Annotated in this window: 54 protein-coding genes and 6 tRNA genes (2 of these 60 cut by a window edge); 34 read left to right on the plus strand and 26 right to left on the minus strand. The window is 38.4% G+C overall.

Going from position 1 to position 57,671, the window contains the following annotated elements; all coding sequences use genetic code 11:
- Together fabR and oxyR are read right to left on the minus strand one after the other, a co-directional pair.
- Positions 1-126, minus strand: partial view of an HTH-type transcriptional repressor FabR gene (gene fabR / locus KP712_RS07605; protein WP_065265674.1) — the start only. 498 nt of this gene lie to the left of the window's left edge; 126 of the gene's 624 nt are visible here — the first part of the coding sequence; it begins with the start codon at positions 124-126; its stop codon lies beyond the left edge, outside the window.
- A complete protein-coding gene (gene oxyR / locus KP712_RS07610) occupies positions 126-1,031 on the minus strand; it encodes a DNA-binding transcriptional regulator OxyR (RefSeq protein WP_048953362.1) in 906 nt (301 codons plus the stop codon). The genes fabR and oxyR overlap by 1 nt, the downstream gene beginning before the upstream one ends.
- 124 nt (positions 1,032-1,155) lie before the next feature.
- Here oxyR and pgdx point away from each other — a divergent pair, with 124 nt between their 5' ends.
- Positions 1,156-1,881, plus strand: coding sequence for a hybrid peroxiredoxin PGdx (pgdx, locus tag KP712_RS07615; RefSeq protein ID WP_111407856.1), 726 nt, complete (start codon positions 1,156-1,158; stop codon positions 1,879-1,881).
- Between the two features lie 91 nt (positions 1,882-1,972).
- On the opposite strand, the gene KP712_RS07620 is transcribed toward pgdx, so the two are convergent.
- Complete coding sequence (locus KP712_RS07620; RefSeq protein WP_111407823.1) at positions 1,973-2,194, minus strand: SlyX family protein; 222 nt, start codon at positions 2,192-2,194, stop codon at positions 1,973-1,975.
- Between the two features lie 97 nt (positions 2,195-2,291).
- Here KP712_RS07620 and fkpA point away from each other — a divergent pair, with 97 nt between their 5' ends.
- From fkpA to KP712_RS07645, 5 genes are all read left to right on the plus strand, one after another.
- Positions 2,292-3,017 carry an FKBP-type peptidyl-prolyl cis-trans isomerase gene (gene fkpA / locus KP712_RS07625; protein WP_111407822.1) on the plus strand — a complete coding sequence of 242 codons (726 nt, stop codon included), beginning with the start codon at positions 2,292-2,294 and terminating at the stop codon, positions 3,015-3,017.
- An 87-nt stretch (positions 3,018-3,104) separates the two neighbouring features.
- Positions 3,105-3,770: a transcriptional regulator gene (locus tag KP712_RS07630; protein WP_111407821.1), complete on the plus strand. Its 666-nt coding sequence runs from the start codon at positions 3,105-3,107 to the stop codon at positions 3,768-3,770.
- Complete coding sequence (gene tusD / locus KP712_RS07635; RefSeq protein ID WP_111407820.1) at positions 3,770-4,150, plus strand: sulfurtransferase complex subunit TusD; 381 nt, start codon at positions 3,770-3,772, stop codon at positions 4,148-4,150. Before KP712_RS07630 ends, tusD begins: the two co-directional genes overlap by 1 nt.
- The gene (gene tusC, locus KP712_RS07640; RefSeq protein WP_111407819.1) at positions 4,147-4,506 is read left to right on the plus strand and encodes a sulfurtransferase complex subunit TusC; all 360 of its coding nucleotides are present in this window, start codon (positions 4,147-4,149) and stop codon (positions 4,504-4,506) included. Before tusD ends, tusC begins: the two co-directional genes overlap by 4 nt.
- Positions 4,507-4,514: 8 nt before the next feature.
- Positions 4,515-4,802: a DsrH/TusB family sulfur relay protein gene (locus tag KP712_RS07645; protein ID WP_111407818.1), complete on the plus strand. Its 288-nt coding sequence runs from the start codon at positions 4,515-4,517 to the stop codon at positions 4,800-4,802.
- 117 nt (positions 4,803-4,919) lie between these two features.
- On the opposite strand, the gene xerC is transcribed toward KP712_RS07645, so the two are convergent.
- Both xerC and KP712_RS07655 read right to left on the minus strand, forming a co-directional pair.
- Positions 4,920-5,807 (minus strand): tyrosine recombinase XerC, encoded by an 888-nt coding sequence (gene xerC, locus KP712_RS07650; RefSeq protein WP_215770799.1) that lies wholly within the window; start codon positions 5,805-5,807, stop codon positions 4,920-4,922.
- Positions 5,807-6,241: a GNAT family N-acetyltransferase gene (locus tag KP712_RS07655; RefSeq protein WP_005629228.1), complete on the minus strand. Its 435-nt coding sequence runs from the start codon at positions 6,239-6,241 to the stop codon at positions 5,807-5,809. Before KP712_RS07655 ends, xerC begins: the two co-directional genes overlap by 1 nt.
- 165 nt (positions 6,242-6,406) lie before the next feature.
- On the opposite strand from KP712_RS07655, the gene tpiA reads away from it, so the two are divergent.
- Entirely contained in the window at positions 6,407-7,198 is a 792-nt protein-coding gene (gene tpiA / locus KP712_RS07660; protein ID WP_215770800.1) for a triose-phosphate isomerase, read from the plus strand.
- 78 nt (positions 7,199-7,276) lie between these two features.
- On the opposite strand, the gene KP712_RS07665 is transcribed toward tpiA, so the two are convergent.
- Entirely contained in the window at positions 7,277-7,600 is a 324-nt protein-coding gene (locus KP712_RS07665) for a DUF4298 domain-containing protein (protein WP_140537963.1), read from the minus strand.
- A 309-nt stretch (positions 7,601-7,909) separates the two neighbouring features.
- On the opposite strand from KP712_RS07665, the gene KP712_RS07670 reads away from it, so the two are divergent.
- Positions 7,910-11,785, plus strand: coding sequence for a YadA-like family protein (locus KP712_RS07670; RefSeq protein ID WP_215770801.1), 3,876 nt, complete (start codon positions 7,910-7,912; stop codon positions 11,783-11,785).
- Positions 11,786-11,861: 76 nt separating this feature from the next.
- On the opposite strand, the gene coaA is transcribed toward KP712_RS07670, so the two are convergent.
- The gene (coaA, locus tag KP712_RS07675) at positions 11,862-12,797 is read right to left on the minus strand and encodes a type I pantothenate kinase (protein WP_048953349.1); all 936 of its coding nucleotides are present in this window, start codon (positions 12,795-12,797) and stop codon (positions 11,862-11,864) included.
- Positions 12,798-13,011: 214 nt separating this feature from the next.
- On the opposite strand from coaA, the gene KP712_RS07680 reads away from it, so the two are divergent.
- The 5 genes from KP712_RS07680 to tuf all read left to right on the plus strand — a co-directional run bounded on the left by KP712_RS07680 (position 13,012) and on the right by tuf (position 14,684).
- A tRNA-Thr gene (locus tag KP712_RS07680) sits at positions 13,012-13,087 on the plus strand.
- Between the two features lie 29 nt (positions 13,088-13,116).
- Positions 13,117-13,201, plus strand: a tRNA-Tyr gene (locus tag KP712_RS07685).
- A 42-nt stretch (positions 13,202-13,243) separates the two neighbouring features.
- Positions 13,244-13,318 (plus strand) — tRNA-Gly (locus KP712_RS07690).
- A gap of 3 nt (positions 13,319-13,321) precedes the next feature.
- Positions 13,322-13,397, plus strand: a tRNA-Thr gene (locus tag KP712_RS07695).
- A gap of 102 nt (positions 13,398-13,499) precedes the next feature.
- A complete protein-coding gene (gene tuf, locus KP712_RS07700) occupies positions 13,500-14,684 on the plus strand; it encodes an elongation factor Tu (protein WP_005646706.1) in 1,185 nt (394 codons plus the stop codon).
- Between the two features lie 163 nt (positions 14,685-14,847).
- Here the strand turns inward: tuf and ppx are convergent, their stop codons facing one another.
- From ppx to ilvY, 6 genes are all read right to left on the minus strand, one after another.
- Positions 14,848-16,377, minus strand: coding sequence for an exopolyphosphatase (gene ppx / locus KP712_RS07705; RefSeq protein WP_048953329.1), 1,530 nt, complete (start codon positions 16,375-16,377; stop codon positions 14,848-14,850).
- A gap of 7 nt (positions 16,378-16,384) precedes the next feature.
- Positions 16,385-20,281: a translocation/assembly module TamB domain-containing protein gene (locus KP712_RS07710; RefSeq protein ID WP_111407812.1), complete on the minus strand. Its 3,897-nt coding sequence runs from the start codon at positions 20,279-20,281 to the stop codon at positions 16,385-16,387.
- A 9-nt stretch (positions 20,282-20,290) separates the two neighbouring features.
- Positions 20,291-22,027 carry an autotransporter assembly complex family protein gene (locus KP712_RS07715; protein WP_111407811.1) on the minus strand — a complete coding sequence of 579 codons (1,737 nt, stop codon included), beginning with the start codon at positions 22,025-22,027 and terminating at the stop codon, positions 20,291-20,293.
- A gap of 122 nt (positions 22,028-22,149) precedes the next feature.
- Positions 22,150-22,467, minus strand: coding sequence for a thiosulfate sulfurtransferase GlpE (gene glpE / locus KP712_RS07720; RefSeq protein ID WP_111407810.1), 318 nt, complete (start codon positions 22,465-22,467; stop codon positions 22,150-22,152).
- The gene (gene rarD, locus KP712_RS07725) at positions 22,468-23,346 is read right to left on the minus strand and encodes an EamA family transporter RarD (RefSeq protein WP_111407809.1); all 879 of its coding nucleotides are present in this window, start codon (positions 23,344-23,346) and stop codon (positions 22,468-22,470) included.
- A gap of 31 nt (positions 23,347-23,377) precedes the next feature.
- Positions 23,378-24,256 carry an HTH-type transcriptional activator IlvY gene (gene ilvY / locus KP712_RS07730; RefSeq protein ID WP_111407808.1) on the minus strand — a complete coding sequence of 293 codons (879 nt, stop codon included), beginning with the start codon at positions 24,254-24,256 and terminating at the stop codon, positions 23,378-23,380.
- Positions 24,257-24,818: 562 nt separating this feature from the next.
- Between ilvY and ilvC the strand changes: the two genes are divergently transcribed.
- The 3 genes from ilvC to KP712_RS07745 all read left to right on the plus strand — a co-directional run bounded on the left by ilvC (position 24,819) and on the right by KP712_RS07745 (position 31,624).
- Positions 24,819-26,297, plus strand: a complete 1,479-nt coding sequence (gene ilvC / locus KP712_RS07735) for a ketol-acid reductoisomerase (protein ID WP_049364180.1) — start codon at positions 24,819-24,821, stop codon at positions 26,295-26,297.
- Between the two features lie 71 nt (positions 26,298-26,368).
- The gene (locus KP712_RS09140; protein WP_243583128.1) at positions 26,369-28,621 is read left to right on the plus strand and encodes an autotransporter outer membrane beta-barrel domain-containing protein; all 2,253 of its coding nucleotides are present in this window, start codon (positions 26,369-26,371) and stop codon (positions 28,619-28,621) included.
- 321 nt (positions 28,622-28,942) lie between these two features.
- Complete coding sequence (locus tag KP712_RS07745; RefSeq protein ID WP_111407807.1) at positions 28,943-31,624, plus strand: YadA-like family protein; 2,682 nt, start codon at positions 28,943-28,945, stop codon at positions 31,622-31,624.
- A gap of 50 nt (positions 31,625-31,674) precedes the next feature.
- Here KP712_RS07745 and glpX read toward each other — a convergent pair whose 3' ends face one another.
- The gene (glpX, locus tag KP712_RS07750; RefSeq protein ID WP_215770802.1) at positions 31,675-32,688 is read right to left on the minus strand and encodes a class II fructose-bisphosphatase; all 1,014 of its coding nucleotides are present in this window, start codon (positions 32,686-32,688) and stop codon (positions 31,675-31,677) included.
- 150 nt (positions 32,689-32,838) lie between these two features.
- On the opposite strand from glpX, the gene KP712_RS07755 reads away from it, so the two are divergent.
- The 3 genes from KP712_RS07755 to dtd all read left to right on the plus strand — a co-directional run bounded on the left by KP712_RS07755 (position 32,839) and on the right by dtd (position 34,036).
- On the plus strand, positions 32,839-33,057 hold the full coding sequence (locus KP712_RS07755; protein ID WP_046949384.1) for a cell division protein ZapB: 219 nt from the start codon (positions 32,839-32,841) through the stop codon (positions 33,055-33,057).
- A gap of 107 nt (positions 33,058-33,164) precedes the next feature.
- On the plus strand, positions 33,165-33,605 hold the full coding sequence (mioC, locus tag KP712_RS07760) for an FMN-binding protein MioC (RefSeq protein ID WP_111407805.1): 441 nt from the start codon (positions 33,165-33,167) through the stop codon (positions 33,603-33,605).
- Entirely contained in the window at positions 33,602-34,036 is a 435-nt protein-coding gene (dtd, locus tag KP712_RS07765) for a D-aminoacyl-tRNA deacylase (RefSeq protein WP_111407804.1), read from the plus strand. The genes mioC and dtd overlap by 4 nt, the downstream gene beginning before the upstream one ends.
- A gap of 57 nt (positions 34,037-34,093) precedes the next feature.
- On the opposite strand, the gene purT is transcribed toward dtd, so the two are convergent.
- The 5 genes from purT to folD form a co-directional block, all read right to left on the minus strand.
- Positions 34,094-35,275: a formate-dependent phosphoribosylglycinamide formyltransferase gene (gene purT, locus KP712_RS07770; protein ID WP_111407803.1), complete on the minus strand. Its 1,182-nt coding sequence runs from the start codon at positions 35,273-35,275 to the stop codon at positions 34,094-34,096.
- An 8-nt stretch (positions 35,276-35,283) separates the two neighbouring features.
- On the minus strand, positions 35,284-35,787 hold the full coding sequence (luxS, locus tag KP712_RS07775; RefSeq protein ID WP_111407802.1) for an S-ribosylhomocysteine lyase: 504 nt from the start codon (positions 35,785-35,787) through the stop codon (positions 35,284-35,286).
- A 340-nt stretch (positions 35,788-36,127) separates the two neighbouring features.
- A complete protein-coding gene (locus KP712_RS07780) occupies positions 36,128-36,601 on the minus strand; it encodes a YqaA family protein (protein ID WP_106013747.1) in 474 nt (157 codons plus the stop codon).
- On the minus strand, positions 36,601-37,203 hold the full coding sequence (locus KP712_RS07785; RefSeq protein WP_106013745.1) for a beta-phosphoglucomutase family hydrolase: 603 nt from the start codon (positions 37,201-37,203) through the stop codon (positions 36,601-36,603). Before KP712_RS07785 ends, KP712_RS07780 begins: the two co-directional genes overlap by 1 nt.
- A gap of 292 nt (positions 37,204-37,495) precedes the next feature.
- On the minus strand, positions 37,496-38,350 hold the full coding sequence (gene folD / locus KP712_RS07790; RefSeq protein ID WP_215770803.1) for a bifunctional methylenetetrahydrofolate dehydrogenase/methenyltetrahydrofolate cyclohydrolase FolD: 855 nt from the start codon (positions 38,348-38,350) through the stop codon (positions 37,496-37,498).
- A 177-nt stretch (positions 38,351-38,527) separates the two neighbouring features.
- Here folD and KP712_RS07795 point away from each other — a divergent pair.
- From KP712_RS07795 to KP712_RS07820, 6 genes are all read left to right on the plus strand, one after another.
- Positions 38,528-38,604 (plus strand) — tRNA-Pro (locus tag KP712_RS07795).
- A gap of 48 nt (positions 38,605-38,652) precedes the next feature.
- Positions 38,653-38,729, plus strand: a tRNA-Arg gene (locus tag KP712_RS07800).
- A gap of 111 nt (positions 38,730-38,840) precedes the next feature.
- Complete coding sequence (rapA, locus tag KP712_RS07805; protein WP_215770804.1) at positions 38,841-41,612, plus strand: RNA polymerase-associated protein RapA; 2,772 nt, start codon at positions 38,841-38,843, stop codon at positions 41,610-41,612.
- 2 nt (positions 41,613-41,614) lie between these two features.
- Positions 41,615-42,274 carry a bifunctional tRNA pseudouridine(32) synthase/23S rRNA pseudouridine(746) synthase RluA gene (gene rluA / locus KP712_RS07810; protein ID WP_111407799.1) on the plus strand — a complete coding sequence of 220 codons (660 nt, stop codon included), beginning with the start codon at positions 41,615-41,617 and terminating at the stop codon, positions 42,272-42,274.
- 26 nt (positions 42,275-42,300) lie between these two features.
- Positions 42,301-42,879: a rhomboid family intramembrane serine protease gene (locus KP712_RS07815; protein WP_111407798.1), complete on the plus strand. Its 579-nt coding sequence runs from the start codon at positions 42,301-42,303 to the stop codon at positions 42,877-42,879.
- Positions 42,880-42,908: 29 nt separating this feature from the next.
- On the plus strand, positions 42,909-43,661 hold the full coding sequence (locus tag KP712_RS07820) for a DeoR/GlpR family transcriptional regulator (RefSeq protein WP_048953310.1): 753 nt from the start codon (positions 42,909-42,911) through the stop codon (positions 43,659-43,661).
- A gap of 55 nt (positions 43,662-43,716) precedes the next feature.
- On the opposite strand, the gene nusG is transcribed toward KP712_RS07820, so the two are convergent.
- The 5 genes from nusG to tig all read right to left on the minus strand — a co-directional run bounded on the left by nusG (position 43,717) and on the right by tig (position 48,088).
- Entirely contained in the window at positions 43,717-44,274 is a 558-nt protein-coding gene (gene nusG / locus KP712_RS07825) for a transcription termination/antitermination protein NusG (protein WP_048953309.1), read from the minus strand.
- A 1-nt stretch (position 44,275) separates the two neighbouring features.
- Complete coding sequence (gene secE / locus KP712_RS07830; protein ID WP_111407797.1) at positions 44,276-44,692, minus strand: preprotein translocase subunit SecE; 417 nt, start codon at positions 44,690-44,692, stop codon at positions 44,276-44,278.
- Between the two features lie 139 nt (positions 44,693-44,831).
- On the minus strand, positions 44,832-46,073 hold the full coding sequence (gene clpX / locus KP712_RS07835) for an ATP-dependent protease ATP-binding subunit ClpX (RefSeq protein ID WP_048953307.1): 1,242 nt from the start codon (positions 46,071-46,073) through the stop codon (positions 44,832-44,834).
- Between the two features lie 8 nt (positions 46,074-46,081).
- Positions 46,082-46,693: an ATP-dependent Clp endopeptidase proteolytic subunit ClpP gene (gene clpP, locus KP712_RS07840; RefSeq protein WP_258182720.1), complete on the minus strand. Its 612-nt coding sequence runs from the start codon at positions 46,691-46,693 to the stop codon at positions 46,082-46,084.
- 96 nt (positions 46,694-46,789) lie between these two features.
- Positions 46,790-48,088: a trigger factor gene (tig, locus tag KP712_RS07845; protein ID WP_111407796.1), complete on the minus strand. Its 1,299-nt coding sequence runs from the start codon at positions 48,086-48,088 to the stop codon at positions 46,790-46,792.
- Positions 48,089-48,372: 284 nt separating this feature from the next.
- Here tig and KP712_RS07850 point away from each other — a divergent pair, with 284 nt between their 5' ends.
- From KP712_RS07850 to KP712_RS07870, 5 genes are all read left to right on the plus strand, one after another.
- Positions 48,373-49,518, plus strand: coding sequence for a porin (locus KP712_RS07850; RefSeq protein WP_111407854.1), 1,146 nt, complete (start codon positions 48,373-48,375; stop codon positions 49,516-49,518).
- 123 nt (positions 49,519-49,641) lie between these two features.
- Positions 49,642-50,178 carry a type I DNA topoisomerase gene (locus tag KP712_RS07855; RefSeq protein WP_111407795.1) on the plus strand — a complete coding sequence of 179 codons (537 nt, stop codon included), beginning with the start codon at positions 49,642-49,644 and terminating at the stop codon, positions 50,176-50,178.
- A gap of 15 nt (positions 50,179-50,193) precedes the next feature.
- Positions 50,194-50,745 carry a Sua5/YciO/YrdC/YwlC family protein gene (locus KP712_RS07860; protein WP_111407794.1) on the plus strand — a complete coding sequence of 184 codons (552 nt, stop codon included), beginning with the start codon at positions 50,194-50,196 and terminating at the stop codon, positions 50,743-50,745.
- 3 nt (positions 50,746-50,748) lie between these two features.
- Positions 50,749-51,567: a shikimate dehydrogenase gene (aroE, locus tag KP712_RS07865; protein WP_111407793.1), complete on the plus strand. Its 819-nt coding sequence runs from the start codon at positions 50,749-50,751 to the stop codon at positions 51,565-51,567.
- Complete coding sequence (locus KP712_RS07870; protein WP_111407792.1) at positions 51,564-52,121, plus strand: DNA-3-methyladenine glycosylase I; 558 nt, start codon at positions 51,564-51,566, stop codon at positions 52,119-52,121. Before aroE ends, KP712_RS07870 begins: the two co-directional genes overlap by 4 nt.
- Here the strand turns inward: KP712_RS07870 and KP712_RS07875 are convergent.
- Positions 52,118-52,882, minus strand: coding sequence for a glycosyltransferase family 2 protein (locus tag KP712_RS07875; RefSeq protein WP_111407791.1), 765 nt, complete (start codon positions 52,880-52,882; stop codon positions 52,118-52,120). The two genes, KP712_RS07870 and KP712_RS07875, sit on opposite strands and share 4 nt — an antisense overlap.
- Before the next feature lie 62 nt (positions 52,883-52,944).
- On the opposite strand from KP712_RS07875, the gene waaA reads away from it, so the two are divergent.
- Genes waaA through rep form a run of 4 tightly spaced genes read left to right on the plus strand, consistent with a single transcriptional unit; the run spans position 52,945 to position 56,925 of the window.
- Positions 52,945-54,228: a lipid IV(A) 3-deoxy-D-manno-octulosonic acid transferase gene (waaA, locus tag KP712_RS07880; protein ID WP_111407790.1), complete on the plus strand. Its 1,284-nt coding sequence runs from the start codon at positions 52,945-52,947 to the stop codon at positions 54,226-54,228.
- Positions 54,225-54,695 carry a pantetheine-phosphate adenylyltransferase gene (coaD, locus tag KP712_RS07885; protein WP_111407789.1) on the plus strand — a complete coding sequence of 157 codons (471 nt, stop codon included), beginning with the start codon at positions 54,225-54,227 and terminating at the stop codon, positions 54,693-54,695. Before waaA ends, coaD begins: the two co-directional genes overlap by 4 nt.
- Positions 54,692-54,904, plus strand: coding sequence for a YceK/YidQ family lipoprotein (locus KP712_RS07890; protein ID WP_111407788.1), 213 nt, complete (start codon positions 54,692-54,694; stop codon positions 54,902-54,904). The genes coaD and KP712_RS07890 overlap by 4 nt, the downstream gene beginning before the upstream one ends.
- Positions 54,905-54,909: 5 nt before the next feature.
- Complete coding sequence (gene rep, locus KP712_RS07895; protein ID WP_111407787.1) at positions 54,910-56,925, plus strand: DNA helicase Rep; 2,016 nt, start codon at positions 54,910-54,912, stop codon at positions 56,923-56,925.
- Positions 56,926-57,037: 112 nt separating this feature from the next.
- On the opposite strand, the gene KP712_RS07900 is transcribed toward rep, so the two are convergent.
- Positions 57,038-57,671: the 3' portion of a LysR family transcriptional regulator gene (locus KP712_RS07900; RefSeq protein ID WP_111407786.1), read on the minus strand. It continues 257 nt past the right edge of the window; only the last 634 of its 891 coding nucleotides appear in the window; the start codon falls outside the window, past its right edge — the gene reads right to left on this strand; it ends in the stop codon at positions 57,038-57,040.

Raw genomic sequence — 57,671 nt, forward strand, 5'->3', positions numbered from 1 at the left:
CGCTTCACGAGCGACTTCGCGTAAACTTAAGTTGGAAAAGCTTTTTTCCGCACTGAGCTGATTAAACGCGGCATTTACTAAGGCTCGACGTGTTTTCTCTTTTTGAATTGCACGGACCCCGGCCATTATTTTTCTCCGGCTAAAATTAATTTTACTTCACTGCTGATTGCACCGGCTACGCGTTCGTAACGGTTACGTAAAGGTGAACCAGGTCGATAAACCAAAGCAATAGTGCGTGATGGTTCAGGTGAGTGACAAGGAATATATTTTACACCTTTACGAGCACCTTCATTTAATACAGCAAGTTCAGGCATAAACGTGATACCTGCATTTGCAGAGACCATATTGCGCAAAGTTTCTAGGCTTGTGGCTTGGAAGTGGGCATTTTCTTTCGCGCCTGCCGTGAAGCAATAATCTAAAGCCTGATTACGTAAGCAATGACCATCGTCTAACATTAACATTTCTTGCCCTTTCAGTTGATTCATTGACATTTTCTTTTCTTTTGCCCAAGGATGTTCATCTGATACGGCCAGTAACATTTTTTCGTTAAAAATAGGCACTTCAATAAAGGCTTCTGTTTCAGGCACGGTGGCTACAATTGCACAATCTAAACGACCAGTTTCGAGTTGTTCTAGCAATTGATGTGTTTGTGCTTCGTAGAGAAAGACTTCTAGATCCGGAAAGGCAGCTTTTAGCGTTGGAACAATATAAGGTAATAAGTAAGGGCCAACAGTTGGGATTAAGCCTATATGCAATGGGCCTGTCATTTCCTTACCTTGATTACTTGCCATTTCTTTCAATAATTTTACTTCACGCAACACGGTACGCGCTTGTTCCACTAGTAACATACCTGATTGTGTGAATAATACTTTACGGCTGGTTCGTTCTAATAAAATAATGCCAAGTTCATCTTCAAGCTTGCGAATTTGACCACTTAAAGTTGGTTGGCTGACATTGCAAGAATCGGCAGCGCGGCGGAAATGTTTATATTCTGATAAGGCTACAAGGTATTCTAAATCTCGGATATTCATTTGATTCTTCCTATAGAAAACTTCAATTAAAAAAATAGAATTAATTGATTGTAACTATACCATAAATTTCCCTATAATCCAGCGCATTCAAATTAAATCAACAACCAATAGGAGAATAATGATGATGTCTAATATGGAAGGCAAAAAAGTCCCTCAAGTGACATTCCGCACTCGTCAGGGTGATAAATGGGTTGATATTACTACCTCAGAATTATTTGATAATAAAACCGTAATTGTATTCTCATTACCAGGCGCATTTACGCCGACTTGTTCATCTTCTCACTTACCACGTTATAACGAATTAGCCCCAGTATTCAAAAAATACGGTGTAGACGATATTGTCGTTGTATCTGTAAATGATACTTTCGTAATGAACGCATGGAAAGAAGACGAAAAATCTGAAAACATCACTTTCATTCCAGATGGTAATGGTGAGTTTACAGAAGGCATGGGAATGCTTGTTGGTAAAGAAGATTTAGGTTTTGGTAAACGTTCTTGGCGCTATTCTATGTTAGTGAAAAATGGCGTTGTAGAAAAAATGTTTGTTGAACCAAATGAACCGGGTGATCCGTTCAAAGTTTCTGATGCAGATACAATGTTAAAATATCTTGCGCCACAGCATCAAATTCAAGAATCTATTTCAATTTTTACTAAACCAGGTTGTCCGTATTGCACAAAAGCAAAACAACTTTTACATGATAAAGGATTAAGTTTTGAAGAAATCGTATTAGGCCATGATGCTACTATCGTGAGTGTACGTGCGGTTTCTGGTCGTACTACTGTTCCACAAGTGTTTATCGGTGGTAAGCATATTGGCGGTAGCGACGATTTGGAAAAATACTTTTCATAAGTAGGCAAGTATTTAGCTGATTATTATTTGGGAATGTAATTTAAAGGGCGCATTGTGCGCCCTTTTCATTTGTACGAATTTATTGCAGAAATTAATAATGCGGTGGTGGCGTTTCTTCCGCTTGGCTTGCAATGTTTGATGGATGAAAATCTTTTAATTTACTTGCCATATAGCGTAGCTGAACTTGCATTTTATCAAGCGCAAATTGTTGTTGAACTAATGCATGATTCAGTTCGTCTAATAGTTGCTCTTGAAACGCGATTTTAGTTTCAAGTTCAGCAATACGATTTTCTAATATTTGTTCAATGTGCATAAAATTTCTCTAAATTTTAAAAAAAAGTTGAGAATAGGTTAAAAGCGATTTAATCTAGCCTCAGAATTGTTTCATTTATTATAAAGGATTAACGCATATGTTAAAAATTCAAAAATTATCTATCGCAGCATTAATGGTAAGTACGGTGATTTCTGGTCAAGTTTTTGCGGAAGAAAAAGCGCTTGATGAAAAAGCTGCCTCTTATGCCGTAGGCGCATTAATGGGTGGGCAAATGAAAGATTTGGTCGATGCGCACAAAGAAGTGATTACTTATGATAATGCTCGTATCTTAGATGGTTTAAAAGATGCTTTAGAGGGTAAAGTTGATGTGCGTAAAGATGAAAATGTACAAAAAACTTTAGAAGCTATTGAAGCGAAATTAGTATCTGCATCAAAAGCAAAAGCGGAAGCTATTGCGAAAAGTGCTCAGGAAGAGGGAGATAAATATCGCGCTGATTTTGCTAAAGACAAAGATGTTAAAACGACTAAATCAGGTTTACTTTACAAAATTGAAAATGCAGGTAAAGGTGAGGCAATTAAAGCTACCGATAAGGTGAAAGTGCATTACACTGGTAAATTACCAAATGGCAAAGTATTTGATAGTTCTGTAGAGCGTGGTCAACCGGTTGAATTCCAATTAAATCAAGTTATTCCTGGGTGGACAGAAGGCCTTCAATTGGTGAAAAAAGGTGGCAAAATTCAGTTAGTGATTCCACCAGCGTTAGGTTATGGTAAACAAGGTGCCGGCGCTTCTATTCCACCTAATTCAACCCTCATTTTTGATGTAGAAGTTTTAGATGTAAATCCTAAATCAGAAAAATAATACTTCTAGTCATGGCACGTGTTTTTTTAATGCGTGCCATTTGTTATAAAACTCAGTGAATTTTGACCGCACTTTTAACCTTGAACCATGACATTAAACGATAAACAACCTTTCACGGATGAAGATCGCACTATTATTAATTCTTATAAAGCGGTTGTTGATGGCGTTAGCGCGCTGATTGGCGAACACTGTGAAATCGTTTTACATTCTTTAGAAGATATTGAGCATTCTGCTATTTGTATTGCAAATGGCCATAATACGAATCGTCAAGTTGGTTCGCCTATTACTGATTTGGCATTACGTTCACTCCGTAATATGCAAAGTGAAAGTGTTTCTAAGCCTTATTTTACTCGCACTAAAGGCAGTGTGTTGATGAAATCTGTCACGATTGCGATTCGTAATAAAGCTCAACGTATTATTGGTTTACTTTGTATTAATATTAATTTAGACGTGCCCATTTCACAATTTGTACAGGCTTTTATGCCAACAGAAAAAACAGAAGAAACATCGGCTGTCAATTTTGCAAGCTCTGTTGAGGATTTAGTCAATCAAACTATTGAGAAAACCATCGAGGAAGTAAATACTGATCGTATGGTGGCCAATAACACTAAAAACCGCCAAATTGTCTTATCTCTGTATGAAAAAGGCATTTTTGACATTAAAGATGCGATCAATTTAGTGGCTGAGCGTTTGGATATTTCCCGCCATACAGTCTATCTCTATATTCGTCAAATAAAACACGAGCAAGAATAATGCGCTATGTACTTGCAGTTAAAAGCCCTATTTATGGTCAGCAAGGGGCTTTTTTAGCTTACCAATTTGCCAAAGCATTGATTGAAAGAAAACATGAGATCGCCCAAATTTTCTTTTTCCAAGATGGCGTAACGAATGGCAACGCATTAGTTTATCCTGCTAGTGATGAAATCAATTTGCAAAAGTGTTGGCAAGATCTTGCTATGATGCATCAAATCCCATTGCACCTTTGTGTTGCCGCTTCGCAACGTCGTGGTATCGTGGATACTTTAACAGCTATCAACCCAGAAAACATTAATCTTGCTGAGGGCTTCACGATTGCGGGGCTAGGTGAATTTATATCGGCAACATTAAAGGCTGAGCGAGTCATCACATTATGAAAATTGCTTTTTTGTTTAAAACCGCTCCCCATGGCACCGCACTTGCCCGTGAGGGATTAGATGCATTACTTGCCGCAACGGCTTTTTGTGATGAAGAGGATATTGGCGTATTCTTTATAGATGACGGTGTGCTGAATCTTGTTTCTTATCAACAACCAGAACATATTCTCCAAAAAGATTTTATCCGCACCTTTAAATTGTTAGATTTATATGAAATAACACAACGTTTCATTTGTTCAGAAAGTTTGGAAAAATTCGGCATTTCGTCAGAGCAATGTATTATTTCAGCTGAAAAAATGGATCGTGCTTCTTTTATGTCCAAACTGAATCAAGCTGAAAAATTGCTGACTTTTTAAGGAAAATCATGCTTTATACTTTTTCACAAGCAGATTATCCTCAAAGAGAACTTGAGGGGTATTTTGCGAATATTACTGAGAATGATGCAGTGGTGTTATGGCAAGATGGAGTCTTACTTGCAATTAAATATCCGCATTATTTTGAACAATGCCCAGCTGAATGTCTGTTGTTAGAGCAAGATATTCTGGCAAGAAATCTCACCGCACTTTTACCTAGAGAAAGTAAAGTGCGGTCTATTACTATGCTGGATTTTGTGGCGATAACGCAGAAGTTTTACCCGCAATTAGCACTTTGAATTAAACTAAATTTGTCACAGTGTATTAAGCAGGTAAAATTTTTTTATTTGTTCTTCGTGCCCTTCTAGACAGAATCATGGCTTACCTATTTTTATTATAAACAGTTTATCGAGCGTTTATTTTTTACGTTTCGCTCTTGGATGAGCCTGATCGTACACTTCAGACAGATGTTGAAAATTTAAGTGAGTATAAATTTGTGTAGTCGAAAGGTTGCTATGCCCAAGCAATTCTTGCACGGCACGTAAATCAGAACTGGCTTCTAACATATGCGTTGCAAAAGAATGGCGCAATTTGTGCGGATTAAGATGGCTATTTAAGCCTTGACGAATGCCCCAAGTTTCCAAGCGTTTTTGAATGGCTCGATGAGAAATACGATTTCCAAGCTGGCTAACAAATAATGCCTCATCTTTTGGGTTAAATAACGGCCGCACTTTTAACCATTCTTGAATAGCATGTGATGCGTAACGCCCAAACGGCACTACACGCTCTTTGTTACCTTTCCCGATAACACGCACTTCCCGCACACGGGTATTAATGCTGTTTAAATCTAAGCCTTGTAATTCAGATAAACGTAAACCTGAACTATACATTAATTCCAAAATCGCGCGATCACGAATATCAATCGGCTCTTTGCTATCGTTCGCAAGCAACTGTTGAACTTGCTCGCCATCCATATTTTTCGGTAAATGCTTGCCTTGTTTCGGTGCGGAAATGCCGGTGGCGGGATTTACTTTCAATTCGCCTTGTTGCACCAAAAAACTAAGAAAACGACGCAATGCGGATAAACGCAAAGCCAAGCTTTTTTCTTTTAAGCCTTGTTTTTTACTTTCCGCCAAAATAAAGCGTACCACGCTGGGTGTCACTTGTGCCCAAGCATGAATATCTTGTTGCGCTAATATTTTGATGATGGCATCAAGTTGATGTTGATAATTGGTGAGCGTGTGAGGGCTCATTTGGCGTTCAATCCGCAAATAATCCCAATAACGATTTAACGCGGTTAGCATTACAAACTCAATTCAAATAAACGTTCTTTCGGGTTTAATTTAAACCCTTCCGATTCCAACATTGAATATTGATTTTGCGCTAATTCCGCGACTAAACGATTAGATTGCGTGAAATGCACAAAGTCTTTTGCTTTAGAAATCAGCGCCGCATAAATTTCTGTTTGTTGAGCATGTTCCAACACAAAAATATCGGTGATTTGCCAATAGCGTTGTAATTGTAAAGAAGAAAGGCGAGGGAAAAGCTGTACAAAGCCGATAGCCTTTTCATTTTCGTCCACCGCAATAAAAAACAGGCTTTCATTAAAACGCATGCGATTAGTTAAAAAAGCCAAGGTGCGTTCTGGATTCTCTGCTTGTCCATAGGCTTGGCGATAGGCTTCAAAAAGAGGAAGAAGCACGTCAATATTCCATTGTTCAGCTTTGAAGAGTTTCATAATTGGTTATTTTTTATTGGTTCCATACAGGTAATTGTAGCTTTTTAGCACAAGATAATCATCTTTCTATGAGAATTTTTTTAATTTTATGATCTTATGCAAAGAATCGTGGCGAAATTTTGGTATAGTAAGCGAGTTAATTTTATCAACTATGGAGAAACAAAAATGGCACGTCGTCCTTTAGTTATGGGTAACTGGAAATTAAACGGTAGCAAAGCGTTCACCAAAGAATTAATCGAGGGATTAAAAGCAGAATTACATGATGTAACAGGTTGTGATGTAGCAATTGCTCCCCCCGTTATGTATTTAGGTACGGCTGAAGCAGCACTTTCTGGTTGTGGTTGCAGCTGTGGCGGTAAAAGTATAATTCAATTAGGTGCACAAAACGTAGATATCAATGTGAAAGGTGCATTTACTGGTGATATTTCTAGCGAAATGTTAAAAGATTTTGGTGCAAAATATATCATTATTGGCCACTCTGAGCGTCGTACTTACCACAAAGAAAGCGACGAATTCGTAGCGAAAAAATTTGGTGCATTAAAAGAAGCTGGTTTAGTACCAGTATTATGTATCGGTGAAACTGAAGCTGAAAACGAAGCAGGCAAAACTGAAGAAGTATGTGCTCGTCAAATTGATGCAGTCATCAACGCATTAGGTGTAGAAGCATTTAATGGGGCAGTGATTGCTTACGAACCAATTTGGGCAATCGGCACTGGCAAATCAGCGACTCCAGCACAAGCACAAGCTGTTCATGCATTTATCCGCAGTCACATCGCTGCCAAATCTCAAGCCGTGGCAGACCAAGTGATTATCCAATACGGTGGTTCTGTAAATGATGCAAATGCAGCTGAATTATTTACTCAGCCAGACATCGACGGTGCATTAGTAGGTGGCGCATCATTAAAAGCCCCAGCATTTGCAGTAATAGTAAAAGCAGCGGCAGCAGCGAAAAATTAATTTTTAGTTAATTAGAATAACAAAAAAAGTGCGGTGAATTTTCACCGCACTTTTTTTATGAATTCACTGCATCGCCAATTACTGCCCATTCGTTTGATCGAGAATTTTTGTCACTATTTTCAAATACTCAACCGCCAAGCCCTGTTGCGCAACACTGGCGTTAAAAACTAAATCTTCGGAAAGTACACCGCAAGGTTGATCTTTTGGTACTTCGCCATTTTCGTAAGCCTCGAAATCTTCTCGCCAATCGCCTTCGAAGTAATAATGTTCTAAGCGTTTCATTTTGGGCAAAAACGCCTGCCATTTTTCCAAAAACTGTTCTGCCTCGGCAAGAAAACTATTCGCTTCATCTAAAATACTTTCCATTTCGGCAAGTTGGGATAAACGTTCTTTTGATAGCATATTTTTCTCTCGTGTTATAAAAGTGTGGTCGGAGCAGATTTTACCGCACTTATATTATAAAGTTATCAGTTATTCACAGAGATTGAATGTAAAGTCAATAATTTACAATGTAAAGATTGTAAATTTTGGTAAAGATACTTTTCATTTATTTTAATTGCTTGTAGAATTCGCGCGAAATTTAAATAGCGTATTTTATAGACAGATTTGTTATAAAAGACGTTAATCTGATAAACAAGGCTGTTTATCTATTCGTTATGCTCGACAGCGAATAGCCGCTGTTATCTATTTTAATACTAGGAGAAAACCTGAATGAACAACATTTTCAAAGTAATTTGGAATCATGCCACCCAAACTTGGACTGCTGTGGGTGAATTAGCGTCCGCAAAAGGTAAATCAAAATCTGTAAAATTAGCCGCAATTTCTACCGCACTTTTGGCTTTTACTGGTAGTGTGCTAGCCGCAAGTGGCGATGTGATATTAGATACAACGTCTAACGGTGGTTTACTTATTTCAACAAAGCACGTTACTAATCAGTTTAAAGGTAGCGACCAATATGTAAAAGGAGTAAAAGCTGCTACAGGAGAAGAAATTCAAGGTAATAAAAAAGATCCTGTAGTTTATTCCTATGATGGTATAGCAATTGGTAATGGTGCTATTTCTGGTGCGAATAAGTTTTTGAAAGATGGTAAAATAGAAGATGCTAATGGTGGTAATGGCCATGTTGCAATTGGTTTAATGTCTAGAGCATTAGGCGCTGGTAGTAGCAGCCCATCGGTCGCATTGGGTGCTTATGCTGTAGCTGAAGGTCAAGGTAATACCGCTTTAGGTGGTAATGCTTATTCAAGAGGAATTAATGCCGTAGCTGTAGGCCGATTAGCAAATGCGACTAATGATGGCTCAACAGCTTTAGGTAGTGAGACTAAAGCTGACTGGCAGGCTACAGCTGTTGGTAATGCATCAAAAGCTGAAGCATCTAAAGCAACTGCTCTTGGGTCGTTGTCCCATGCACAATCAAATTCATCTATTGCTATTGGTCGCGAAACAAATGTAAGTGGTCAGGCAGCAGTTGGTATTGGCTCTAGAACAAAGGTAATTGGCAGTGGCTCTGCTGTAGTGGGTAATGATTCAAGTGTATCAAGTGCGAATGTATCAACATTAGGTTCAAATATAACTGTAGCCGCAGGTCGTGATGGCGCTGTTGTACTGGGTCATGGTAGTGATGCTGGAGCAGATACAACTAAAGTTATTGCTGTAAACTCAACTACAGCTGAAGGCTCTCCATTAGTTTATTCTGGTTTTTCGGGTAAGTTAGGTGGAACTGATACTAATGGTACAAATGAAGAAGCTACAGGTAAGCAAGGTAATGTTGTATCTGTTGGATCTGAAGGTAATGAACGTCAAATTAAACATGTTGCAGCAGGTCAAATTACAGCATCATCAACTGATGCAATCAATGGTTCACAACTTTACCAAGTAGCTAAAACTTTAGGTACGGCAGCAAACCAAACAGCTAATGCTTTGGGTGTTACTTTAAATGCAAATGGTACGTTAAGTGGATTCTCACAACCATTAACTATTGCTGAAGGTAGTGATTATAATAAAGATGAAAATGGTCAAAAGAAACCAGATATAACAGCGCCAAATGTAACTACTGCACTTACTAATTTAAATAATTATGTTAATGCTGGTTGGAACGTTACTGCATCTGGTAATGGCTATAAAAATAATGTATCAATTGGACATACTGTTAACTTTGTTGGTTTAGGTAATGTAGATGTAGATGGTGTTGATGAAGAAAATGGCGTACGCACTATAAACATTTCGACTGACTCACCTATTGACTACGCAAGCACAACATTTGATGGTAAACCAGTAACTAAAGCGAGTGATGGTAAATGGTATCAAGTGGATGAAAATGGCGACATTAAAGGGGATCCAATTGACGCATCTAAAATTGATAAAAAAGGCGCTAAATTAACTGACTCTGATACAGAGAATAATCCGTATGAGAAAGGTAATTCCTATACCTATGATGACAAAGGCAATATTACTGAAACTGGTTATGATAAAACTAAACCAGAATCTAAGGATAATATTACCGCAGGGAAAAATGGTGTTCAGTTAAATAATGTGGGCTGGGCTACACAACCAGATCAAGCAGTAAATAAAGATCAGTTAGATCAAACTGTGAATAAATCAGGTTTCTATGTTCAGCAAAATGGTAAGTCTACTTTAGATGGTAAAACTGGCTCTGATAAGGTATCAGACACCGAAAAAGTAACGCCAAACGATGTAGTTAACTTTGCAGATGGTGATGGCACTATAGTTAAAGTTAAAACTGTACGTGATGACAAGGGCGTAGATACAACAACAGTTTCTGTTGATGTTGATAAAGGCTCAATTAAAGTTGATGAAACTAATCTTGGTAAAGTTGCCGTGGATAGTAATCCAACATCAACGGAAACTCAAGCAAACGCAGATGCTCGCGAAGGTAAGAAACTTGCTACAGTTAAGAATGTTGTTGATGCTATTAATAATGCTGGTTTCGTTGTGTCAAATGGTGAGTCTAATAAAAGTGAATTGATCAATGCAGGTAAAAAATTGACGTTAAAAGGCGGAAATGGCGTAAATGTAGAGCAAGATGGTTCTAACTTTACTTTCAGCATTGATTCATCAAAACTCTTAGAAGGTAAAACTGGTGACATTACTGTAGATAAGGATAAAAAAGCTGGAGAAGACGGTGCGGGCAAGGCTGCCGTAAATGATAATGATGCTACTAAACTTGCTACAGTTAAAAATGTTGCTGATGCGATCAATGGCGCAAAATGGTTTGCAAAAGTTGAAAATTTATCTGACTCAATGAATGTGCGAACACAAAATGATAAGGATGCTGATGCTCAAGCCATGGGAGCAGGTGATATTCTAACGTTGAAAGCTGACAAAAACTTAGCGGTAAAACGTGAGGGTAAAGATGTTACTTACGGTTTAGCATCAACAATTGAAGTTGATAAGATTACTGTGAAATCTAAAACTCCAGGTGAAGCTACGACTACATTTGAAAATGGTAAAGTAACTAACTTAGATGATCATTTAACTGCACCAGATAAAGTGACTGGTGGTAATGTAGTTAATGCAACTGAAGTTAAAACGCCAACATTAAAAGATGCGCAGAAAAAAGAAGCTGCTACAGTTAATGATGTGTTAAATGCAGGTTGGAATTTAAAAACTAATGGCAATCAGACCGCAGCTATAACTAATGGTAAAGGTCTTGATTTTGCGAGTGATGATAATTCAGTAACTATTACCCCAACTGTGGATAAAGATGGTAATGCAAAAGTTAACTTCTCTGTAAATGCTACAAACGCGATTAATGGTGTTAAGGGTAACGTAACAGCAGCTAAGGTTGATGGCGATCAAGCTGGTAAAGTGACAGTTTCTGATGCTGATAAAGGTAAGTTGGCGACAGTTGATACAGTTGCCGAGGCAATTAACAGCGCAGCAACTTTCGTGAAAGTAGCTGACTCGCAAGAGGTTATCAAAAAGTCAACTGATGATGATAACGGAGTTGCAGTTAAATCTGGCGATACAGTTACTCACACTGCTGGTAAAAACTTGAAAGTAAAACGTGATGGAAAATCTATAACTTATGCATTAGCACAAGATATTGATGTGAATAGCGTTACTATCGGTAGTGGCGATAATGCAACTAAAATTACCTCTGATGATAAAGGTTTAAACCTTGCAGGTAAGGATGGTGCAGCAACCAATATCAATAATGTGAAAGATGCGGATCTTAATTCAACATCTAAACAAGCTGTGAATGGTAGCCAGTTATATGCTACAAACGAAAAAGTAGCGAATTTAGGCACGACTGTTAATAACTTAAGTAAGGTTATTAATCATCACGCTGGTGCTATTGATAGCCTAGACAGAAAAGTAAACAAACACAGCAAACAAGCGCGTGCAGGTATTGCAGGTGCGAATGCAGCGGCGGCATTACCACAAGCTTATACTCAAGGTAAAGCAATGGTGGCTGCAGCAGCGGGTACCTTCAAAGGTCAAAATGCTTTAGCTGTAGGTTACTCTCGTATTAGTGATAATGGTAAAGTAATCTTAAAACTTCAAGGTAACGCAAACACCAGTGGTGATGTGGGTGCCGGAGTTGGTGTAGGTTACCAATGGTAATAGCGTAATCATTTATGATGGGATTTTCCCATCATGAATAAATCCTAAAAGTGCGGTGAAAATTCACCGCACTTTTTTATTTTCTTAGCTTCACCAATTCTACTTCGTGATTTTCCCCTTTTTTTAGAATTAAATTGGCACGTTCTCGTGTTGGCAATATGTTCTGATTAAGATTTAATCCATTAATTTCATCCCAAATTTTGCTTGCTGTGGCAATGGCTTCTTCTTTTGATAACTTTGCATAGTGCTTGAAATAAGAATTAGGATCAGTAAAGGCACTTTCACGGAATTTTAAAAATCGTTTGATATACCATTCTTTTAATAAATGTTCTTCTGCATCAACATAGATGGAGAAATCAACAAAGTCAGACACGAAGGTTTGATTTGCTTTATTGTTGCCTGTTTGTAGCACATTTAATCCTTCTAAAATGAGAATATCCGGTTGATCGACAACATCAAATTTATTGGGAATAATGTCGTATGTCAGGTGAGAATAAATTGGTGCATGAACGTTTCTTTTACCCGATTTTACATCAGCAAGAAAGCGAATGAGTTTGGGCGTGTCATAGGAAATGGGAAAACCTTTCTTTTGCAACAGATTATTTTGTTTGAGTTTCTCAAGTGGATAGAGAAAGCCATCAGTGGTGATGAGTTCAACTTTTCGCTCTTTTGGCCAATGGGAAAGAAGTGACTGTAATATCCGTGCAGATGTGCTTTTCCCGACAGCCACACTGCCAGCAATACTGATAACATAGGGAATTTTGGTATTGTTTCTGCCGAGAAATCGATGTAATACCGTTTGGCGACGTAAATTTTCATCGATGTAATAATTAATTAAGCGTGTCAGGGGTAAATAAATTGTGCTGACTTCATCCAGTGAAAGTTCTTCGTTAAAACCTAGGAGAGGCTTAAGATCTTGTTCTGTGAGTTTTAACGGAACGGATTTACGTAATTCAGCCCATTGTGCGCGATTGAAGCTTAAAAACGGGGTTAATTGATTTGAAAATTCCATGATGTAGTGATTTTATCGTGAAATAAATGCGAGAAAATATACTCTATAAGATGAAATTTCGCATTGATTTTTCAGCATACTTCATGATTTCTGATTAAAAAATCACATTTTTGATTGTGATTTAAACGAATAGACAAAAAAAATAAATTTTTTAGAAAAAACACTTGTCAGGAAAAGTTTTTTCCATATAATACGCCTCACTTGCTTACGACACGCCGACTTAGCTCAGTAGGTAGAGCAACTGACTTGTAATCAGTAGGTCATCAGTTCGATTCCGATAGTCGGCACCATTCCTTCGTATCAAGTATTCATTTAGCGTGGAGGGGTTCCCGAGCGGCCAAAGGGGGCAGACTGTAAATCTGTTGGCTCAGCCTTCGAAGGTTCGAATCCTTCTCCCTCCACCATCTTTTAGATGAATCCTGATGGGACAGACGAATTTAGGACTTGCGGGCATCGTATAATGGCTATTACCTTAGCCTTCCAAGCTAATGATGCGGGTTCGATTCCCGCTGCCCGCTCCAAACGCTGATATAGCTCAGTTGGTAGAGCGCACCCTTGGTAAGGGTGAGGTCGGCGGTTCAAATCCGCCTATCAGCACCATCCTTCATTTCTCTCTTCCTTCAATTATAGCAAACAATTTTATTGGTTAATGTGGTTTAATTTACCCATCGATAACCGTGTCTATTTAGAGGGACTCTTTAAATGTCTAAAGAAAAATTTGAACGTACAAAACCGCACGTAAACGTGGGTACAATCGGCCACGTTGACCACGGTAAAACAACTTTAACAGCAGCAATCACAACCGTATTATCTAAACACTACGGTGGTGCAGCTCGCGCATTTGACCAAATCGATAACGCGCCAGAAGAAAAAGCGCGTGGTATCACCATCAACACTTCACACGTTGAATACGATACAGCAACTCGTCACTACGCACACGTTGACTGTCCGGGACACGCCGACTATGTTAAAAACATGATTACTGGTGCGGCACAAATGGATGGTGCTATCTTAGTAGTAGCAGCAACTGATGGTCCAATGCCACAAACTCGTGAGCACATCTTATTAGGTCGCCAAGTAGGTGTACCTTACATCATCGTATTCTTAAACAAATGCGACATGGTAGATGATGAAGAGTTATTAGAATTAGTAGAAATGGAAGTTCGTGAACTTCTTTCTCAATATGACTTCCCAGGTGACGATACTCCAATCGTACGTGGTTCTGCATTACAAGCATTAAACGGCGTAGCAGAATGGGAAGAAAAAATCCTTGAATTAGCAAACCACTTAGATACTTACATCCCAGAGCCAGAGCGTGCGATTGACCAACCGTTCCTTCTTCCAATCGAAGACGTGTTCTCAATCTCAGGTCGTGGTACTGTAGTAACAGGTCGTGTAGAACGTGGTATCATCCGTACTGGTGATGAAGTAGAAATCGTCGGTATCAAAGATACAGCGAAAACTACAGTAACGGGTGTTGAAATGTTCCGTAAATTACTTGACGAAGGTCGTGCAGGTGAAAATATCGGTGCATTATTACGTGGTACTAAACGTGAAGAAATCGAACGTGGTCAAGTATTAGCAAAACCAGGTTCAATCACACCACACACTGACTTCGAATCAGAAGTGTACGTATTATCAAAAGAAGAAGGTGGTCGTCATACTCCATTCTTCAAAGGTTACCGTCCACAATTCTATTTCCGTACAACTGACGTAACTGGTACTATTGAATTACCAGAAGGCGTGGAAATGGTAATGCCTGGTGATAACATCAAAATGACAGTAAGCTTAATCCACCCAATCGCGATGGACCAAGGTTTACGTTTCGCAATCCGTGAAGGTGGTCGTACAGTTGGTGCGGGCGTTGTAGCGAAAATCATCAAATAATAGATGTAGCGAAATAGTCTAAGAGACAAGTAAGAGAAAAGTGCGGTGAGTTTTCATCGCACTTTTTTGCATTTATATCGAGCCACTGGGAATAGTGAGGATAAAAAATAAGCTTTTGTGATTTTATCTCAAAAGCTTATTTTATATAGTTAGTAAGACAGGATTAATTAAAGATTAGTCCCATTTCTAAATCTTTTAGAAGATTGCTTTCAATTCTTAATTCATTCCATATTAATGGGTTTCGTTCTAAGTAACCTTCTTCAAGCGTTAAGAGCCAATTATTGTCAGATCGTTGAGTTTGAAAGGTGAACGTTTTTAGATTTTCCGTGGCTTGACGTGATTTATTGAAAATTACCGCAAGACGGAGAATGCGTATAAGCGTGATGATATCTTGTTCATGATAACGAGAAGATCGAAGAAATTCGTTTGGCTTGAGGTGACCAATATGCCAGTTAACGAGGGTGGTGAGTAAACGTTGCTGTTCACGGTCAAAACCAGGTAGTGCGATATTTTGTAAAATATAAGCAGAATGTTTTTGCAAACTTTTGTGATTGATGACAATACCTACTTCATGCAGGCGAGCAGCCCAAAGCAGGATTTCTCGCATTTCTTCAATATATGCTTGAGATTGCCAATGTTGATATTGAGCACTTAATAAGTTTGCACTGTCAGCAACACGGTGAGCCTGTGCTTGATCTATATTAAATTGTTCACTTAATCCCCAAGCTGTGCGTGCACGAATGTCAGCAACTTGAAAGTTTTTTTCTAAGCTATAGATAACACCTTCACGTAGTGCTCCATCAGAATAACGCATCTGTTGAATATTTAATACCTCAAATACAGCACTTAAAATAGCCAGTCCGGGTACAAACACATCTACGCGATCAGAATTTAAGCCATTGATATTCAGTGAAGTGAAATGATTAGCTCGTAGCGTTTGAGCGATAAGGGTATTTAATCGCTCTGTGGTGATAATACCATTAGGATCGATAGTTGAGGAAATAACCTGAGAAACAGTTTTGATGGTTCCGGAGGAGCCCAGTACAGATTGCCAGCCAAGTTTACGATATTCAAAACCTAAATCTTCGATTTTATTTACCGCACTTTGACGGGCTCGTTGGAAATTTTCTACTGAAATAATTCCATCTTTGAAAAATTGAGTGGCAAAGCTGACACAACCCATATGGCGACTTTCTGCAATAAGCGGGGTAAAGTCATCCCCTATGATCATTTCTGTTGAGCCACCACCGATATCAATTACCAGTTTACGGCCTTTTTCTGGCTGGGTATGACATACGCCAGCATAGATTGTTTTGGCTTCTGTTTGCCCACTGATAATATTTATTGGATATGGGAAAACGCGGGCCGCCTGACGTAAGAATTCATCATTATTGACCGCGCGTCTTAATGTATAGGTACCGACGACGTTAACATTTTCCATCGGAAAACCTTGTAAACGTTCTGCAAATAATGCCAAACAGTTTATTCCTCGAGTAATTGCTTCTTGATTGAGTACGGCATTTTCATCTAATCCTTCTGCTAGTCTCACTTTTTGTTTTAAGCGAGAAAGGACTTGAATAGAACCATTCACGATACGTGCAATAATCATATGAAAGCTGTTTGAGCCAAGATCAATTGCTGCAATTTCACGGACATTACCACGATGTTGTGAGGGTAATATTGCGTTATTCATAAAATTCCTAAAATTCAAATTGATAAAGTAAATCAAACACTTGGTTTGTACTAGAAACGGATTGAAAATAAAGTTGTGGCATTAAGCGGTAACGTAAGGTTACTTCTGCCAAGCCATCAAATAAGCCTACACCATATTTTATTTGTAAGCGGTTAGTGAGGTTTCCGCTGACGGTCACTTTGGATTTATCACCCACACCCGATGTGCCAAGGTTTAAATCTTGGATACCAAAAGCCTCACCAATACTTCCCACTAATTTACCGCTCTTTGAAAGCCCTAGACCAAGTAACGCCGCCCCCACGGAGCCACTAGAACCTGCCTCACCACTATTTTCTAATGAGCGACCAGTTAATAAATAAGAAAGTGCTTGATCTTGTGGTTTGCTTGGTTCGCTAAAGATGGTGACATCAGGTCTATCAGCCGTACCTATTACTCTAACACCAGCAGTAATTTTACTGTCTTCCATTGCTTCTGGATTACGAATTGCTTCAATGTTTAACATCGGTTGTGACGGTTGGCCTGAAAAGTTAATTTGTCCTTTTCGAATTAATAAATCTTGTCCAAAAGATGCATAGCGTCCTTTGGTTAAATTAATTTGCCCGAATAAACCTAAATTGCCCCTGTCTTGTTTCACAGAAAGTAAACCATCAAGATTGGTTTTTAAGCCATAGGCATCAAGGCTGACATCTTTACCAATATTGATGCGTAAATCAGAACGAATATCCATGCCTGATTTTGTTTTTGCCGCAAATTCACGTTTAATCAGTTCTTCTTTGCTCTTATGAGGGCCATTTAAAATAACTTCATCTTCGCTCACTGGCTCAGCAGTGTCTGGTAAGCTATCAATTCTAATTCGCGCCCAAGGAATATCCACTGTCCCGCTTAAATTCAATTCTTTCGGATTCGCTTTTACCGTGATATTTGGACTGAAACGTAGTTTCGCCATAGAAGGAATATCCACGTTGAAATTATTTGCCTGAGCATTTAATTCTGTTGTCCAATGTTCGATATTCGCCCAGTTTGCTCGGCCAGTTAAATTTAAACGACTATCGCTAGTTTCAATTTTGCCCTGTAAAGTGGAATTATTACCGTGGAAATGTACGGCAATATCGCCATCTGTAATATTGACTGGCATAGATTTTAATTTGGTACGAATATTGCGAATATTGAAGTCGCCATTTAATAATGGTTTCTCTAAATTCCCACCGAAACTCAACTTCGAAACTACCTCACCATTCACTGATTCACCACTAGTAAGTAGCTGATTTGCGATAGACAAGTTTAGTCGTTCTATCGCAAGGGTTCCGCCAAGTTGACGATTTTTAGCCAGGTCATTTAAATGAATATCGCCTACAATCCTGCCTTGGTTATGCACATTGATGTCTGTTTTTAAAACCAAATTGTTATTTTGAATGTCGGCGTTAAGTGTTAATTTTGGAATATCCAATTTAAACGTACGGTAATCCAATTTTTGAGAGAAAGTTAAGTGATTGCCATCTACTTTGGCGGTAAATTGGAATGGTTTATCCGTAAACCAAGCAACATTACCTTGGGCTTGTAAGTTGCCTTTGAGGCTATCTTGTTCGATAAGTTTATTAACTAAATCCAAATTAACACGTTTAAATTGGAAAGGAATATTCCCTTGCTTGCCCACATTGAAAGATTGTGGAAAACATAACTCTACATCTGTGTTTTTCCAGCAATGTGAAGCAATATTGGCTTGTGTTTGTTTGTGATCGTAAGATACCGCAATAGCTTGGTTAGATTTTACATCGCCAATAGGTGTATCGAATTTTGCTTGGGAAAGTGTGCCTTTCCACTGCTCCAAAGTGCGGTCAAAATGACCGTTAATTTGTAAATTTGCAGCAACAGGCTCACCTTGGGATTTAAGCGTTAACAAATGATTTTGTTCATCGCCAGATAAGGCGAGATCAAGTAAACGGAGTTTAACACTTTCACCATAATGAAGTTGCTCAGCCTTAATATTGAATTGTCCTTTAGCTAAAGGATCGCTTTTGATATTCCCTTTCGCGCTCGCTTTAGATAACTGGAAACCTTGCAAGTGTAAATTAGACGAGGTTAAGTCAAGATCAAGATTTGGGCTGGTGAACTGACCAGAAATAGCCGCATGCCCTTTCACATTACCACTTAAATCTGACCATAAACCACGTAAATTCGGTGCATCGACATCTAATACAAAATCAGAATGGTCATCTAATACACCGCTTGCGTTAAGATGATTTTCACCATATCTAATCTGCAAATCAGGTACTGTTAGAAGTACATTTTGATTAAGTGTTGCAGAGCCTTTTAAACTAATGGGTTTTGAAGACAGTGTTCCATTTAAATCAGCTACTGGCAGTTCCACTTGCCAGCCTTGAGAGCCTGCAAAGCCACGCGAATGCAATTTGCCAGATAGTGTTGCAGGCATGACAGGTACATAAAAACCGATATTCATTTTTTCTAAATCGGCTTGTACATCCCAGTTTGCTCCCTCTTTCCAGTTTGCAGCCCCAACAAATTCACTTTTACCATCTAACGAAGCTATCCCCAATTTATTGACGGTTACTTCATAAAGTTTGCCGTCAGCATTAAGGTCCACTTGAGACGCAGGAATATAATCCATTCCATCTACGCCACCCTTAAGTTCAGCATGATAATTCAGTAAATCCCCTGTGAGCTTAAGTGTTACATCATTAATTTTGAGTGGCGCCATTGTGTTTACAAAAGCGTATTGTCCTTTTGCCACATTTAATGCGAGGTTTAAGGGCATTTTGTCTTGTGCTAATTGCACTTCGCCATTTAGTTCAGCATCTAATACGCCTTTTGTTTTTAAAGAAAGTGCGATGGATTTTTTCAATGATCCCGAAAGCGTAAGATCGACATCACTCGCTGGCAGAATTTCTTTTCCATCGGATTTCAACGGCTCTAAATGGGATTTTAAAGTTAAATCTAGTGGCATATCGCCATCAAGTTGTAATTTACCTTGCGAATAAAGATTACCCAACGAACTTTCTACCGCTAATTTTTGTAATTGCAGTTGGTTATCGACGGTATCCGCCTGTGCAATCAGGCTTGGGATTTCAATAGATTGAAGTGTTTCACCTTTTTCATTCATCGCTTGATAATGCCAGTTTTTGCCTTTAATCGCGGGGATGTGTAAATCAAAAGGAAGAATTATTTCTGATACATTGCCTAAAAAAGCAGGCGTTAAAGATTGCTCAATCGCATCCCAATCTACAGGTTTATTCGTCTGTTCGGCTTTCGGCTCTGATTTAACTTCAGACAATTTTTTTGAAATAACTGAAATATCGTTAATTTCAGTCGGCGCAATAGTTAAGCCTTTTTCATTATTTAAACTTACCGCACTTTTAAAATGACTGAGAGTGAGATTAGTCTGATCAACATTTACAGATAAATCTTGCACCACCAAATTTTCTGCATTGATACCAATTGGCAAGGAAATGCGTTTCATCGTGCCAGACTTTGAATCATCAGGCGTAGATGGAGGCAGTAATGCTGTATTAATCGCAATCGTCGGTTTATTTAAAGTGAAATCACGTAAACAAACCTCACGTGAAAGCAAACAACCGAAATCAAGCTGTAAACGTGCTTGTGCAATATGAGTATCAATCCCAGCGGTTTGATAACGAACATTATTTAGCACCAAGCCATTTTGTAGTCCGCCTTCAATTTGCTCAACGGAAAAACTATCAAGCATTTTATCGGCAAGTTGAATTAAACCTCTTTGCCCCGCATCGAAAGAAAGTGCCCCAGCAACACCTAAAACAGGCACCAAAATGACCGCACTTCCGATACAAACAGCCTTGCGCACCCAGTGTTTTTTATTAGGTTGCTCAGGTGATTTTGGTGAAGTTTCTGATGGTTGTATTTGTTCTGTCATAAATTCACCTTAAATTTCTGTACCAAGTCCGATGTAAAATTGAATATTTTTGCTGTTATCTTTATCACGAATCGGGGTGGCAATATCAAATTTAATTGCGCCCACTGGTGATGCCCAACGGACACCAACGCCTGCGCCATAACGCAATTCTTTAGTCGTGTAATCATTAGCTGCTAATCCGCTATCTGCGAAGGTCGCCGCCCACCAATTCGGATAAACTTGATATTGATATTCTAAAGAACCCGCAAGTAATCGCGAGCCACCAACCAATTTTCCGTTTTTATTTTTAGGCGCAATTTTTTTATAGCCGTAACCACGTACACTGCGATCGCCACCAGCAAAGAAACGAAGTGCGGGTGGAATTTTTTCAATATCCTTTGTATGTAAATACCCAACTTCTGCACGAGCAACGATACGGTGATTTTCCGCATAAGTACGAATCCATGCACTAGAGGCTTGCACTTTTACGAAAGACGCTTCCGATAACCAAACTTTGTTACCCACATCAAAAGTAATTTTTTGTACATCGCCCCAAGTTGCAAAAGAACCGCCACGTAATCGGGTGCGAGTAAATCCGACCGTTGGATAAAGGAGGAAAGTTTTATCGGTTATATCGGCTTGTGTAAAACTGTCGTATCGCGCACGAAGTCCGCCAAAATATTGCCAGCCATGCGCGTTGTTCCAATAACGTAACGCGGACAACGTAAGCGCTCTCGTATTGGTATCATTCTCTTTTTCACCTTCCCAACCGACAGAGTAATCATAGTAATAATTTAATGGATTTTTAAGTAAAGGCTGTCGATAAGTTGCCTCGAAAGTTTGTTTTGGTGCTGAGAGATAAAGATTCGTGCGGAAACTATGTCCACGGCTATTAATCCACGGTTTTGTCCAACCAATTTGAGTGTGCACGCCACCATCAGTTGCAAAGCCCACCCCTAGTTCCATCGCATTTTTTTTACGTGGATAAAGAATAATCTCCACATCCACAGTTTTGCTTTTATGATTAACATTAGGTTGAACTAATACTGAGCTAAACCAATTTGAAGATGAAAAATCGCTAGTTAAATCCGATAAGTTATTCATTAAATACGGATCACCAGATTTAATATTAAGAATATTATTTAAGTAATCATCCCGAATTTGTGAATGACTAAAAGTAATATTGCCATAATGATAACGAACGCCGCTATCAAATAACATTCGCCACCATGCTTGATGGGTTTCAGGGCTGATTTCTAAACGTGAAATCTTAAATTCCCCATCAAAATATCCACGATTTAATGCTAAACGTGAGATCGCTGTTTTGTAATCATCGTAAGTTTGGTGTTCAACTAACACCCCTTCTTTAGGTAATTTTTTACGTAACGCATCAAAATTTTCATCTTGTGCGGCTTCCCCTTCAATTTGCACATCAGTGCCCGCAATTTTTGTTGGCTCGCCAGGTGTAACATGAGCAATCAATAAATCACGTTTGCCTTGACGCTGTTTTCGTTCAAAACGCACGGAAGATTCATAATAGCCGAATACCCGCAAGCCGCGATCTACGGCTTTACTTACTAGGTGTTGATAACGTTCTGAGCCATCCATTTCTTCTTTATTGATGAGTTGAACATTAAGATCGGTATTACGAATAGCACGAAATCCACGGATACCTTGAATTTCAATATCCACCGTTTGTTCAGCTAAAGCAGCTAGGCTAGGAAAAAAAAGAAAAAGTGCGGTGAGTTTTAGAGGTTTTTTATTCATGCTTAAATGCTACTAGGTATTATCGTTGCACATTAGTGGCTATAGTCTACGGATATGTAAAAGATGATCAATGCTATTTATCATTTCTTGTCATAATTTTTATACTTGAATGTGGGTAAACATTAATAAGCGGTTTCAATAGGTAATTCTGCTCTACACCAGCCATCAAATCCACCAATAATACTAAACACATTTTCATAGCCTTGTTCCACTAGAAAGGTCGCTACACTTTTACTACTTACTCCATGATAACAACTCACAATGATAGGGGAGTCAAAATCGACTAACTCTTCAAATTGCAAAAAACTTTGGTTCGTTAAATGAAAAGCACCTTTAGGATGCGAGTGGGTAAAGCGGGCATCATCACGAATATCGGTTAACACCGCCCCTTGTTGAACCATTTCCCAAGCTTGTTGTGGTGTAATTTCTTTAAATGACATTTATAAACTTCCTTTTGTGTGCTGTTTGTACACACCATCAATCATAATAAGAATCATAGCGAGTACTAAACAAATAAAAAGTGGGTAACTTTCGGCGTCAATTTGTTCACCGATAAAAAACGATACGAAAATCATCATAATGGTTTCCACATAACCAAGTAAGCCAAGCAAATTCATCGGTAGCATGTTGCTGGCAATGACATAAGCTATCAATGCGGTGCCACTAATTAATCCAAGCAACACCAGCAGCCCCAAAATATTAGGATTACTTTGTTCAACCACAGCGAAATCTGTTTGCAAGGCAAAATAAATGCTAATCGGGATTAGGATTAACATCTCTAAACAAAAAGAAGCTAGATCACTATTTTTTAATGCTTTTCGAACGGAAAAATAGGTGGTATAGCCAACACAAATCGCAATAGCTTCCCAAGAAAGCCCACCTTTTAGCACGATATTAGAAATCACACCCAATGCGGCAATTACGACTGCAATAAATTTGAACGTTGAAATTCGTTCTTTAAAAATTAACCGACCAGCTGTCACCATCACAATTGGCAAAAGTAAATAACCAAAAGACACACTCAACGAACTGCCATTATTCGGTGCCCAAAGAAAAAGCCACATCTGAAACCCCATCAATAAGCCGCAAAAAAGATAGGGCAATGCCAAGTGCGGTTGTTTTTTGATGAGTTTTAAGCGATGAATCAATGCATTTTTCTGCTTAAACATAAACACGGAAAGAACAACAAAGGGAAACGTAAAAATCATCCGATAACCGAAAATATCCGTGCCACTCAAAGGTTTCAGCAGCGTAGAAAAATAATACATATAGCCAAATAGAAATGAGGCAAGTAATGAAACGAGAACACCTTTAAACATAAGAAATCCTTATTCTAAACAGCCAATCATTCTATTCTAACATCGCCCAAAATGCACGGATTAAGGGCTGTTCGAGATTCCTTTTTTGGGTACAAATAACCAATTCAAAAGGCTCAACAGGCTTATCAAGATTAAGTCTGGAAATTTGATTATTCATTGGACTATTGTCAATGACCACATCAGGCAACATCGCTAATCCGAATCCCAATCCAACCATTGGAACAATCCCTTCATGCCCTGCAACGGTAGCATAAATTTTTGGATGTTTAATATGTTTCTCCCGTAGCCATTGTTCAATCCGTTGCCGAGCATGCCCTTCAACAGGGAAAATAAAAGGCATTTGCTGCCAATTAATGGGTTTTTCTTGCAGTAATTGTGTCGCCAAACAAGCCACTCGCGGTGCAATTAAAGATAAGCTAATATCATCAATTTTATGAAATACCACACTGGATGGCAGATTATTCGGCTTACCCGCAATAGCGAGGTCAACTTGTTGTGTTTGAATCAACTCTAATGCAAGCGCCGGATCACCCGTAGTCAGCTGAATTTCCACTTTAGGATAACGCTGGCGAAATTCTTTAAGTACGTGCGGAAGATGGCTATAAGATGCGGTTACAGAACAAAAAAGTTTAATTTCACCGCAAAGTTCATCGGATTCATCCTTGAGCTGTTGTTTAAATTGTTGCCAGTTTTGCCATTCTGTTTTAGCAAATTGCAAAAATTTCTCGCCATATTCAGTGAGTTTAACTTGCCGATTATCACGGATAAAAAGTATTTTCCCTAACTCATCTTCCAACCGTTGAATTTGACGGGATAACGTAGAGGGAGACATATGGTTTTGGGTGGCAGTTTTGGCGAAGTTTTTTGTGTCACTAAGGTGAATGAATATTTGTAGGTCGTTAAATTCCATAACTTTTTTATCTATAGTAAAAATTAATTTCTTCGTTTTTTTGTAGTGCCAAATCTCCCCTACCCCTCTTTGCTAAAGAGGGGTATTCTTTAGTTAATTACTAGAAACAGGCTCATTTATATTTTTATATCATAATTACTTATTTGCATATTTCATTTGGATTACCGTAAAAATCAAACAAAGAATCAAAATGTTTCTTCAACATAAAAGAAACTTTAGTTAATGAGTTATAACTGATTCAGTTAGATTATTCATCACAGTCATTAGCATATTTGATGTTAATTACTGTAAAGATAAAACGTCTATCTTTGTGTTTTGCAAAGAACTCCCCCCTCTTTAGCAAAGAGGGGTAGGGGAGATTTGGCAGTATAAAAAACGAATAAACTCATTAATAAAATCCCAATCCCTATTTTTAACTCCAATTATTGCTAAAGTTGCAACACTAAATTCCAATAATATCACTTTACGCAACCACAAAAAACTTTATAATCCCACCCACAACAAAAAAATATGCAAACACAACATCATACAATTATTCACCTTACACAATTAAGGACAAAAAATGGCTAACTATTTCAACACTTTAAATTTACGTCAAAAATTAGACCAATTAGGTCGTTGTCGTTTTATGGATCGCGAAGAATTTGCAGATGAAGCAAACTTCTTAAAAGGCAAAAAAATCGTTATCGTAGGCTGTGGTGCACAAGGTTTAAACCAAGGTTTGAATATGCGTGATTCTGGCTTAGATATTAGCTATGCCTTACGCCCTGAAGCGATTGCAGAAAAACGTGCATCATTCCAACGCGCAACTGAAAATGGTTTTAAAGTTGGTACTTATGAAGAATTAATTCCAACTGCAGATTTAGTCGTGAACTTAACACCAGACAAACAACACTCTAAAGTAGTAGCTGATGTGATGCCTTTAATGAAAAAAGACTCTGCATTTGGTTATTCACACGGTTTCAACATTGTTGAAGTTGGCGAAGAAATCCGTAAAGACATTACGGTTGTGATGGTTGCACCAAAATGCCCGGGTACTGAAGTACGTGAAGAATACAAACGTGGTTTCGGTGTGCCAACATTAATCGCAGTTCACCCTGAAAATGACCCGAAAGGCGAAGGTATGGCAATCGCAAAAGCATGGGCTGCTGCAACAGGCGGTCACAAAGCGGGTGTTTTAGAATCTTCATTCGTTGCAGAAGTAAAATCTGACTTAATGGGTGAGCAAACTATCCTTTGCGGTATGTTACAAGCAGGTTCTATCGTATGTTATGACAAATTAGTGGCAGACGGTAAAGATCCAGCATACGCAGGTAAATTAATCCAATACGGTTGGGAAACCATTACCGAAGCGTTAAAACAAGGCGGTATTACATTAATGATGGATCGCCTATCAAACAGCGCAAAATTACGTGCATTTGAACTTGCTGAGCAAATCAAAGAAAGCCTTGGTTTCTTATACTACAAACACATGGATGACATCATTAGCGGTCACTTCTCTGCAACAATGATGGCTGACTGGGCAAATGGCGACAAAGACTTATTCGCATGGCGTGAAGCAACAGGCAAAACAGCCTTTGAAAATGCGCCAAAATATGATGGCAAAATTAGCGAACAAGAATACTTTGATAACGGCGTATTAATGATCGCAATGGTGAAAGCCGGCGTAGAATTAGCTTTTGAAGCAATGGTTGCTAGCGGTATTTATGAAGAATCAGCTTACTACGAATCACTTCACGAATTACCATTAATTGCGAACACCATCGCACGTAAACGCTTATACGAAATGAACGTGGTAATTTCAGATACTGCAGAATATGGTAACTACTTATTCTCTAACGTAGCGACCCCAATTCTTGCAAAAGAAATTATCCCTAACCTTCAAAAAGGTGACTTGGGCGAGCCAACTCCAGCAGTGGAAATTGATAACATCACCTTACGCGATGTAAACGATGCAATTCGTAACCATCCTGTTGAATTAATCGGTCAAGAATTACGTGGTTATATGACAGATATGAAACGTATCGCAGTTGCGGGTTAATTATTAAACCAGTAAAATTTAAGCCAACTTATTCAATAAGTTGGCTTTTTTTATAATCCAAAGGAATTAATATGAAAAACAATAAAATTTTTGACCGCACTTTTAAAGTGAGTTTAGTCGCTGTAGCTCTTGGATTGGTAAATTCAGCGCTAGCAGCTGATGTAGCTTGTAATGGTGATGGTGTGACAATTACTGGGCAAAATGGGGTTGTGTTGAATAAATGTTCGATTAATCCAACCAGTCCAACAAATGATCCTGAATGGGGATCCCTATCTGCAGTAACAATGACAAATTCAAGCGGACAATTAAATAATGTTAATGCTTCACTATCTATTCCAGCAAATAGACATCATTCTTTTGCGGTAATGAATATCACTAATTCCACAACTGAAATCAATGGTGGAACCTATAGTATTACTAATCCTAACAAGGCAGATGCTAATGGTTATTTATTTGAGTTAAATAATTCAACGGTAACCATGCATAACTCAAAAGTCTTGATGAGTGATAGTAACCAAGACTCCATATTAGAAGCATTCACCATTAATCAAAATAGTAAATTAACATTAAACAATGTAAATGTAACATCGAACGATGATAATACTATCTTTGTATATGAAGCGGATAATCAAGCTCGACCAGAGTTAATCGTTAATAATTCCAATGTATCAATTCCTCAAGGCTCAATCCTAGGTGTAGTATCTAGATTAACAGAAAATATTAATAGCCACTTTTCTGCAACCTTTAATAACTCAACAATAAATGGAAGTATGCTTGCTAGTGGTGAAAATGTTAAATTTAATGATACAGAAAGCATTACAGAAAATATCCAACTAACCTTTAATAATTCTACTGTTTCTGGAGTTACTACTACCGACAGCAATAGCGTACTCAATTTGAACTTAAATAATAGCAATTGGACAACGAAAGCTTTCACTAATGAAGATGGCATGGTTCAAACTACAAGCTTAACTAATTTGGTTCTTAATAATGGCGTAGTAAATCTAGCCAATGATAACTACCAAGGTATCATTGTTCGTGGTAATCTCACTGGCTCAGGCACATTCAATCTAAACACGAATATCGCTGAAAACAAAAGCGATAAAATCGTTGTTAAAGGCACTGCTGAAGGTAATCATAAAATTGGTGTAACTAACCAAGGGGCAAATGTTGCTAACGGAAAAGTGACACTTGTCGAAACCAATGGCGGTAACGCTGCATTTAGCTTAACGAACCCGAATAATCGTGTAGATTTAGGTGCTTACCAATACTTCCTAACAAAAGAAGGAAATAATTGGGTATTAGCGAATTCTCAAAAAGTATTAGATTCAACGAGTTCTGTAGAGTCTTCTAATGTAACAACTAATACAGAATCTAGTAACTCAACCGTTCCAAGCCGTTCTGTTGCTACAAGTAATTCTGCAACCACTAATTTCTCATCACTCCCGCATAACACATTACTCTCAGACTTAGCGAATGCACAAGTTTCTCTTCGCCAAGCACAATTGCTTTTAGTGGAAGATGATTTAAGTGGCATTCATCAACGTCTAGGTGAAGTGAAAAACGGTGAAAAAGGTAATGTATGGGTTCGTAATGTGAATTCTCGCCAAAAATTAGCCGCACTTTCGACTGGTAAGAGTGAAACTTCTGGCTTTAAACAAAACGTACATAGCGTACAAGTGGGCGCTGATGCTGCTGTAACAGATAATCTCCGCGTTGGTGGATTTGTTGGTCGTAGCCAAGCTAACGTTGATTTCAATGGTCATTACGGTGATGGCAAAGTAAGAAGCAACAGCGTGGGCTTATATGCAGCTTACCTTGCAGATAACGGTATTTATGTAGATAACATCATGAAATACAGCCGTTTACATGCTAACTCAGATCTCACAGAAAAACGTCATTACAACTCTTATACGATTTCGAGTGAATTAGGTAAACGCTTTAGCCTTGCAAACGATTGGACAATCACACCGCAAGCACAATTAGCGTGGACACATATTTCATCACAAGAGAATGAAGATAGCTTATCTTCTGTTTATTCTCGAATTGGTTTACGTGTAGCCAAAGGCCTTGCATTAAGCAATGCTTGGAATTTACAACCTTACGCAGAAGTCAATGCGATTACTAGCAAAAACCGTAGCAGCAAAATTCATTACACAAACAGTGCGCTTGATGTTGCAAGCAGCCGTGGACGTTTTGAAAGTGCGGTCGGTTTAAATGCTGGATTTGCAAATCATCGTTTTGGTTTAGAAGTAAGCCGTGCTGACGGTAAAAACTTCGACAAACCTTATGCAATTCAAGCGAATTATCATTATAGCTGGTAGTATCTTGCTAAATATACCTCTTAAAAGCGCGGTGAAAATTCACCGCACTTTTGTTTGCCCTAACTAAATATTCAAATATCTTATAAATTCTAGACTCTTTTAGCTATTAAGAGAGAAATGAATTCGATTACTCTGTTGTGTATCAAGGATACCACGTGCTGTCAAATCGATGATTCATTGATTATATTTCACTCAAAATAAAATAAAAAATATGAGCAAGATCACAAAATGAATACTTTTTATAAGTATGTAGAACCCCAGAAATGTATAATTTTGAATCGATTATTGATTTTAAATAGTTCAAGGATTGAGGAGAATATTTTGAAAAAACATACAATTCTTACTACAGCAAAAAGCTCAGTAGCCTTATTGCTCTTTACATTGCCTTTATTTTCTAATCTTGCCTATTCAGCCCCGTCCACAACGGGTGAAGGGAATACTGTCTCAGGCGATCATGGCGTTGCAACTGGTTATAACAATGCTGTAACCGCTAAATATGGTTTAGCACAGGGTAATAATTCAGTTGCAACAGGTGGCAACATTTCTCGTGAAGAATTTAAGGCTATTCTTGAAAAAGAAAAGCAAACGTTTGCTGATAAAAACAAAGCAGAAAATGAACTTTCCGATATAAATAAAAAAATTGAAGCTAGCAATAAAACTACTGAAGATCTGAACAAAAGAATTAATGAAATAACAGATTTAATCAAACAATCTAACGATAAAAAAAATCAAGTTACTTCGCTGAATAATGATTTGGCCAATAAACAAAAAGAATTAGCCAAATTAGACAAAGAGCGGGAAGAGGCTAAAGAATACGCTAGTCATTATCCTTCAATCTATTCAGAGGATGAAAATGTTTCGATAAAATTCCTGAAACAACTTAAAGAACTTGATTGGAATAAACTTTCGGACAATTCTGCAGGAACAACTGGAGTACAAAAACTAGCAAAAGACCTAAAAGAGCGAGTTGAGGCTGATTACCCTAATGTTTCTGAAATTAAAAAATTTGGTATAGATAAATATGAAGTTATAGTTAATGGATATGATAACGCTAGAGGATCATTTGAATATAACAAAGAAAATATAGAAGATATGATTAGATCTAGAAACGAACAATACTTATTTTACCACGGAGCTGGAAGAGATCTAAGTTCATACGCCTCTGATCACGATGGCATTACAGATTTACTAAAAAATGTAACTTCTGTAGATCCTGTAGAAATTACAAGCATCAATAACATACCAAGCCGAATTACAGATGACTTTTTTTCATCCCAAAAACAAGAGCGTTATGTGCAATTTTCTACCCTACTGAAAATGATAAGTGAAAATAATGTCATAAGTGATTTAAGTAAAGCTTATAAGCTTAATAAAATACATGATGATAATTATTACAAACCAAATTACGTAGCGAATACTGTATTTTATCTTCCACCAATAAAAGCTAGTGATGATCAAGTAAATCACAGTAATTTTTTATTAACTAGACACCATTATAATCCAAGTGATTTTGATGACATGAACTACGGTGATGATAATCATAAAGTCGAGCATCGATTTAACGACGAAGCAAAGAAAGCAGAGTATTATCTTTACTATGGTCAAACGAAAAGATTTTTTGATGAATTTTTTGACGGAGTCAAAACTAACACCCCTCAGGATGTGGATCGTCTAAGAGAATGGGTAAATACATTTTATAATAACTTTGATAATCTAATTGATCGTGAAGCACCTGAGGAAAAATGGCTTTTTGATAAAAAGGACTTTCTTAAGCAACTTGAGGATGTGGAAAGCTTTGCTAAGAAAATTTCAGACTATATAGCTGTTTATGACGAGGCGAACAAATCTCCTACCCCAGAAAATAGAGCGAAACGAGATAGTTTCTATGAAGAAATCTCTAAGCTCAAAGACAATCCTAAAAATTACTATGAAAATATTGAATTTAAATTTAAGGAATCAACCAAAAATTTATGGAATGAATATGCTAAAAAGACAGCAACAGAATTAACTGATTGGGCTAAAAAATTAAAACTTTATGACCCGTACAATGAAGTTGTGAAGGGAATAACAGAGGAATCTGAAAAAGCCCAAAATGCCTTAAATGAAGCTACAATAAAATTTAAGGATAAGGAACGGGAAATTAATGATCTCAAATCTCAAATTAAAGAGTTAGAATCAACATCTGATTCTCAAAATTCAAATGAGTTAAAACGAAAACAAGAAGAACTTACGGAGAAACAAGCAGAAAAAGAAGGGCTTGAAAAAGAGCGAGCCAAAAAAGAAAAAGCATTAAAAGAGTTAGAGGAAAAACTAACACGTCATTTTTCTAACATTGGTGAAAACTCAATTGCCGCTGGGAAAGAATCCTTTGCGAGCGGTGCAAACTCAATTGCTATTGGTACCAAAAACGAGGTGACTGGTAATAATTCTGTAGCGATTGGCGCAGGGAATAAAGTTGCATCACATAATGTGATGGTATTAGGCAATAATGTCACTGTTGATGCTGGGTTTGATGGTGCTGTAGTATTAGGTAACGAGTCTGCGCCAAGTAAACCAATGCCTGTAGAAAGCATCACTATTCAAGGCACAACTTATAAATTTGCAGGTACAAATCCAACATCAACTGTCAGCGTAGGTGCCGAAGGTAAAGAGCGTCAAATTACGCACGTTGCAGCAGGTCGTATTACCAGTACATCAACAGATGCGATTAACGGCTCTCAACTTTATTCTGTTGTCGAAGCAATTAATCAGAAAGTTACTCAACATAATAAAATGTTGAAAGCGGGGATTGCTGGTTCAGCTGCAATAGCGGGGTTACCACAAGTGCGAGGTAATGGTAAATCGATGGTTTCTGCGGGCGCAGGAAACTTCAAAGGACAAAATGCTATCGCCGTGGGATATAGTCGCTCAAGTGACAACGGTAAAGTGTTGTTCCGTTTAAGCGGAAGCACAAATACGCAAGGCGATGTGGTGAGCTCCGTTGGCGTAGGCTACGAATGGTAAGCTAAGAAACAACAAGTGCGGTGAAATTTCACCGCACTTGTTGTAGACAACTAAATATTCAAAATCTTATAAATTTCAGAATCTTTACGAGCTAAGTCATGAATTGATTGTATTTTTCGGATTGCACATGATTGACCACAAATTAAGAGGGTTTCTGTAAAAGCTAAATTACCTTTGCGAGAGATGCCTTTAAGCAAATCACCATGGGTGATACCCGTTGCGGTAAATACCAGGTTGTCATCACGCACAAGATCTTCAAGTTTTAACACTTCATTGATTTTTACGCCTAATGCTTCACAACGCTGAATTTCATCGGCAGCAATTTTTTTATTTTCTTCGGAATCGCCTTTTACTTCGTTACGAGGAAATAAACGAGCTTGCATATCGCCACCTAATGCACGAATTGCAGCTGCAGCAGCCACACCTTCTGGTGCGCCACCGATTCCATAAAGAAGATCGACTTCGGCATCAGGTAAACAGCACAATACGGAACCTGCCACATCACCATCAGGAATTGCCATCACTCTAACGCCCAAGTTATGCATTTGTTTAATTACCGTATCATGGCGTGGTTTTGCCAAAACCATTACGGTGAGATCAGAAAGGGATTTTCCTAGCTTAGATGCGACACGGCGAAGATTTTGTTCTAGTGGCAAAGTTAAATCAATCATACCTTTAACATCGGGGCCAACCACTAATTTTTCCATATACATATCTGGTGCTTTTAAAAAGGTATTTCTGCCACCAGCAGCCAAGACAGAGATAGCATTAGACTGACCCATTGCAGTCATACGCGTGCCATCAATAGGATCAACGGTAATAGAAACCAGTTCTCCCATTCCAGAGCCAACTTTTTCGCCAATATAAAGCATTGGTGCTTCATCAATTTCCCCTTCACCAATCACGATTTCAGCATCCATATCGATCAAATTTAGCATATAACGCATGGCTTTTACTGCAGCATCATCAGCCGCATTTTTATCTCCCCGCCCAAACCATGTATGAGCAGCTAATGCGGCCATTTCTGTTACACGTGAAAATTCAATTGCTAGGGCAGCGTTCATTTTATTCTCCTTTGACTTTTAGCCATAAAAACGGTGTGATTTTATCATTACGTTATTGAACGCATAATAATTTTTTATACAAGGCTTTAAAAAGAGGTGTGAACTAGGTAAAATACGCTTAAATTTACCCATATTTAAAAGGAAATCATTATGTCTTTAGAAATTTTAGACCAGCTTGAAGAAAAAATTAAACAAGCGGTAGAAACCATCCAATTGCTTCAATTAGAAGTTGAAGAATTAAAAGAGAAAAACGCAGAATCTCAAAGAAATATCGAAAGTTTACAAACTGAAAATGAGCAACTGAAAAACGAACACCGCAACTGGCAAGAACATATTCGTTCATTGCTTGGTAAATTCGATAACGTTTAATCATAACAAAAGGCTTAGAAAATCTAAGCCTTTTTATTTTAATCATTTCAAAAATATTCTTTTACTTTTCCCTGTGTTAGGGAAGAAAATAAATACAGGATAATCAAATGCACATTTGCATTCTCTCTGGCAGCACTTTAGGTGGTGCAGAATATGTTGCCGAACATTTAAACGATGTTTTAGAAACTCAAGGTTTTTCCACCGCTCTTTTTCACGGACCAAGTTTATCTGACATCGAAAATGAAAAAATTTGGCTTGTTGTGACTTCAACTCATGGTGCAGGTGAGTTGCCAGATAATTTAAAACCTCTATTTGATGAATTAGCTAAAAATCAAAGCGATTTTTCAGATGTTCGTTTTGCTGTCGTTGGATTAGGTAATTCTGATTATGATACGTTTTGCTATGCAGCGGACAAAGTGGAGCAAGCGCTTCAAGAAAAAAGTGCGGTAAAAATTTGCGAGACTTTAAAAATTGATGTTTTAAACGTGGATGATCAAGAAGGCTATGCTGAAGCATGGTTACCGAGCTTTATCGAGGGATTAAAATGATTGCTTTAATTCAGCGTGTGTCTCAAGCGAAAGTTGATGTAAACTGTGAAACAATAGGAGAAATCGGCAAAGGTTTACTGGTTTTGCTTGGTGTAGAAAAAGAAGATAATCAAGAGAAAGCGGATAAACTTGCTGAAAAAGTGCTTAATTATCGAATTTTCAGTGATGAAAATGACAAAATGAACTTAAATGTTCAACAAGCACAAGGTGAATTACTTATTGTTTCTCAATTTACATTAGCGGCGGATACACAAAAAGGTTTGCGTCCAAGCTTTTCAAAAGGTGCGCCTCCAGCATTAGCTAATAAATTATATGAATACTTTATCCAAAAGTGCGGTGAGAAATTACCTGTTTCAACAGGGCAATTTGCAGCGGATATGCAAGTGAGTTTAACAAACGATGGCCCAGTGACATTTTGGCTTAATATATAAAATCTTCTATAAGATCGACGCAAGCTGAAAGGCTTGCGTCAGTGAGTGCAAGAAATATTAGAGTGTAATTTCTAATTTTTGATAAGCTTGATTTACTTTTTCTAGCGCTTTTTCTACGGAAACGTCTCGTGCTAATAACACGCCTAAACGTCGGTGGCCATTAACCTCACCTTTACCAAATAAACGAATATTCGTATGGGGTTCAGTAAGCACTTTATCAATCGCACCAAATTTTACATTCTTTGATTTCCCCTCTACAACAATAGCTTTAGATGCGGATGGACTAATTAAGGTAATCTCTGGAATAGGTAAACCTAAAATGGCTCTTGCGTGTAAGGCAAATTCTGAAAGCTCTTGAGAAATAAGCGTAACCATGCCAGTATCATGTGGGCGTGGTGAGACTTCATTGAAAATGACATTATCTCCACACACAAACATTTCTACTCCAAAGATGCCTCGTCCACCTAGTGCACTTGTAATTTTCTCCGCAATCGATTGCGCTTTTTTCAATGCAATATCCGACATCACTTGTGGTTGCCATGATTCCCGATAATCACCTTCTTCTTGGCGATGGCCAATTGGCGCTAAGAAGCTTGTACCATTGATATGACGAACGGTTAAAAGCGTAATTTCATAATCGAATTTTACAAAACCTTCTACAATTATTCTTCCTGCACCAGCACGACCACCTTCTTGTGCATAATCCCATGCTTTTTGAATATCGTCTTTAGCTCTTAAAATACTTTGCCCATGACCAGAGGATGACATGATAGGTTTCACGACACAGGGAATACCAATTTTTTCTACCGCATTTTGGAAATCAGTAAAATTATCTACAAATTGGTAAGGCGAGGTGGGTAACTTAAGTTCTTCCGAGGCTAGTCGGCGAATCCCCTCACGATTCATAGTAAGTTGTGTGGCTTTGGCTGTGGGTACCACGTTAAAACCCTCTTGCTCTAATTCCATCAGTGTTGCCGTTGCAATCGCTTCTACTTCTGGCACGATGTAGTCAGGTTTTTCTTGTTTTACAAGTGTTTTTAATGCTTCACCATCCAACATTGAGAGTGTATAGGCACGGTGTGCAACTTGTTGTGCAGGGGCATTTTCATAGCGATCCACTGCAATTACTTCTACGCCTAATCGTTGTAGTTCAATTACTACTTCTTTACCAAGTTCTCCCGATCCCAATAGCATCACTTTTGTTGCATTAGGTGTTAATGCGGTACCAAGCGTTGTCATTATTTCTCCTATTTTAATAATGCATTATCTAATGTTAAATCTTCGTTTTTATTAATACCAACACGACGAGCAATCACATTTTTTGCGATTTCATGTGCTTCTTCTAAAGAGTGCTCTGTATATGTGCCACATTGATAAATGTTTAATTCCGGAATTTTGGTTTGATCTTGTACATTTAAAATATCGTGCATTGATGCTAACCAAGCTTTAGCGACTTGTTGTTCATCTGGTGTGCCGATGAGAGACATATAAAAACCGGTTCGACATCCCATAGGTGAAATATCAATAATTTCAACATCTTCGTTATTTAAGTGATCACGCATAAAACCTGCAAATAAGTGTTCTAGAGTGTGGATTCCTTTTGGAGAGAGGATTTCTTTATTGGGAATGCAGAAACGTAAGTCAAAAATAGTAATATCATCACCTTTAGGTGTACGCATTGTTTTAGCCACACGCACGGCAGGGGCATTCATTTTAGTGTGGTCTACTTTAAAACTATCAAGTAATGGCATAAATTTTCCTTATAAATCAGTTGATTAAGAATTATTTGAATGAATGTTCATTTTTTTACAATTTTTTTATGAACTTTATAGCAAGGTCTTTGTCCTATAAGACGAGCAACTTGCAGTTGTTTTAATAAAATTGGTTCCTTAGGTTATTTGCCCCGTATTCTTGCGGGGCTTTTTTCTTTGTATTTTTTGTTAGATTTTATTTTTTGGAATTTTTTTAATTTATGTGAACTTTTTCCAGATGGGCTTGTCTGATAGAACAAGCAACTTGCAGTTGTTTTAATAAAATTGGTTCCTTAGGTTATTTGCCCCGTATTCTTGCGGGGCTTTTCTTTTGTCCATTTTATAATAAGAAAGGTACACTGAGAAACAATAACGCTACATAACGTACCAGTTTTCCAAGAAAAATAAAAAAACAGCTCGCGATAAAGTTCAATCTAAGCCAGCCCGCTAGGGCGCAAAATAAATCGCCTACTATAGGTAGCCAACTTAATAGTAAGGTGAGTGAACCATAACGTTGAAGTTGCTTCATAACCCATAAAGTGCGGTGATTTTTGGGCCTAAATTGAGGAAGCCACCATCCTATTCCATAAGTAGTTAGGCTACCTAGCCCATTACCTAGTGTTGCCATAAAAAGAAGTAAAAAAATATCCGTACTTAGCCAAGTTCCTAATGCTAATTTGGGGATAGCTAATACAATAAATATTATCTCTGAATTACCTGGTAATACCGTCGCACTTAGAAATGCACTTGCAAACATTAACCATAAGGCATGAGTTTGCCAAAAATCGGTGAGTAATCCTAATAACCATTCCATCATTTTGTGGTTATAATTTGTTGAGTACGAATATCAAAAACATCTATTCCGGCACTTAAACCTGCTTTTACACCCAAGTCTGCATCTTCAAAAACAATACAGTTTGTAGGATTAATCTTGATCAGCTCTGCACAACGTAAAAAAGTTTCTGGATGAGGTTTATGCGCTTTTACATCGTCTGCACTGACAATGGCATTAAAATAAGAGGCAATATCAAGTTTATCTATCAACATATCAATAATTTTTCGATGAGAGCCCGAGCCTAGTGCAATCGGTTTTTTCTGATAGAAATGTTTTACAATATCAAATGTAGGAAGCAAGGTGGATTGTGATGGAATGAGCTGATAAGATAAAGCACGTTTTGCTGTAATAACTTCATCAAGGCGCTCAAGTGGCATATTAGCCAATTTCATCATTTCCTCTGCAATGGTTCTTACGGTTGCCCCACCTAGGTTATACATGATTTGACTGTCAAATTCGTAACCAAATTGTTTTCCCACCATTCCCCATGCTTTTGCGTGAACAGGCATAGTATCAATGAGGGTTCCATCCATATCAAAAATTAATCCTTCATATCGATCGAACATTGCATAATTAAACATTTTTACATCCTTACTTATTTTTAAATTTTTATCATTTTGCTATAAAATTGCGATCTCTGCATTGTTTTATTTTTATAAAGAGCGGTAAATTAAAGCACGAATTTTGAACAAATAGAATTCAAATACGATTGCTTCAGCAATTAGAATGTTGGAAAGTTCCTAGGCGAATTAATTAATCGATTATTGAATATTCATACGCTTGTTTTAGATTGCAATGGAATAATATTGTCCCTGAATGATAAGAAATGATTTCATTCACATTGGTGAGCAAGGTTAACCTTGCTTTTGAATTTTATTGCGTTAATGTTTGTTTATAGGCATAAAGTGTATTGCTCATTAACATTGCAACGGTCATTGGCCCAACTCCACCTGGAACAGGGGTAATATATGCCGCTTTTTCGGCTGCTTTGTCAAACTCTACATCGCCTACTAATTTTCCATCTACACGATTAATTCCGACATCAATGACGACCGTACTTTCTTTGATCCAATCGCCAGGAATTAAATTCGGCTTACCCACCGCAACGACAAGTATATCTGCTTGGCGAACATGACTTTTTAAATCTTTGGTGAACCGATGAGTTACTGTGACAGTTGCGCCTGCTAATAATAATTCTAAAGACATTGGGCGACCGACAATATTGGATGCGCCTACTATTACCGCGTGTTTGCCATGTAAATCAATGTCTGTTGTTTCTAATAGTTTCATTACACCATAAGGTGTGCAGGCACGTAAAGTTGGAATACGTTGACACAATCTTCCTACATTATAAGGATGGAAGCCATCCACGTCTTTTTTCGGATCAATATGTTCAATAATAGCTTCTGCATTGATTTGTTGAGGTAAGGGGAGTTGTACTAAGATACCATCAATTGTTTTGTCGTTATTGAGTTTATCGATGAGGGCTAATAATTCGGCTTGTGTAGTTGTTTCTGGTAAATCATAAGATTGGGAAAGTATGCCGATTTCTTCACAGCTTTTACGTTTACTTCCTACATAAATTTGTGATGCAGGATCTGCCCCAACGAGAATGACTGCAAGCCCTGGTGCACGTTTACCTTGAGCAATATAATGTTCAATCTCAGAGGCAACATCAGATTTGATTTTTTTTGAAAGGGTAGTACCAGAGATGATTTGTGCCGTCATTTAGTTGTCCTTTTATATGAAAAGAGAGAAAACGTTTGCTATTCTAACGGACAATGAATTTTTTACAACGGGAAATAGTGACATTTCCTAAATTGAAATAATTTTGAGCAATTAGCTTAAAAAATAAAAAAAGTCATTGACTGGTATCAAAACAAATCTATAATTGGTTCGGCTTATCGGCGAGTAGCGCAGCTTGGTAGCGCAACTGGTTTGGGACCAGTGGGTCGTAGGTTCAAATCCTATCTCGCCGACCACTTCTTTTATATTGTCTTGAAATTCTGTACAAAAGAAATCCTTTGAATGCGCCCTTAGCTCAGCTGGATAGAGCAACGCCCTTCTAAGGCGTGGGTCAAAGGTTCGAATCCTTTAGGGCGTGCCATTTATTTCTTCAATCTATTTTTTTATTCTCTTTTATTAATTTCCTTTGCTATTTAAGCAAGCTACAATACGCCCCCAAATTTTATCAATAAAAACAAGAAAGAGAATTATTATGCCCTTTGCTATTGGTCAGCGCTGGTTGAGTGAAAGTGAAAACGCTTTAGGATTAGGTATCATTACCGCATTAGATCAACGAACTGTCACGATTTATTTCCCAGCTGCAGATGAAACGCGTATATATGCTGCTGCACAAGCGCCTTTAAGCCGAATTGTATTTAGCAAAGGTGAAACATTATCTCATCAAGCTGGTTGGCAAGGTGAGATTTTAGACGTTCAAAATATGAACGGTTTACTCTTTTATTTAGTTAAAAATCCACAAGGTGAAGATGTCATTGTGCAAGAACGTGATATTTCACCGATTATTTCTTTTAGCCAAGCGAAAGATCGTTTGTTTTCAGCGCAAATTGATCGCAGCAGTCATTTTGCATTGCGTTATCGCACGCTTTGTCATCAGCAAGCACAATTTAAATCGCCATTGCGTGGTTTGCGTGGAACGCGTGCGGGTTTAATTCCTCATCAGCTTCATATTGCAGCTGAAGTCGGTAATCGAGTTAATCCTCGTGTGTTATTGGCGGATGAGGTTGGTTTAGGGAAAACCATTGAAGCTGGAATGATTTTGCAGAATCAACTTTTTGCTGAGAAAGTGCAACGTGTTCTTATTATCGTGCCAGAAACGTTGCAACATCAATGGCTGGTAGAAATGCTTCGTCGTTTTAATTTGCATTTTTCACTTTTTGATGAAGAACGTTGCAACGATTTTGATCTTGATGCCGTTAATCCATTTACAACGGAAAGCTTAATTATTTGTTCGCTGAATTGGTTAGAAACTCATCCTAATCGAGTAGAGCAGGCGCTTGATGCTCAATTTGACTGTTTAATTGTGGATGAGGCACATCACCTCGTGTGGTCAGAATCTTCACAAAGTGCGGCTTATTTATTAGTTGAACAGCTTGCTCGCATCATTCCATCCGTCTTGTTACTCACGGCAACCCCAGAACAACTTGGGCAAGAAAGTCATTTTGCTCGTTTGCGCTTACTGGATCCAGAACGTTTTTTTGATTATCAAACCTTTGTGAAAGAGCAGGAACGCTACCAACCTGTGGTTAATGCTGTTGAATCTTTGGTGGCAAATAAGGCATTAAGTGCGGTAGAAAAAAATCATATTTCTGATTTGTTGCTTGAACAAGATGTCGAGCCTCTTTTTAGAGCGATTGCATCAAATAATGATGAGGAACAACATCGTGCCCGTCAGGAACTGATTCAAGCCTTAATTGATCGTCACGGCACTGGGCGAATGCTGTTCCGCAATACACGTCAAGGCGTGAAAGGTTTTCCGCACCGTGTTTACCACCAAATTACACTCTCGGAAGAGAATGATAAAATTGATTGGCTGATTGATTTCCTCAAACTCCATCGCGATGAAAAAATTTTTGTGATTTGTCAGACTGCGGCCACGGCGATTCAGTTAGAACAAATTTTACGTGAACGTGAGGCGATTCGTGCCGCAGTGTTCCACGAAAAAATGTCGATTATTGAACGGGATAGAGCCGCGGCTTATTTTGCGGATTTAGAAAACGGCGCACAGGTTTTACTGAGCTCGAGTATTGGCTCGGAAGGGCGTAATTTTCAATTTGCGGCAAATTTAGTGTTATTTGATTTACCGACAAATCCTGATTTATTGGAACAATGTATTGGCCGATTAGACCGTATTGGACAAAAACGTGATGTGCAAATTTATGTGCCTTGTGTGAAAGATTCGCCTCAAAGTTGTTTAGCGCGTTGGTACAATGAGGGGCTGAATGCTTTTGAACAAACTTGTCCAATGGGAATGGCATTATTTGCCCAGTTTTCTGATGAGTTGGAAAAAGTGCGGTCAAATTCTACCGCACTTTCAGAGAATGAATTTTCTGAATTATTAAAACAAACTAAAACCGCGCGAGAAAAACTCAAGATTGAGTTAGAAAAAGGTCGTGATCGTTTATTAGAGCTAAATTCTCATGGCGGTGAGCAGGCTCAAGCGTTAGCGGATCAAATTGCTGATGAAGATAATTCGCCTGAGCTTGTGAATTTTGCTTTAAAATTATTTGATATTATTGGCGTAGAGCAAGAAGATCTTGGGGCTAATAGTATTGTAATTAGTCCAACTGGGACAATGCTTGTGCCCGATTTTCCGGGTTTAAAAGAAGAAGGTGTGACGGTCACCTTTGATCGAGAACTTGCCCTTGCTCGCGAAGAAATGGAATTCTTGACTTGGGATCATCCTATGATTCGTCAAGGTATTGATCTTGTTGCTTCAGGTGATATTGGCAAAGCTGCAATGGCATTGCTTGTAAATAAACAACTGCCCGCTGGAACCTTATTAATTGAATTAATTTACGTGGTGGAAAGCCAATCGCCAAAAGGGTTACAGCTCAATCGTTTCTTGCCGCCAACGCCTATTCGTCTGCTGCTTGATAACAAAGGAAATAACATTGGTGAGCAGGTTGCCTTTGAAACATTGCATAGCAAATTGAAACCACTTGGTAAAAATATTGCCAATCAAATGGTGAAAATGGCACGGAGCAACATTGAAGCCTTGATTACACGAGGCGATCAACTGGTAAAATCCTTGGCAGAACCGATTATTGCTGAAGCTAAAAATCAAGCAGATCAACAATTAAGCGCAGAAATTAATCGTTTACAGGCTTTGCGAGCTGTGAATAAAAATATTCGCCAGAGCGAAATTGATATTTTAGAACAACAACGAACACAAGCACTGGACGAGCTTTCTAAAGCAAATTGGCGTTTGGATTGCTTGCGTGTCATTGTGACGAACAAGGAATAAAAATGGCACTGATTGAATACAATCCGCCTCTTGAACCTTATTTGGATATTATTTATCAAGATAATCATTTGTGCGTGGTGAACAAACCGAGCGGTTTGCTTTCCGTGCCTGGCAATCAACCACAATATTACGATAGCGCAATGAGTCGAGTAAAAGAAAAATTCGGCTTTTGTGAGCCTGCTCATCGTTTGGATATGGCAACGAGCGGTATTATTGTGTTTGCTTTAAGTAAGGCGGCAGATCGTGAATTAAAACGTCAATTTCGCGAACGTGAACCGAAAAAACATTATCAAGCGATTGTTTGGGGGCAATTGGAAAAAGATTATGGTGAGGTAAATTTGCCGATGATTTGTGATTGGGAAAATCGACCTCGCCAACGTTTGGATTTCGTTTTAGGAAAAAGAGCGGTCACAAAATTCGAAGTTTTAGCACGTTTGCCTAATAACAGTACTCGCGTGAAACTGACACCCGTGACAGGCCGATCTCATCAATTACGCTTGCATATGTTAGCATTGGGGCATCCAATTCTAGGCGATAAATTTTATTCTCATCCACAGGCTAAAGCTATGTCGCTAAGATTATGTTTGCACGCAGAAGAATTGACGATTACCCACCCTATTACAGGGGAAACAATGACCTTTAATGCGAAGTCCGATTTTTAAATTTGCGCAGAAGTACGAGATCACGAATGAAAAACTTTTTAGCCCAACAAGGAAAAATTACGCTAATTCTCACCGCACTTTGCGCGCTTATTTATATTGCTCAGCAGATGGGTTTTGAGGACGATATTATATATTTGATGCATTACCCCGCTTACGAAGAGCAAGATAGCGAAGCGTGGCGCTATATCTCACATACACTGGTACATTTATCTAATTTGCATATTTTGTTTAATCTGTCTTGGTTTTTTATTTTCGGTGGAATGATTGAGCGCACTTTTGGCTCGGTTAAATTATTGATGTTGTATGTTGTAGCATCTGCCATAACAGGCTATGTGCAAAATTATGTGTCCGGCCCTGCTTTCTTTGGACTTTCTGGGGTTGTATATGCTGTGTTGGGGTATGTATTTATATGCGATAAATTGAATCATCATTTATTTGATCTGCCAGAAGGTTTTTTCACAATGTTATTGGTGGGGATCGCATTAGGTTTTATTAGCCCCTTATTTGGTGTTGAAATGGGAAATGCAGCGCATATATCAGGCCTGGTTGTCGGCTTGATTTGGGGATTTATCGATAGCAAATTACGTAAAAATTCGCTAGAGTAGGTGTGTTCAATTTGGATAAAGGGTTTTCTATGAAGCAGTCGTTACGGCATCAACAAATTATTAAACTGGTGGAACAATCCGGCTATTTAAGCACGGAAGAATTGGTTGCTGCCTTAGATGTTAGCCCTCAAACGATTCGCCGTGATTTGAATATTTTGGCGGAGTTAGATTTAATTCGCCGCCATCACGGTGGTGCGGCATCGCCATCTTCTGCAGAAAATTCTGATTACGTGGATCGTAAGCAATTCTTTTCATTACAAAAAAATAATATTGCACAGGAAGTCGCAAAGTTGATTCCTAACGGCGCATCGTTGTTTATTGATATTGGTACGACGCCTGAGGCTGTCGCCAATGCCTTGCTTGGACACGAAAAACTCAGAATTGTGACGAACAATCTGAATGCCGCTCATCTTTTACGCCAAAATGAAAGTTTTGATATTGTCATGGCAGGCGGATCATTGCGAATGGATGGTGGCATTATTGGCGAAGCTACGGTGAATTTTATTTCTCAATTTCGCCTAGATTTTGGTATTTTAGGGATTAGCGCGATCGATGCAGATGGTTCACTATTGGATTATGATTACCACGAAGTACAAGTAAAACGAGCGATTATTGAAAGTTCACGTCAGACCTTATTGGTGACCGATCACTCTAAATTTACGCGCCAAGCGATTGTTCGATTGGGCGAATTAAGTGATGTAGAATATTTGTTTACGGATAAGGTCCCTAATAGTGTTACCGATTATTTACACGATAAGAAAACAAAATTAGTTTTATGTTAGTTTTATCAGATATGAAGAAAAACCCCGCTTAATTAGCAGGGTTTTTTATATGTAATTAATGTATTTTTTCTACTTGACTAAATTCAAGTTCAACAGGTGTTGCGCGACCAAAGATAGATACTGAGACTTTTAAGCGACCTTTTTCATAATCTACTTCTTCTACTGTTCCGTTAAAGTCTGCGAATGGACCTTCAGTGACTCGAACTTCTTCACCAGGGTGATACTCATTACGATGGCGTGGTTTATCTGAGCTTTGTTCTAATCGATTTAGAATAGCATCTGCTTCACGTTTAGAAATTGGCGCAGGTTTATCAGGTGTACCGCCAATGAATCCCATGACACGGGGCACACTTTTTACTAAGTGCCAAGTATCATCATTCATTTCCATTTCAACAAGGACATAGCCTGGGAAAAATTTACGTTCGCTTTTACGACGTTTACCTGCAACATTCTCAACGACTTCTTCAGTTGGAACTAACACTTCACCAAATTGGTCTTCCATTTGTTGCTGTTTAATGTATTCACGCAAAGTTAAAGCCACTCGGCTTTCAAAACCAGAAAACGCCTGTAATACATACCAACGTTTTTTTGATACAGTTGTTTCTTCAGTCATTTTAGAATCTCAAATCAGTTAAGAAATTAATTACTGTGACAATAATCGAATCTGTCGCCCAGAAAAATAAGGATGCAATGATTGTTACCCCAATTACGATTAATGTAGTTTGACGCGCTTCTTGGCGACTTGGCCATACCACTTTTTGCGCTTCTATTTTTGAATCTTTAAAGAATGTACGAGCTTTTGTACCTTGATTAGTAATTGCAGCAAATGCAAAAGCAATCACTAATGCAATAACGACACCCACTACACGAATAGGTAATGAATATACTTTTTGGAAATAAACATTACCAATTGCAGCTGCCGCAAAAAAGACTGCGACTAAAATCCAAAGAAGGGTATTTAATCCTTTAGATTTATCTTCTACCACCGTCTCTGATACATTTTTCTTTTTATCAACAATTTCAGTTGCCATAAATTGAATCCGTTATTTACTTAGGAAAATAAGAATAAAGTTATAAGAACGTGAGATTGTAGCATTTTCTTTTCTCCTTGCCTATTGAAAATCATCAAGCAAAATAGAAAATATAGGGAAAAACAACCGCACTTTTCTATTAAGAATGATATTCTAATTTTGGAGCAGTATTATCTACGATAGTGCTTTCATCCACGACTACTTTACGTAAATTTTCGATAGATGGTAAATCATACATCGTATCAAGCAATACCGCCTCGACAATAGAACGTAACCCACGCGCGCCTGTTTTTCTTTCAAGCGCTTTCTTCGCCATTGCTTTTAAAGCTTCTGGAGTGAATTCTAATTCCACATTTTCAAGTCCAAATAAAGCTTGATATTGTTTAGTTAAGGCATTTTTAGGCTGTGTAAGAATTTGCACAAGGGCCTCTTCATCTAATTCACTTAGTGGAGAAATCATTGGTAAACGCCCAATAAATTCCGGAATTAAACCAAACTTCATTAAATCATCAGGTTCTACTTGGCGAAATAATTCAGAAAGAGACTTTTCTTCTTCATCCTTTTCTACTTTCGCACTAAAACCGATACTCGTACTTGTTTGTGTACGTTTACTGATAATTTTATCCAATCCCGCAAATGCGCCGCCGCAGATAAAGAGAATTTTTGACGTATCCAATTTCACCATTTCTTGCTGCGGATGTTTACGTCCGCCTTGAGGTGGAATAGACGCTACAGTACCTTCAATGAGTTTTAACAATGCTTGTTGTACACCTTCGCCAGATACATCTCGAGTAATTGATGCGCCTTCCGATTTACGGCTAATTTTATCAATTTCATCAATATAGATAATGCCTTGCTCCGCTTTTTCAGTATTATACTCACAGTTTTGTAAAAGCTTTTGTAAGACATTTTCTACATCTTCACCCACGTAGCCAGCCTCAGTCAATGTTGTCGCGTCAGCCATCGCAAACGGCACATTTAAGCGACGAGCTAATGTTTGAGCAAGCAATGTTTTACCACTACCCGTTGGTCCAATAAGCAAGATATTACTTTTACCGAGCTCAACATCGTTATTTTCATGATTAGTTCGTAAGCGTTTATAATGATTGTAAACTGCGACAGAAAGCACTTTTTTCGCATAATCTTGGCCAATAACATAATCATCTAGATGAGCACGAATTTCGTGAGGAGTTGGTAATTTCTCCTCATTGTCTGCCGCACTTTCGTCTACACTTTCATCATTACTTTCTTCAAGCATTGAATGACAAAGTTCAATACACTCATTACAAATATAGCCGTCTGTACCAGCAATTAATTTATCTACTTCGCCTTTTTCTTTTCCGCAAAAAGAGCAATGTAAATCTTTATCTTTGTCTGACATGTGTTTCCTTAACGTTTAATTAAAACTTCATCAACTAAACCATACGCTTTTGCTTCTTCAGCTGACATAAAGTTATCGCGATCTGTATCTTTCTCAATTCGTTCGATACTTTGCCCAGTATGGAATGCTAGACGATCGTTTAAGGTGTGTTTAATTTTCAAAATTTCTTGTGCATGAATTTGAATATCCGATGCTTGACCACGGAAACCGCCCAACGGTTGGTGAATCATCACACGCGCATTTGGTAACGCAGCTCGTTTTCCTGCGGTTCCGCCAGCAAGCAAGAATGCGCCCATTGAGCATGCCTGACCGATACAAAGTGTACGAATATCTGGCTTAATAAATTGCATTGTGTCGTAAATAGCCATACCTGCAGTCACAGAACCACCGGGAGAGTTGATATAGATATTGATATCTTTAGTTGGATCTTCAGACTCTAAAAAAAGCAGCTGAGCCACAATGAGATTTGCCATACGATCTTCCACTTCACCACTTAGGAAGATTACACGCTCTTTTAATAAACGGGAATAAATGTCGTATGAACGCTCGCCACGCGAAGTCTGTTCAACAACCATAGGAATTACACTCATTTTCTTACCTTTTTCTCTAAAATTGCTAATTATTTTACTCTAAATAATCTACAAATAAAAATGCGGTCGCTTTTGTTAAAAAGAGCGACCGCACTTTTATTCAATCATAACGATATTAATTAATCATTATGCTTGTGGATTCATAATTTCATCAAACGAAGAAACTTTTTCAGTAACTTGAGCTTTAGCAAGTACTGCATCCACCGCTTGTTCTTCTAATACTACATTACGAATATTGTTCATTAACTCTTCGTTTTTACTATAGTATTCAACAACCTCAGCTGGTTGCTCGTAAGCTGATGCAATATCTGCAATCATTGCTTTAGCACGTTCTTCATCAGCTTTTAATTCATTAGATTTAATCACTTCAGAGAATAATAAACCTACTTGAACGCGACGAGTTGCCTCCGCTTCAAATAATTCACGTGGTAACTGTGCAGCTTGTTGTGCATTACCACCAAAACGTTGAGCAGCTTGATTGCGTAATACATTAATTTCTTCTTCTACTGCAGAAGCTGGAACTTCAATTGGATTTTGTTCAATTAAGCCATTGATTACTTGTTGTTTAACACGTGAAACTAATGCATTTTTCAATTCACGTTCCATATTCTTACGAATTTCTACACGTAAATCTGCAACAGATTTAGTATTCGGACCGAACTTAGCAACAAACTCATCTGTTAACTCAGGTAACACCATGTTTTCTACTTTTTTCAAGGTAATTGCAAATTTTGCCACCTTACCTTTTAAGTTTTCTGCATGGTATTCAGCAGGGAAAGTTACATTAATATCAAATTGCTCACCTGCTTTATGGCCTACGATACCCTCTTCAAAACCAGGAATCATACGACCTTGTCCCATAAATAATACGAAGTCAGATGCTTTACCGCCTTCAAACTCTTCGCCATCTACAGAACCAACAAAATCAATAGTTACGCGATCATCTGCTTTTGCTGCAGAGTCAGTTTCTGCCCAAGTCGCTTGTTGTTTACGTAACACATCAACCATTTTATCAATATCAGCTTCTGTGATTTCAACAGTTGGTTTTTCAACTTTAATATTCTCTAAACCTTGTAATTTAACTTCTGGATAAACTTCAAAAGTTGCTGTAAAAACTAGATCTTTACCTTCTTCAAAAGTTTCAATACCAAAAGTTGGACGACCTGCAATATTAATCTTTTCTGCAATCACAGCATCAAAAAAATGACGTGGTAATAAATCGTTTAATACATCTTGACGGATTGATGCACCGAAACGTTGTTCGATAATATGAGCAGGTACATGGCCTTTACGGAAACCATCTACACGAACATTTTTTGATGCACGTTTAAATTCTTCACGAACTGCTTTAGATACAGTTTCAGCTGGAACGGTGATCGCTACACGGCGTTCTAAACCTTGAGTTGTTTCAATATTTAATGACATTTGTTACCTCAATTAATTTGCACTCGGTAAAAATCCACACCGAACACGTTTGTTAAATAAAATAAGACGCCTGATTATAGCGAAAGAAATCTAAGCAGTCGATATGAGACTGATGAAAAGTTGTATTTTAATGGTTTTTTTATACATATTTTTTACGTAATAATTTGATATTGAATTTATAAATCTGCTTGATTATTTCTAATGTGGTGAGTAGACTTGGAAAAGTTCAATATATTTTAAATATATTTATTTTTTAACTCTTAACAAAACAAGGAAAGCAAATGATGAAAAAAACACTTCTCGCTTTAACAGTAGCTGCATTGGCTGCAAGTTCTGCACAAGCTTACAAATTCCAAATTCAAGAAACTGGTACAGATATTGATTTCAATGGCTCTTTACGTGTGAAATGGGAAAGTACCTCTCATACCACAGATACTTATGGTAGTACACCTAGTCAGAAAAAAGATCATATTAATCATGCTGTTTCTAATAATGGTTCACGTTTTGGTTTCAAAGTGAAACAAAAATTAACTGATGATTTCTATGCTTTAGGTCGTGTTGAGTGGCGTTTACGTGGAGAAGCTGATTCTCAACATGATTTTGATCATCTGTATACGCGTATCCTTTATGCAGGTTTTGGTTATAAGCATGCGGAGAAACAATTTAGTGAATTAACTTATGGTAATATGCCAACTATCACTGATGAAGTAAAACGTACAGATTTAGCTAATACTTATAGCTTATCTGATGGTTTATTAGATAGTGCAGCTCGTCGTGCAACTCAATATACTTATACTTCAGAATATGGAAATGGTGATAAAGTAAGAGCAGGTATTTACTACGGTGGAGCTAGCAAACGTGGTGATACTAATCTAGATTTAAAAAATCCTCGTAAAAATGTTTGGGGTGTAGGTTCTATTTACGAGCACAAAATTAATGATATTCAAAGTGTAAGTTTTGGTGCAGGCTTTACGCGTGAAATTTCTGCGAATACAAATGCTAATAATTCATTTGCAACAAATGCTTATTCTTTAGGTGCATCTTATACATTTGTAAATACAACTTATGGTATTGATCTTGAACGTCAAGTTACTAACCATAAAGGTGGTTATGATAACAAAAATACCAAGAATGAAATTCGTACAATCGTTCTTCAAAAATTCAATAATCCATGGACTTATAATAATGATTTAAATGTATATGCGATGTATGCATATAAAACAGATAAGGATCATACTGGTTCTCGTACAGAAAAAACTAAAAATCAATTTATGGTGGGAACCGAGTACTACGTATATAAACAAGGTTCTATTAAGGTTAAACCATTTGTTGAATGGCAAGCAACACGAACCAAAACTCAAGAAAATGGTGTAGAAACTAGCAAAGCGCACGATTATAAAACTGTTGTAGGTTTACGTGCTTATTGGTAATCTAGGACTGTAATTGAGTGTGAGCGGGATATTGTAAAATATCCCGCTTTTATTTTATTGAATATTGACGAGAAAACCTAAGCTTGTAGAATCAATCATATTGGTAAATAAAGTGATCAGTTTATGGTAGAAACACTTTTTCAACGCATAAAGCATGAAGAGCTTTGCCCTCAATGTGGTTCGCCTTTGCAAATTAAACAAGGCAAAAAAGGGCTGTTTTTAGGTTGCTCTGCTTATCCTGAATGTGATTATTTGCGTCCTTTGCAACGATCGGAGCATAAAGTATTAAAAACACTTGATGAAATTTGCCCGAAGTGCGGTAATTTATTGCAGTTGAAACAAGGTAGTTTTGGGATGTTTATTGGTTGTAGCCATTATCCTGAATGCGATTTTGTGGTGCGAGAAGAATCTGAGTCTGAGGAAAAAATTGCTTGTCCTGAATGTAAAACGGGGCATTTGATTTCTCGTCGAGGTCACCAAGGAAAAATTTTTTACGGCTGTGATAATTTTCCTAAATGTAAATTTTCTTTGCCTACCAAGCCTTATTCCGTGCCTTGTCCAACCTGTCATTTCCCACTTTCTTTGTTAAAAGGCGAAGATGGGGAAAAACAAATTTTCCAGTGTGCAAATAAAACTTGCCGTCATATTTTTGAGCAATAAAAGTAAAAGAGTGAAATGAATAGAGAACAAATCGCCGAGGCCCTTCGACAAAATCAAGTGGTCGCTTATCCCACTGAAGCTGTGTTTGGCTTGGGCTGTAATCCGCAAAGTGAAAGTGCGGTAAAAAAATTACTTGATTTGAAGCAACGTCCAGTGGAAAAAGGCTTGATTTTAGTGGCACCGAGCTTGGATTTTTTCCGTCTTTTTATCGATTTTGAGCTGATTAACGATGAGCAGCTTTCTCGCCTGCAAGGCAAATATGAACGTCCAACAACTTGGATTGTGCCAGCTAAATCGACCACCCCGCACTTTCTCACAGGCAAATTTGATAGCATTGCGGTACGTTTGTGCGATCATCCTGCTGTGAAAGCCTTATGTGAAATCACAGGGTTTGCATTAACTTCGACTAGCGCAAATCTGACAGGTGAGCCACCTTGTCGCACTGCCGATGAAGTGTGGTCACAATTCGGTGCTGATTTTCCTGTATTAGATGAAACTGTGGGCGGCGCACTCAATCCATCCGAAATTCGAGACTTGCGCACAAATCAACTTTTTAGACAGGGATAATTTATGGATCTTTATGCTGTGTGGGGGAATCCGATTGCGCAAAGTAAATCGCCATTAATTCAAAGTCAGTTAGCAGCGCAAACGCATCAAACCATGGAATACATTGCAAAATTAGGTGATCTTGATGTTTTTGAACAACAGCTTTTGGCATTTTTTGAGGATGGTGCGAAAGGTTGCAATATTACTTCGCCTTTTAAAGAACGAGCTTATCAGCTGGCAGACGAATATAGCCAACGAGCAAAATTGGCGGAAGCCTGTAATACGCTAAAAAAACTCGATGATGGAAAACTTTATGCGGATAACACTGATGGGATTGGCTTAGTGACGGATTTGGAGCGTTTAAATTGGCTTCGTCCAAATCAGCGCGTATTAATCTTGGGGGCGGGCGGAGCAACAAAAGGCGTATTATTGCCACTTTTACAAGCTCAACAAAACATTGTTCTTGCTAACCGCACTTTTTCGAAAGCCAAAGAATTAGCCGAAAGATTTCAGCCTTACGGCGATATTCAAGCCGCCTCAATGGATTCTATTCCACTACAAACTTATGATGTAGTGATTAATGCAACTTCAGCTGGATTAAGTGGTGGAACTGCTCCAGTTGATACTGAAATTTTAAAATTAGGCTCAGCTTTTTACGATATGCAATATGCCAAAGGCGCAGACACGCCATTTATTGCATTATGCAAAAGTTTGGGTTTAACCAACGTTAGCGATGGCTTGGGAATGTTGGTCGCGCAAGCAGCACATTCTTTCCATTTATGGCGAGGCGTAATGCCAGATTTTGTGGCGGTTTATGAGCAGCTTAAAAAGGAGATGTTATGATTACTCGATGCCCTTGGGTTGGCGAACAACCTATTTATGTTGATTATCATGACAAAGAATGGGGAAAGCCTGAATTCGACAGTCAAAAGCTATTTGAAAAAATTTGTTTGGAAGGGCAACAAGCGGGACTTTCGTGGATTACGGTTTTGAAAAAACGTGAATCTTACCGTGTAGCCTTTCATCAATTTGATCCGAAAAAAATCGCAAAAATGACTGCACTTGATATTGATGCTTGTATGCAAAATACAGGATTAATTCGCCATCGAGCCAAATTAGAGGCTATTGTCAAAAATGCTAAAGCTTATTTAGAGATGGAAAAGTGCGGTGAAAATTTCAGTGATTTTATTTGGTCATTTGTAAATCATAAACCGATTGTGAATGATGTGCCTGATTTGCGATCTGTGCCAGCTAAAACAGAAGCATCTAAAGCTCTTTCTAAAGCCTTAAAAAAACGTGGTTTCGTCTTTGTTGGCGAAACCACGTGCTATGCGTTTATGCAATCTATGGGATTGGTGAACGATCATTTAAATGATTGTCCTTGCAAAACTCGCTAGTGTTTATGCTGATCACGCTCCCATAAATCGGCGTATTTTACAAAGGTTGAATGCGCCGATAACACCGCTAATAAAAATCCTTGTTTGCCATCTAAAAAACCCGCTTTTAACAAATACATCTTCACAAAACAACCGAGCGCATGCGTGATTCCTTGCCAAAGTGTCGCTTTTTTTTCTTTTGCTTGGCGTTGGTCTGCCCAGGCTTTTGCATAACCTGCGGATTTTACTAAATAATGATGGATGCTTTTATAAGTAAAATGCTCTAAATCACCTGTCAATTTTTCTACTTTTGTCCCAGCTGGAAATTCCACTTTTTCATGTACAAGTGAGTCGTTATATTGCGCATAATTTGTGCGATAGAGACGAACCACATAATCGGGATACCAGCCTGAATGGCGAATTTCACGCCCAAAGACTTCACTAACTCGTGGAATTTCGTAAACGGTATTTTCTCGATCATTTTTAACCGCACTTAAGATAGCCTGTTGTAGTTTGGGGGTAACGCGTTCGTCTGCATCTAACCAGAGTACATAATCACTGGTTACATATTGTTGGGCTAATTGGCGTTGTTTACCAAAGCCTGGCCAGTCGTTATTTTCATAGAATTTCGCCCCATAACTGAGCGCAATTTCTTTAGTGTTATCTGTGCTGCCTGAATCTAGAATGATAATCTCATCCACCCAATCTTTTACGGTGTCTAAGCAATTGGCGAGGTCTTGTGCTTCATTTTTTACAATCATCGCAACGCTAATTGTAGGCATATTTTCAGTCCTTTTTTTGCTATACTAGCCGAAATTTTTTCAAGTATAACCGAATTTCATTTATGTGGCGTTTTTTTTATACGAGCTTGATGTATCTGATTCAACCGTTAGTGCTGCTCTTTATGTGGCTACGCGGATTTAAGGCACCGAATTACCGAAAAAGGCTTGGTGAGCGTTATGGTTTTTATGTCTCACTGACACCGCCCAAGGCTGGTGGTATCGTTATTCATGCGGCATCAGTGGGTGAGGTTATTGCTGCTACGCCACTCGTGCAAAAACTCCAACAAAATTACCCGCACTTACCTATTACTTTCACTACGGTCACCCCTACGGGTTCAGATCGTGTCAAAGCGGCTTTTGGCGATAGCGTTTTCCATTGTTATTTGCCTTACGATATACCTTGTGCCATTAATCGTTTTATTGACTTTGTTCAACCAAAACTTTGTATTGTGATTGAAACCGAACTTTGGCCAAATTTAATTCAACAATTTTATCGCCGTGACATCCCTTTTGTGGTGGCAAATGCACGCTTGTCTGCTCGTTCCGCGCGCCGTTATGGAAAAATTAAACCGCGTTTGCAAAATATGTTTTCACAAATTGATTTAATTGCACCTCAAGACAAAATTAGTAGCAATCGTTATTTGGATTTAGGTTATCGCAAAGATAAATTGAAGGTGACGGGTAATATTAAATATGATCTTTCCATTACAGATGAGTTACGTGAAAAAATAGATGCTTTACGAACACTTTGGGTAAAAAATCGTCCGATTTGGATTGCGGCGAGTACCCATGAAGGCGAAGAGCAAATTATATTACAAGCACATCGCCAATTATTGGAAAAATACCCAAATTTATTGTTATTGCTCGTTCCGCGCCATCCAGAGCGTTTTAATGTCGTGGCTGATTTACTCAAAAAGGAAAAATTCCAATTTATTCGCCGTTCGACAAATGAGTTACCAAATGAAAACACCCAAGTGATTTTAGGCGATAGCATGGGTGAATTGATGTTGATGTATGGCGTTTCTGATATTGCTTTTGTGGGGGGAAGCCTTGTGAAACATGGTGGACACAATCCGCTGGAACCTCTAGCATTCAAAATGCCGGTGATTACCGGCAAGCATACTTTCAATTTCCCCGAGATATTTCGAATGTTGGTGGAAGTACAAGGTGTGTTGGAAGTTAATTCAACCGCAGATGCTTTGGAACGTGCGGTTGAAGCCTTATTAAATTCAAAAGAGGCAAGCGAACGTTTAGGCAATGCTGGCTATGAAGTGCTGATGGAAAACCGTGGCGCATTACAGCGTTTGTTAGATTTATTAAAACCTTATTTGGAGCGCAATGTATGACGAGTGTGATTTATCCCGGTACATTTGATCCGATTACGAACGGTCATTTAGACATTATTGAAAGAAGTGCGGTGATTTTTCCTCGTGTTTTAGTGGCGGTGGCGAATAGCCCAAGTAAAAAGCCATTATTTTCTTTGGATGAACGCGTAGAACTTGTGCGTCAATCTGTGGCGCATTTATCCAATGTTGAGGTGTTTGGCTTTTCTGATTTGTTGGCCAATGTGATTAAGCAGCACAATATTTCTGCCATTATTCGCGGCGTACGCACGACAACAGATTTTGAATATGAACTTCAATTGGCTGCCCTTAATCGTTTACTCACAAAAGGCGTAGATAGTTTGTTTTTCCCTCCAGCAGAAAAATGGGCGTTTGTTTCTTCCACCATTGTGCGTGAAATTTATTTACATGGCGGTGATGTCGCTGAGCTAGTTCCTGTGCCTGTGTTCAATGCGTTAAAATCACGATGATAAAAATCTTTATCTTTTTAACCGTACTTATCGCTTTATCTGGTTGTGGTTCTGTGGTCAAACTTATCGATCCAACAGAAAAATATACCGCCTATGCAGGGGCTGCTTATGATCTTGAAATGGCCCAACAATGGGGATTGCCAATCTTAGATTTGCCCCTCTCATTTTTATTAGACACCGTATTACTGCCCTATGCGTGGGCTCAATAATTCTTATGAAACTCAATCCTCAACAACAACAAGCCGTTGAATATGTGACAGGCCCTTGTCTTGTGCTTGCTGGCGCAGGCTCTGGCAAAACTCGTGTCATTATTAATAAAATTGCTCATTTAATTGAAAAGTGCGGTTATTCTCCGAAACAAATTGCGGCTGTTACTTTTACTAACAAAGCGGCACGAGAGATGAAAGAGCGTGTGGCTCATTCCATTGGCAAAGAGCAATCTAAGGGCTTGCTTGTTTCCACTTTTCATACGCTCGGTTTTGACATTATTAAGCGTGAATATAAAGCGTTGGGCTTTAAATCAAATATGACTTTGTTTGATGAACATGATCAATTTGCGTTGTTAAAAGAGCTAACCGCTGATGTGTTAAAAGAAGATAAGGATTTATTGCGTGAGTTAATTTCCGTGATTTCTAATTGGAAGAACGATTTGATTTCGCCAAAACAGGCGTTTGCGTTGGCGCGTGATGCAAAATATCAAACTTTCGCAAAATGTTATGAGCGTTACGCCACACAAATTCGAGCTTACAATGCCCTTGATTTTGATGATTTGATTATGCTTCCAACATTATTGTTCAAGCAAAATGAAGAAGTGCGGTCAAAATGGCAGGCAAAAATTCGTTATTTGTTGGTGGATGAATATCAAGACACCAACACCAGCCAGTATGAGCTGATTAAACTTTTAGTGGGTGATCGTGCTTGTTTCACTGTGGTGGGCGATGATGACCAATCTATTTATTCGTGGCGTGGCGCACGACCAGAAAATATTGTGCGTTTACGCGATGATTTCCCTCGTTTGAACGTGATTAAGCTAGAGCAAAATTACCGCTCAACCCAGCGTATTTTGCATTGTGCCAATATCTTGATTGATAACAATGAGCACGTGTTTGATAAGAAACTTTTTTCAACTATTGGAGAAGGGGAGAAATTGCTTGTTATCGAAGCAAAAAATGAAGAACACGAAGCAGAGCGGATTGTCGCCGAGCTGATCGCCCATCGTTTTAGCCGTAAAACCAAATATAAAGATTATGCGATTTTGTATCGAGGCAATCATCAATCCCGATTACTCGAAAAAGTACTAATGCAAAACCGCATTCCTTACAAAATTTCGGGCGGTACTTCTTTTTTCTCTCGTGCAGAAATCAAAGATATGATGGCGTATTTGCGATTGGTGGTAAATCAAGATGATGACGCCGCATTCCTGCGTATTGTGAATACACCGAAACGTGAAATTGGCACTGCAACGTTACAAAAACTTGGTGAGTTGGCTCAAGAAAAGCACATCAGTTTGTTTGACGCTATTTTTGAGTTTGAGCTTATTCAACGCATCACACCAAAAGCCTATGATTCATTGCAAAAATTTGGCCGTTGGATTGTAGAACTTAATGATGAAATTCAACGTTCTGAACCTGAACGGGCGGTACGTTCTATGTTATCCGCAATTCATTATGAAGAATATTTGTACGAATACGCGACAAGCCCTAAAGCCGCAGAAATGCAAAGTAAGAATGTCGCTACGCTATTTGACTGGGTTGCGGATATGTTAAAAGGCGATAAAACCAATGAACCGATGAACCTTAATCAAGTGGTAACCCGCCTAACATTACGCGATATGTTGGAGAGAGGCGAAGATGATGATGACAGCGATCAAGTTCAACTGATGACATTACATGCATCTAAAGGATTGGAATTTCCTTATGTTTATTTGATTGGTATGGAAGAGGGCATTTTGCCCCACCAAACAAGTATTGATGAAGACAACGTGGAAGAAGAACGCCGCTTGGCTTATGTGGGGATCACAAGAGCGCAAAAAGAACTTACCTTTTCCTTGTGTCGAGAACGCCGTCAATATGGTGAATTAGTTCGCCCAGAACCGAGCCGATTTTTAGCTGAGTTACCCAATGACGATGTGCTGTGGGAACGCGATAAACCAAAACTAACCACTGAGCAAAAACAAGAAAAAACACAAAACCAACTTGATCGATTAAGGGCGATTTTGAAAGGAGGCTAGAAAATCTGGCTTGGAATGAAAAGACAAGAGTAGGACATAATCTGCACCTCAAATTAGGTGTCCAGGTTTTGGGATGCAGATCACTTTCGCATAAAAAAGGCCGTCTGAAATTTCAGACGGCTTTTACTTTTAACGCATCCACAATCAACTTAAACACATTGGAATGCCCGCGGCGGCTGGGGTAATAGAGGTAAAGCGGTTCGTAAGTCATAGCATACTCAGGCAACAGCTCGACCAGGTGCCCCGAATTGAGTGCATCCGCCACGCTCATGTGTGCTATCCATGCAATGCCAAGGCCGTCTGAAACAGCTTGCTGACGCAGATGATTGTTGATGGAAAATTGCGATTTTGGTGTGAACGTAATCAGTTCTTTTTTGTATTTGAATTCCCACTGCATTTCCGCGCCGTGTTCGGCGGAGAGTTTTATGCCGATAAGGCGGTGTTGTTGCAGATCATCAATATTTTTCGGTGAACCATGTTGCGCCAAATAATCGGGCGAGGCAACCAATGCCATTTTGAGCGGTGCGGAAATTGGCACCGCAATCATCTCTTTCGCTACCTTGTTACCTAACCGAACGCCCATATCAAATCCTTCTTTCACAATATCTGCCCAACGATCGTCCACCACGATTTCCAAGCGGATTTTCGGGTATTGGTTCAAAATCGGCTTTAATTTTGGATACAACACGGCTTCCGCTGCCATCGCCGGGGCGTTGATGCGAATCAATCCCGATGGCATATTCAAA

The organism is Haemophilus sp. SZY H68 (assembly GCF_018829685.1).
Classification (GTDB): domain Bacteria; phylum Pseudomonadota; class Gammaproteobacteria; order Enterobacterales; family Pasteurellaceae; genus Haemophilus; species Haemophilus haemolyticus_K.

Excerpts from the sequence above, each read along its gene's own strand:
- oxyR (WP_048953362.1), bottom strand. The coding sequence starts at position 1,031 with ATGAATATCCGAGATTTAGAATACCTTGTAGCCTTATCAGAATATAAA.
- pgdx (WP_111407856.1), top strand. The coding sequence starts at position 1,156 with ATGTCTAATATGGAAGGCAAAAAAGTCCCTCAAGTGACATTCCGCACT.
- KP712_RS07620 (WP_111407823.1), bottom strand. The coding sequence starts at position 2,194 with ATGCACATTGAACAAATATTAGAAAATCGTATTGCTGAACTTGAAACT.
- fkpA (WP_111407822.1), top strand. The coding sequence starts at position 2,292 with ATGTTAAAAATTCAAAAATTATCTATCGCAGCATTAATGGTAAGTACG.
- KP712_RS07630 (WP_111407821.1), top strand. The coding sequence starts at position 3,105 with ATGACATTAAACGATAAACAACCTTTCACGGATGAAGATCGCACTATT.
- tusD (WP_111407820.1), top strand. The coding sequence starts at position 3,770 with ATGCGCTATGTACTTGCAGTTAAAAGCCCTATTTATGGTCAGCAAGGG.
- tusC (WP_111407819.1), top strand. The coding sequence starts at position 4,147 with ATGAAAATTGCTTTTTTGTTTAAAACCGCTCCCCATGGCACCGCACTT.
- KP712_RS07645 (WP_111407818.1), top strand. The coding sequence starts at position 4,515 with ATGCTTTATACTTTTTCACAAGCAGATTATCCTCAAAGAGAACTTGAG.
- xerC (WP_215770799.1), bottom strand. The coding sequence starts at position 5,807 with ATGCTAACCGCGTTAAATCGTTATTGGGATTATTTGCGGATTGAACGC.
- KP712_RS07655 (WP_005629228.1), bottom strand. The coding sequence starts at position 6,241 with ATGAAACTCTTCAAAGCTGAACAATGGAATATTGACGTGCTTCTTCCT.
- tpiA (WP_215770800.1), top strand. The coding sequence starts at position 6,407 with ATGGCACGTCGTCCTTTAGTTATGGGTAACTGGAAATTAAACGGTAGC.
- KP712_RS07665 (WP_140537963.1), bottom strand. The coding sequence starts at position 7,600 with ATGCTATCAAAAGAACGTTTATCCCAACTTGCCGAAATGGAAAGTATT.
- KP712_RS07670 (WP_215770801.1), top strand. The coding sequence starts at position 7,910 with ATGAACAACATTTTCAAAGTAATTTGGAATCATGCCACCCAAACTTGG.
- coaA (WP_048953349.1), bottom strand. The coding sequence starts at position 12,797 with ATGGAATTTTCAAATCAATTAACCCCGTTTTTAAGCTTCAATCGCGCA.
- tuf (WP_005646706.1), top strand. The coding sequence starts at position 13,500 with ATGTCTAAAGAAAAATTTGAACGTACAAAACCGCACGTAAACGTGGGT.
- ppx (WP_048953329.1), bottom strand. The coding sequence starts at position 16,377 with ATGAATAACGCAATATTACCCTCACAACATCGTGGTAATGTCCGTGAA.
- KP712_RS07710 (WP_111407812.1), bottom strand. The coding sequence starts at position 20,281 with ATGACAGAACAAATACAACCATCAGAAACTTCACCAAAATCACCTGAG.
- KP712_RS07715 (WP_111407811.1), bottom strand. The coding sequence starts at position 22,027 with ATGAATAAAAAACCTCTAAAACTCACCGCACTTTTTCTTTTTTTTCCT.
- glpE (WP_111407810.1), bottom strand. The coding sequence starts at position 22,467 with ATGTCATTTAAAGAAATTACACCACAACAAGCTTGGGAAATGGTTCAA.
- rarD (WP_111407809.1), bottom strand. The coding sequence starts at position 23,346 with ATGTTTAAAGGTGTTCTCGTTTCATTACTTGCCTCATTTCTATTTGGC.
- ilvY (WP_111407808.1), bottom strand. The coding sequence starts at position 24,256 with ATGGAATTTAACGACCTACAAATATTCATTCACCTTAGTGACACAAAA.
- ilvC (WP_049364180.1), top strand. The coding sequence starts at position 24,819 with ATGGCTAACTATTTCAACACTTTAAATTTACGTCAAAAATTAGACCAA.
- KP712_RS09140 (WP_243583128.1), top strand. The coding sequence starts at position 26,369 with ATGAAAAACAATAAAATTTTTGACCGCACTTTTAAAGTGAGTTTAGTC.
- glpX (WP_215770802.1), bottom strand. The coding sequence starts at position 32,688 with ATGAACGCTGCCCTAGCAATTGAATTTTCACGTGTAACAGAAATGGCC.
- KP712_RS07755 (WP_046949384.1), top strand. The coding sequence starts at position 32,839 with ATGTCTTTAGAAATTTTAGACCAGCTTGAAGAAAAAATTAAACAAGCG.
- mioC (WP_111407805.1), top strand. The coding sequence starts at position 33,165 with ATGCACATTTGCATTCTCTCTGGCAGCACTTTAGGTGGTGCAGAATAT.
- dtd (WP_111407804.1), top strand. The coding sequence starts at position 33,602 with ATGATTGCTTTAATTCAGCGTGTGTCTCAAGCGAAAGTTGATGTAAAC.
- purT (WP_111407803.1), bottom strand. The coding sequence starts at position 35,275 with ATGACAACGCTTGGTACCGCATTAACACCTAATGCAACAAAAGTGATG.
- luxS (WP_111407802.1), bottom strand. The coding sequence starts at position 35,787 with ATGCCATTACTTGATAGTTTTAAAGTAGACCACACTAAAATGAATGCC.
- KP712_RS07780 (WP_106013747.1), bottom strand. The coding sequence starts at position 36,601 with ATGGAATGGTTATTAGGATTACTCACCGATTTTTGGCAAACTCATGCC.
- KP712_RS07785 (WP_106013745.1), bottom strand. The coding sequence starts at position 37,203 with ATGTTTAATTATGCAATGTTCGATCGATATGAAGGATTAATTTTTGAT.
- folD (WP_215770803.1), bottom strand. The coding sequence starts at position 38,350 with ATGACGGCACAAATCATCTCTGGTACTACCCTTTCAAAAAAAATCAAA.
- rapA (WP_215770804.1), top strand. The coding sequence starts at position 38,841 with ATGCCCTTTGCTATTGGTCAGCGCTGGTTGAGTGAAAGTGAAAACGCT.
- rluA (WP_111407799.1), top strand. The coding sequence starts at position 41,615 with ATGGCACTGATTGAATACAATCCGCCTCTTGAACCTTATTTGGATATT.
- KP712_RS07815 (WP_111407798.1), top strand. The coding sequence starts at position 42,301 with ATGAAAAACTTTTTAGCCCAACAAGGAAAAATTACGCTAATTCTCACC.
- KP712_RS07820 (WP_048953310.1), top strand. The coding sequence starts at position 42,909 with ATGAAGCAGTCGTTACGGCATCAACAAATTATTAAACTGGTGGAACAA.
- nusG (WP_048953309.1), bottom strand. The coding sequence starts at position 44,274 with ATGACTGAAGAAACAACTGTATCAAAAAAACGTTGGTATGTATTACAG.
- secE (WP_111407797.1), bottom strand. The coding sequence starts at position 44,692 with ATGGCAACTGAAATTGTTGATAAAAAGAAAAATGTATCAGAGACGGTG.
- clpX (WP_048953307.1), bottom strand. The coding sequence starts at position 46,073 with ATGTCAGACAAAGATAAAGATTTACATTGCTCTTTTTGCGGAAAAGAA.
- tig (WP_111407796.1), bottom strand. The coding sequence starts at position 48,088 with ATGTCATTAAATATTGAAACAACTCAAGGTTTAGAACGCCGTGTAGCG.
- KP712_RS07850 (WP_111407854.1), top strand. The coding sequence starts at position 48,373 with ATGAAAAAAACACTTCTCGCTTTAACAGTAGCTGCATTGGCTGCAAGT.
- KP712_RS07855 (WP_111407795.1), top strand. The coding sequence starts at position 49,642 with ATGGTAGAAACACTTTTTCAACGCATAAAGCATGAAGAGCTTTGCCCT.
- KP712_RS07860 (WP_111407794.1), top strand. The coding sequence starts at position 50,194 with ATGAATAGAGAACAAATCGCCGAGGCCCTTCGACAAAATCAAGTGGTC.
- aroE (WP_111407793.1), top strand. The coding sequence starts at position 50,749 with ATGGATCTTTATGCTGTGTGGGGGAATCCGATTGCGCAAAGTAAATCG.
- KP712_RS07870 (WP_111407792.1), top strand. The coding sequence starts at position 51,564 with ATGATTACTCGATGCCCTTGGGTTGGCGAACAACCTATTTATGTTGAT.
- KP712_RS07875 (WP_111407791.1), bottom strand. The coding sequence starts at position 52,882 with ATGCCTACAATTAGCGTTGCGATGATTGTAAAAAATGAAGCACAAGAC.
- waaA (WP_111407790.1), top strand. The coding sequence starts at position 52,945 with ATGTGGCGTTTTTTTTATACGAGCTTGATGTATCTGATTCAACCGTTA.
- coaD (WP_111407789.1), top strand. The coding sequence starts at position 54,225 with ATGACGAGTGTGATTTATCCCGGTACATTTGATCCGATTACGAACGGT.
- KP712_RS07890 (WP_111407788.1), top strand. The coding sequence starts at position 54,692 with ATGATAAAAATCTTTATCTTTTTAACCGTACTTATCGCTTTATCTGGT.
- rep (WP_111407787.1), top strand. The coding sequence starts at position 54,910 with ATGAAACTCAATCCTCAACAACAACAAGCCGTTGAATATGTGACAGGC.